43 protein-coding genes, 1 tRNA gene and 1 pseudogene (1 of these 45 running past the window's edge) are annotated in these 57,671 nt (G+C 70.7%); 19 read left to right on the top strand and 26 right to left on the bottom strand.

Translation table 11 applies throughout. From position 1 onward, the window contains the following. On the bottom strand, positions 1–886 hold the 5' portion of the coding sequence (locus ACSC1Q_RS39585) for a carbohydrate ABC transporter permease (RefSeq protein ID WP_436763880.1). The gene continues 89 nt to the left of window position 1, outside the view; only the first 886 of its 975 coding nucleotides appear in the window; the start codon lies at positions 884–886; the stop codon falls past the left edge of the window. Positions 887–968: 82 nt separating this feature from the next. Beyond that, the gene (locus ACSC1Q_RS39580; RefSeq protein WP_436763879.1) at positions 969–2,324 is read right to left on the bottom strand and encodes an ABC transporter substrate-binding protein; all 1,356 of its coding nucleotides are present in this window, start codon (positions 2,322–2,324) and stop codon (positions 969–971) included. Between the two features lie 195 nt (positions 2,325–2,519). Between ACSC1Q_RS39580 and ACSC1Q_RS39575 the strand changes: the two genes are divergently transcribed. Next, on the top strand, positions 2,520–3,899 hold the full coding sequence (locus ACSC1Q_RS39575; protein ID WP_436763878.1) for a GH1 family beta-glucosidase: 1,380 nt from the start codon (positions 2,520–2,522) through the stop codon (positions 3,897–3,899). Then, positions 3,896–4,891, top strand: a complete 996-nt coding sequence (locus ACSC1Q_RS39570; protein WP_350973735.1) for a LacI family DNA-binding transcriptional regulator — start codon at positions 3,896–3,898, stop codon at positions 4,889–4,891. The genes ACSC1Q_RS39575 and ACSC1Q_RS39570 overlap by 4 nt, the downstream gene beginning before the upstream one ends. A gap of 25 nt (positions 4,892–4,916) precedes the next feature. On the opposite strand, the gene ACSC1Q_RS39565 is transcribed toward ACSC1Q_RS39570, so the two are convergent. The 5 genes from ACSC1Q_RS39565 to ACSC1Q_RS39545 form a co-directional block, all read right to left on the bottom strand. Continuing rightward, positions 4,917–5,912 (bottom strand): LacI family DNA-binding transcriptional regulator, encoded by a 996-nt coding sequence (locus tag ACSC1Q_RS39565; RefSeq protein ID WP_436763877.1) that lies wholly within the window; start codon positions 5,910–5,912, stop codon positions 4,917–4,919. 22 nt (positions 5,913–5,934) lie between these two features. Then, positions 5,935–7,353, bottom strand: a complete 1,419-nt coding sequence (locus ACSC1Q_RS39560) for a GH1 family beta-glucosidase (protein ID WP_436763876.1) — start codon at positions 7,351–7,353, stop codon at positions 5,935–5,937. Further along, positions 7,350–8,207 carry a carbohydrate ABC transporter permease gene (locus tag ACSC1Q_RS39555; protein ID WP_436763875.1) on the bottom strand — a complete coding sequence of 286 codons (858 nt, stop codon included), beginning with the start codon at positions 8,205–8,207 and terminating at the stop codon, positions 7,350–7,352. The genes ACSC1Q_RS39560 and ACSC1Q_RS39555 overlap by 4 nt, the downstream gene beginning before the upstream one ends. Further along, a complete protein-coding gene (locus ACSC1Q_RS39550) occupies positions 8,204–9,172 on the bottom strand; it encodes a carbohydrate ABC transporter permease (protein ID WP_436763874.1) in 969 nt (322 codons plus the stop codon). The genes ACSC1Q_RS39555 and ACSC1Q_RS39550 overlap by 4 nt, the downstream gene beginning before the upstream one ends. Before the next feature lie 225 nt (positions 9,173–9,397). Continuing rightward, positions 9,398–10,699, bottom strand: a complete 1,302-nt coding sequence (locus ACSC1Q_RS39545; RefSeq protein WP_436763873.1) for an ABC transporter substrate-binding protein — start codon at positions 10,697–10,699, stop codon at positions 9,398–9,400. 596 nt (positions 10,700–11,295) lie between these two features. Between ACSC1Q_RS39545 and ACSC1Q_RS39540 the strand changes: the two genes are divergently transcribed. Together ACSC1Q_RS39540 and ACSC1Q_RS39535 are read left to right on the top strand one after the other, a co-directional pair. Next, complete coding sequence (locus ACSC1Q_RS39540) at positions 11,296–11,670, top strand: FKBP-type peptidyl-prolyl cis-trans isomerase (protein ID WP_436763872.1); 375 nt, start codon at positions 11,296–11,298, stop codon at positions 11,668–11,670. 308 nt (positions 11,671–11,978) lie between these two features. Then, on the top strand, positions 11,979–13,505 hold the full coding sequence (locus tag ACSC1Q_RS39535; RefSeq protein WP_436763871.1) for an ATP-dependent DNA ligase: 1,527 nt from the start codon (positions 11,979–11,981) through the stop codon (positions 13,503–13,505). Between the two features lie 39 nt (positions 13,506–13,544). Here the strand turns inward: ACSC1Q_RS39535 and ACSC1Q_RS39530 are convergent, their stop codons facing one another. Continuing rightward, on the bottom strand, positions 13,545–14,174 hold the full coding sequence (locus ACSC1Q_RS39530; RefSeq protein WP_436763870.1) for a DUF1707 and DUF4870 domain-containing protein: 630 nt from the start codon (positions 14,172–14,174) through the stop codon (positions 13,545–13,547). A 145-nt stretch (positions 14,175–14,319) separates the two neighbouring features. Here ACSC1Q_RS39530 and ACSC1Q_RS39525 point away from each other — a divergent pair, with 145 nt between their 5' ends. The 6 genes from ACSC1Q_RS39525 (at position 14,320) to ACSC1Q_RS39500 (ending at position 22,279) form a co-directional block, all read left to right on the top strand. After that, positions 14,320–14,658 carry a hypothetical protein gene (locus ACSC1Q_RS39525; protein ID WP_436763869.1) on the top strand — a complete coding sequence of 113 codons (339 nt, stop codon included), beginning with the start codon at positions 14,320–14,322 and terminating at the stop codon, positions 14,656–14,658. A gap of 487 nt (positions 14,659–15,145) precedes the next feature. Next, entirely contained in the window at positions 15,146–17,224 is a 2,079-nt protein-coding gene (locus ACSC1Q_RS39520; protein WP_436763868.1) for an AfsR/SARP family transcriptional regulator, read from the top strand. 830 nt (positions 17,225–18,054) lie between these two features. Then, positions 18,055–19,389, top strand: coding sequence for an aspartate aminotransferase family protein (locus tag ACSC1Q_RS39515; RefSeq protein ID WP_436763867.1), 1,335 nt, complete (start codon positions 18,055–18,057; stop codon positions 19,387–19,389). After that, a complete protein-coding gene (locus ACSC1Q_RS39510) occupies positions 19,371–20,411 on the top strand; it encodes an NAD-dependent epimerase/dehydratase family protein (protein WP_436763866.1) in 1,041 nt (346 codons plus the stop codon). The genes ACSC1Q_RS39515 and ACSC1Q_RS39510 overlap by 19 nt, the downstream gene beginning before the upstream one ends. Before the next feature lie 165 nt (positions 20,412–20,576). Next, complete coding sequence (locus ACSC1Q_RS39505; RefSeq protein ID WP_436763865.1) at positions 20,577–21,395, top strand: UbiA prenyltransferase family protein; 819 nt, start codon at positions 20,577–20,579, stop codon at positions 21,393–21,395. Between the two features lie 20 nt (positions 21,396–21,415). After that, entirely contained in the window at positions 21,416–22,279 is an 864-nt protein-coding gene (locus tag ACSC1Q_RS39500; RefSeq protein ID WP_436763864.1) for an AfsR/SARP family transcriptional regulator, read from the top strand. Positions 22,280–22,294: 15 nt separating this feature from the next. Here ACSC1Q_RS39500 and ACSC1Q_RS39495 read toward each other — a convergent pair whose 3' ends face one another. The 6 genes from ACSC1Q_RS39495 to ACSC1Q_RS39470 form a co-directional block, all read right to left on the bottom strand. After that, a complete protein-coding gene (locus ACSC1Q_RS39495; protein ID WP_436763863.1) occupies positions 22,295–23,476 on the bottom strand; it encodes an endonuclease/exonuclease/phosphatase family protein in 1,182 nt (393 codons plus the stop codon). 100 nt (positions 23,477–23,576) lie between these two features. Beyond that, positions 23,577–24,611 (bottom strand): glycosyltransferase, encoded by a 1,035-nt coding sequence (locus tag ACSC1Q_RS39490; protein WP_436763862.1) that lies wholly within the window; start codon positions 24,609–24,611, stop codon positions 23,577–23,579. A 3-nt stretch (positions 24,612–24,614) separates the two neighbouring features. Further along, positions 24,615–25,646 carry a glycosyltransferase gene (locus ACSC1Q_RS39485; RefSeq protein ID WP_436763861.1) on the bottom strand — a complete coding sequence of 344 codons (1,032 nt, stop codon included), beginning with the start codon at positions 25,644–25,646 and terminating at the stop codon, positions 24,615–24,617. Between the two features lie 99 nt (positions 25,647–25,745). Further along, positions 25,746–26,810, bottom strand: coding sequence for a lysylphosphatidylglycerol synthase domain-containing protein (locus tag ACSC1Q_RS39480; RefSeq protein ID WP_436763860.1), 1,065 nt, complete (start codon positions 26,808–26,810; stop codon positions 25,746–25,748). Next, positions 26,807–27,892 (bottom strand): glycosyltransferase family 2 protein, encoded by a 1,086-nt coding sequence (locus ACSC1Q_RS39475; protein ID WP_436763859.1) that lies wholly within the window; start codon positions 27,890–27,892, stop codon positions 26,807–26,809. The genes ACSC1Q_RS39480 and ACSC1Q_RS39475 overlap by 4 nt, the downstream gene beginning before the upstream one ends. Before the next feature lie 18 nt (positions 27,893–27,910). Then, on the bottom strand, positions 27,911–29,005 hold the full coding sequence (locus ACSC1Q_RS39470) for an endonuclease/exonuclease/phosphatase family protein (RefSeq protein WP_436763858.1): 1,095 nt from the start codon (positions 29,003–29,005) through the stop codon (positions 27,911–27,913). Positions 29,006–29,520: 515 nt separating this feature from the next. Between ACSC1Q_RS39470 and ACSC1Q_RS39465 the strand changes: the two genes are divergently transcribed. Beyond that, entirely contained in the window at positions 29,521–30,543 is a 1,023-nt protein-coding gene (locus tag ACSC1Q_RS39465; protein ID WP_436763857.1) for a glycosyltransferase family A protein, read from the top strand. A 197-nt stretch (positions 30,544–30,740) separates the two neighbouring features. On the opposite strand, the gene ACSC1Q_RS39460 is transcribed toward ACSC1Q_RS39465, so the two are convergent. From ACSC1Q_RS39460 to ACSC1Q_RS39440, 5 genes are all read right to left on the bottom strand, one after another. Then, complete coding sequence (locus ACSC1Q_RS39460; RefSeq protein ID WP_436763856.1) at positions 30,741–32,084, bottom strand: DUF4192 domain-containing protein; 1,344 nt, start codon at positions 32,082–32,084, stop codon at positions 30,741–30,743. A 109-nt stretch (positions 32,085–32,193) separates the two neighbouring features. Beyond that, complete coding sequence (locus tag ACSC1Q_RS39455; protein WP_436763855.1) at positions 32,194–32,994, bottom strand: EI24 domain-containing protein; 801 nt, start codon at positions 32,992–32,994, stop codon at positions 32,194–32,196. A gap of 281 nt (positions 32,995–33,275) precedes the next feature. Further along, positions 33,276–33,869, bottom strand: a complete 594-nt coding sequence (locus ACSC1Q_RS39450) for a Maf family protein (protein ID WP_436763854.1) — start codon at positions 33,867–33,869, stop codon at positions 33,276–33,278. 153 nt (positions 33,870–34,022) lie between these two features. Next, complete coding sequence (gene ftsH / locus ACSC1Q_RS39445) at positions 34,023–36,056, bottom strand: ATP-dependent zinc metalloprotease FtsH (RefSeq protein ID WP_436763853.1); 2,034 nt, start codon at positions 36,054–36,056, stop codon at positions 34,023–34,025. A 282-nt stretch (positions 36,057–36,338) separates the two neighbouring features. Further along, positions 36,339–37,259, bottom strand: a complete 921-nt coding sequence (locus tag ACSC1Q_RS39440; RefSeq protein ID WP_436763852.1) for a hypothetical protein — start codon at positions 37,257–37,259, stop codon at positions 36,339–36,341. A gap of 255 nt (positions 37,260–37,514) precedes the next feature. Here ACSC1Q_RS39440 and ACSC1Q_RS39435 point away from each other — a divergent pair, with 255 nt between their 5' ends. Further along, positions 37,515–38,525 (top strand): DUF3616 domain-containing protein, encoded by a 1,011-nt coding sequence (locus tag ACSC1Q_RS39435; protein ID WP_436763851.1) that lies wholly within the window; start codon positions 37,515–37,517, stop codon positions 38,523–38,525. 197 nt (positions 38,526–38,722) lie between these two features. On the opposite strand, the gene ACSC1Q_RS39430 is transcribed toward ACSC1Q_RS39435, so the two are convergent. Further along, positions 38,723–39,556: a peptidyl-tRNA hydrolase gene (locus tag ACSC1Q_RS39430; RefSeq protein ID WP_436763850.1), complete on the bottom strand. Its 834-nt coding sequence runs from the start codon at positions 39,554–39,556 to the stop codon at positions 38,723–38,725. A gap of 85 nt (positions 39,557–39,641) precedes the next feature. Beyond that, positions 39,642–40,979 carry an MFS transporter gene (locus ACSC1Q_RS39425; RefSeq protein WP_436763849.1) on the bottom strand — a complete coding sequence of 446 codons (1,338 nt, stop codon included), beginning with the start codon at positions 40,977–40,979 and terminating at the stop codon, positions 39,642–39,644. Between the two features lie 308 nt (positions 40,980–41,287). Here ACSC1Q_RS39425 and ACSC1Q_RS39420 point away from each other — a divergent pair, with 308 nt between their 5' ends. From ACSC1Q_RS39420 to ACSC1Q_RS39410, 3 genes are all read left to right on the top strand, one after another. Then, positions 41,288–43,024 (top strand): ABC transporter family substrate-binding protein, encoded by a 1,737-nt coding sequence (locus ACSC1Q_RS39420; RefSeq protein ID WP_436763848.1) that lies wholly within the window; start codon positions 41,288–41,290, stop codon positions 43,022–43,024. Positions 43,025–43,105: 81 nt separating this feature from the next. Next, entirely contained in the window at positions 43,106–43,498 is a 393-nt protein-coding gene (locus ACSC1Q_RS39415; protein ID WP_436763847.1) for a DUF3224 domain-containing protein, read from the top strand. 704 nt (positions 43,499–44,202) lie between these two features. Continuing rightward, positions 44,203–47,847 carry a CARDB domain-containing protein gene (locus ACSC1Q_RS39410; RefSeq protein ID WP_436763846.1) on the top strand — a complete coding sequence of 1,215 codons (3,645 nt, stop codon included), beginning with the start codon at positions 44,203–44,205 and terminating at the stop codon, positions 47,845–47,847. 257 nt (positions 47,848–48,104) lie between these two features. Here ACSC1Q_RS39410 and ACSC1Q_RS39405 read toward each other — a convergent pair whose 3' ends face one another. From ACSC1Q_RS39405 to ACSC1Q_RS39390, 4 genes are all read right to left on the bottom strand, one after another. Continuing rightward, positions 48,105–49,004, bottom strand: coding sequence for a helix-turn-helix domain-containing protein (locus tag ACSC1Q_RS39405; RefSeq protein WP_436763845.1), 900 nt, complete (start codon positions 49,002–49,004; stop codon positions 48,105–48,107). 245 nt (positions 49,005–49,249) lie between these two features. Next, positions 49,250–49,322, bottom strand: a tRNA-Ala gene (locus ACSC1Q_RS39400). A 253-nt stretch (positions 49,323–49,575) separates the two neighbouring features. Further along, positions 49,576–51,150, bottom strand: coding sequence for a vWA domain-containing protein (locus ACSC1Q_RS39395; protein WP_436763844.1), 1,575 nt, complete (start codon positions 51,148–51,150; stop codon positions 49,576–49,578). Between the two features lie 106 nt (positions 51,151–51,256). Further along, entirely contained in the window at positions 51,257–51,790 is a 534-nt protein-coding gene (locus ACSC1Q_RS39390) for a TIGR03086 family metal-binding protein (RefSeq protein WP_436763843.1), read from the bottom strand. A gap of 121 nt (positions 51,791–51,911) precedes the next feature. On the opposite strand from ACSC1Q_RS39390, the gene ACSC1Q_RS39385 reads away from it, so the two are divergent. Continuing rightward, entirely contained in the window at positions 51,912–53,672 is a 1,761-nt protein-coding gene (locus ACSC1Q_RS39385) for an asparagine synthase-related protein (RefSeq protein WP_436763842.1), read from the top strand. Between the two features lie 212 nt (positions 53,673–53,884). Further along, positions 53,885–54,670, top strand: coding sequence for a DUF6597 domain-containing transcriptional factor (locus ACSC1Q_RS39380; protein ID WP_436763841.1), 786 nt, complete (start codon positions 53,885–53,887; stop codon positions 54,668–54,670). Positions 54,671–54,672: 2 nt separating this feature from the next. Here ACSC1Q_RS39380 and ACSC1Q_RS39375 read toward each other — a convergent pair whose 3' ends face one another. Continuing rightward, on the bottom strand, positions 54,673–55,152 hold the full coding sequence (locus ACSC1Q_RS39375) for a rhodanese-like domain-containing protein (protein ID WP_436763840.1): 480 nt from the start codon (positions 55,150–55,152) through the stop codon (positions 54,673–54,675). A 361-nt stretch (positions 55,153–55,513) separates the two neighbouring features. On the opposite strand from ACSC1Q_RS39375, the gene ACSC1Q_RS39370 reads away from it, so the two are divergent. Continuing rightward, positions 55,514–56,587, top strand: a complete 1,074-nt coding sequence (locus ACSC1Q_RS39370; RefSeq protein WP_436763839.1) for a helix-turn-helix domain-containing protein — start codon at positions 55,514–55,516, stop codon at positions 56,585–56,587. A gap of 680 nt (positions 56,588–57,267) precedes the next feature. Then, positions 57,268–57,671, top strand: a pseudogene (locus ACSC1Q_RS39365) (hypothetical protein); the annotation flags it as partial.

Here is a 57,671-nt window from a genome sequence, read left to right as displayed (position 1 = left end):
TGCCCGTCTCGCCGTACCGGAACGCCTGGTTGTACATCTCGTTGGCGATGACGCTGGTGTCGAACTGGCCGCCGGTCATGGTGCGGACGATGTCGAATAGCTTGAGCGTGCCGATCGACTGCGTGACCAGCACCACGATCACGGCCGGGCGGATCGACGGCAGCGTCACCTGGAAGAACATCTGCAGCGGGGTCGCCCCGTCCAGCTTGGCGGCCTCGACGATCTCGGCGGGGATTCCCTTGATGGCGGCGGAGAGCACCACGGTGGCGAACCCCGCCTGGATCCAGACCATGACCACGATCAGGAACAGCGTGTTGAGCGGCGCGTCCTGGAGCCACTGCTGCGGTTCGCCGCCGAAGGCGACCGTGATCTGGTTGAGCAGGCCGATCTGGTCCTGCTCCTCGGAGCGGTAGGCGTAGACGAAGCGCCAGATGATGCCCGCGCCGACGAAGGAGATCGCCATCGGCAGGAAGACCAGCGACTTGGCGAGCGACTCGAAGCGGGTGCGGTCGACCAGGACGGCGTAGACCAGCCCGATCGCGGTCACCAGCAGCGGCACGAGCAGCACCCAGACGAGGGTGTTGCGGAGAACGGTCACCGCCTCCGGCTGGGTGAACATCCAGGCGTAGTTGTCCAGGCCGACCCACTGCCGGCCGTCACCGCTCATGAACGACAGCAGGGTGGTCCGCACGGCCGGCACGACCAGGCCGATGGCGAGGAGCAGGAGGGCGGGCAGCAGCAGGATCGTGGCGTGGGTCCACGCGCGCCGCCGCATCGGAGCGCGGTCGACCAGCAGCAGGACCACCGCGACCACCACGAGGAACGCGGCGACGCCGATCAGCAGCTGGACGATTTTCGGCAGTTCGGCGGCGAAGTCGAAGTCCATCGGAGGATCTCCCGGAAGGATCGGGCCGGGCGGGCGACGGTCCGGCCCCGCGTCACCGCGGGGCCGGACCCACCGGTTCAGGTCAGGACTTGGGCCAGGAGGCTTCGATGTAGTCGAGGACCGTCTTGGTGTCCTTGCCGTTGATCCAGTCGGTCATGCCCTTCCAGAACGTGCCCGCGCCGACCGCGGCCGGCATCAGGTCGGAGCCGTCGAAGCGGAAGACCGTGCTCGGGTCCTGGAGCATCTCCATGGAGAGCTTGTCGATCGGGTTCTGGGCGTTGGCCGGGTCGACGCCCTTGCGCGCGGTGACGTAGGTCGCGAGCTTCATGCGGGTGGCGGGGAACTCCGCGCCGGCGAGGTAGGCCTGGACGGCCTGGACCTCGGGACGGTCGGTGAAGGCCGCCACGAACTCGCCCGCGCCGAGCACCGGCTTCTTGGCCGGGTCGTTGCCCGGCAGGTAGAAGGCGAACACGTCGCCGTCCTCGGCCACCTTGGTGCCCTCGGGCCAGAAGTTGGCGTAGAACGAAGCCTGGCGGTGCAGGGCGCACTTGCCCTCGGTGATCGGGACGCCGCCCTCCTGGAAGGCGGTGCTGGCGATCGACTTGACCGGGCCGTAGCCGCCGTTGACGAACTTCTCGTTCTTCAGGATCGCGCCGACCTTGTCGACCGCCGCGGTGACCTTGGGGTCGTTGAACGGGGTCTTGTGGCTCACCCAGTCGTCGTATCCCTCGGGACCGGCCTCCCTGAGCATGAGGTCCTCGATCCAGTCGGTGGCCGGCCAGCCGGTCGCGTCACCGGACTCGATGCCCGCGCACCACGGCTTGACGCCGCTGCCGGCGATCGTGTTGGTGAGCGTCATGAGCTCGTCCCAGGTCTTGGGGATTGCCCAGCCCTTCTCGGTGAACATCTTCGGGGAGTACCAGACGAAGGACTTCACGCTGGCGCCCAGCGGGGCGCCGTAGAAGACGCCGTCGACGGTGGAGTACTTGGCCCAGTCCTCCGACCAGCCCTCGCCGGTGAGCTTCTTGACCTCCTCGGAGGCCGGCTTGAGCTTGCCCGCCTTGGCGAAGCGCTCCAGGAGGCCCGGCTGGGGGAAGAAGGCGATGTCGGGGGGGTTGCCGCCGTCCGCGCGGACCTGGATCTGGGCCTCGAACTCGCCGGTGCCCTCGTAGGTGATCTTCATTCCGACGCAGTCGGCGAAGGGCTTCCACGCCTGCTCGAAGAGGTCGGCCTCCGTGTCACGGATCGGCGAGTAGATGCTTACGGTCTTGCCCTCGTGCTTGCCGTACTGGCTGAAGGCGGCGCATTCGGGAGCGGCGCTGGCACCGCCGCCCGCCGACGGCGCGGGGTCCGATGATCCACAGGCGGTGACGACCAACGCCAGCCCGATGGTGCCCGCCGCGAGGGCGGTGCGCCGAGGCCGAGAGAGGAGCGACATGGAACCTTCCTCCATATACACAATTGCCGGGGAGTGTGAGAGCGCTCTCTGGAAGAATTGTCTGCCCACAACGCGATGTCAAGAACTGTGATATTACGGTTACGGTCTCAATTTTCTTGACACAATCTGTGCGATACCGTGATGCTCCAGAGAGCGCTCTCACGTGACAGCCGAACAGAATGGGGCGGTGAGGACATGACCATGTCCGCCGAAAAGTCCTACGACCTTCAGGACTCCGGCGTGCTGAGGTTTCCCGAGGGCTTCGTCTGGGGCGCCGCCACCGCGGCCTACCAGATCGAGGGCGCCGCCCGGGATGACGGCAGGGGCCCTTCCATATGGGACACCTTCTCCCGGACCCCCGGCAAGGTCCACGCGGGCCACACCGGAGACGTCGCGTGCGACCACTACCACCGCTATCCCGAGGACGTCGCGGTCATGCGCGACCTCGGCCTGCACTCCTACCGCTTCTCCGTCTCCTGGCCGCGCGTGCAGCCCGACGGGTCCGGCCCGGTCAACCCGCGCGGCCTCGACTTCTACGACCGCCTCGTCGACGAGCTCCTCGGAAACGGCATCACGCCCATCGTGACGCTCTACCACTGGGACCTGCCGCAGACCCTGGAGGACCGCGGCGGCTGGACCAACCGGGAGGTCGCGGCGCACTTCGCCGACTACGCCGCGATCACGCACGGCAGGCTGGGCGACCGCGTCGAGACGTGGACCACCCTGAACGAGCCCTGGTGCTCGGCCTTCCTCGGCTACGCGTCGGGCATCCACGCCCCCGGGCTCGCCGATCCCGCGCTGGGCTTCGCCGCCGCCCACCACCTGCTGCTCGGCCACGGCCTCGCCGTCCAGGCGCTGCGCGCCTCCGGCGCCGCCACGGTCGGCGTCACGCTCAACCTCTCCCCCGTGATCGGCGACGACACCCCGGCCGCCGAGCTCGTCGACGGCCTGCAGAACCGGATCTTCCTGGACCCGCTGCTGCGCGGGGAGTATCCCGCCGACGTCGTCGAGCGGGCCCGCCGCTTCACCGACTGGTCCTTCGTCCACGACGGGGACCTGGAGATCATCAGCGAGCCGATCGACCTGCTGGGCGTGAACTACTACCACCCGCAGACCGTGACCGCCCGCGCCGGCGAGCCCGCCAACCCGGTCTACCCGGGCAGCGAGGGCATCGCCTTCGGCGGGGCCGACGCGCCGCAGACCGCGATGGGATGGCCGATCCAGCCGTTCGGCCTGACCGACCTGCTCCTGCGGCTCTCGCGCGACTATCCGGGCACCCCACTGATCATCACCGAGAACGGCGCCGCCTTCGACGACGTCGTCGAGGACGGCGAGGTGCACGACACCGGCCGTCTCTCCTACCTCGACGGGCACCTGCGCGCGGCGCACGCGGCCATCGAGGGCGGCGCCGACCTGCGCGGTTACCTCGTCTGGTCACTCCTGGACAACTTCGAGTGGGCCGAAGGGTACCGCAAGCGGTTCGGTGTCGTACATGTCGATTACGCGACACAACGCCGCACTCCCAAGGACAGCGCGCTGTGGTACAGCGAGGTCGTACGCCGGAACGGGCTGTGAGGGCCCGGCCAACCCTGGAGAAGGTGGCCGCCCGGGCCGGTGTGTCCCGGGCGACCGCCTCGCGCGTGGTCAACGGCTCCACGCGCGTGGCACCGCAAATCCGCGACGCGGTCAACCGCGCCGTGGAGGAGCTGGGCTACGTGCCCAACCAGGCCGCGCGGAGCCTGGTCACCCAGCGGGCCGACTCCATAGCACTCGTCTTCCCCGAACCGGCGACCCGCGTCTTCTCCGACGACCCCACCTTCGCCGGGATCATCCGCGGGGTCAGCATGGAGATCGAGGAGGCCGACAAGCAGCTCGTGCTGATGCTCACCGGCATGACGGGCGGCTACCAGCGGGTCGAGCGCTACGCCACCAACGGCCACGTCGACGGCGTGGTCATCGCGTCCATGCACGGCACCGACCCGCTGCCGGGCATCCTCGCCAGGCGCGGGGTTCCGGTGGTGTGCAGCGGCCGGCCGACCGTGCCCAGCAGCCTGCCGTACGTGGACATGGACAACGCGGGCGGCGCCGAGCGCGCGGTGCGGCACCTGATGGAACGGGGCAGGCGGCGCATCGCCACCATCGCGGGACCGCAGGACATGATCGCCGGGATCGACCGGCTCAACGGCTATCGCGCCGTGCTGCGCGACTCCGACCGCCGCTCCATCGTGGCGGTCGGCGACTTCACCCGCGAGTCGGGGACGTCGGCGATGCGGCAGCTGCTCGCCGACGACCCGGAGATCGACGCGGTGTTCGTGGCGAACGACATGATGGCGCTGGGCGCGCTGCCGGCCCTGCGCCAGGCGGGCCGCCGGGTTCCCGACGACGTCGCGGTGGTCGGCTTCGACGACATCCCGGCCGCGTCCTACACCGAGCCCCCGCTGAGCACGGTCAGGCAGCCGACCGTCGAGATGGGGCGGAGGCTCGCCCGCATGGTCCTCGACCTGGAGGAGAAGTCACAGGTGATGCTCCCCACCGAGCTGGTCGTCCGGGGGTCGACCGGGTCCTGAACACCGGCGGGACCCGGCCGGGAGGCTACGAGGACGCCCTGACGACCAGTTCCGTGGAGACGATCACCGGTTCGGCGAGGCCACCCTCGAAGAGGGAGAGCAGCAGGCGGACCATCGCCGCGGCCTGCTCGGCGTGCGGCGTGTGGATGGTCGTCAGCGGCGGGTCGGTGTAGCGGGCGGCCTCTATGTCGTCGTAGCCCACGATGGCGACCTCCTCGGGGATCCGCCGGCCCGCCTGGCGGAGCGCGTGCATCGCGCCGATCGCCATCAGGTCGTTCGCGGCGAAGACCGCGTCGATCTCCGGGTCGTCGGCGAGCAGCTGCCGCATCGCGATCGCCCCCGACTCTCGGGTGAAGTCGCCGACCGCGATGATCGAGCGGCGGTCGGAGTCGCGGAGCACCTCGCGGTACCCGGCCAGCCGGTCCTGCCCGCCGATCATGTCCAGCGGCCCGGCGATGGTGGCGATGCGCCGCCTGCCCCGCTCCAGCAGGTGCCGCACGGCCGCGGCGGCGCCGTCGACGTTGTCGTTGTCGACGTACGGCATCGCGACCGGCACGGCGGGCCTGCCGTAGGAGACGACCGGGACGCGCAGCCGGGTGAGCGCGACCGGCAGCGGGTCGGCGCCGTGGCTGGACACCAGCATGACGCCGTCGACGTGGCCGCCGGCGATGTAGTGCTCCACGCGGGCGTGGCTCTCCGGCGACCCGGCCAGCAGCAGCACGACCTGCTTGTTGACGGCCTCCAGCTCCAGGCTGGCCGAGCGGATGACGGTGGAGAACATCGGGTCGTCGGAGAACACCCGGTTCGGCGACTCGGAGACGACCAGGGCGACCGAGTTGGTCGTCTGGGTCACCAGGTTCCTCGCCGCCCCGTTGGGGACGTAGCCGAGCTCGTTCACCGCGCGCATGACCAGGTCCCGGATGTCGGCGGTGACCGTGGTCTGACCGTTCACCACCCGGGAGACGGTCGACCGGGAGACCCCGGCACGGGCGGCGACCGCCTCCAGGGTGGGTCGTCTCATGGTGTTCTTCCCCTATGGTCGGTTACAGTCCGTTGCGTGTGATGACATCGCGGTACCACAGCGCGCTGTCCTTGAGCAGGCGCCGCTGGGTGGCGAAGTCGACGTGCACGATCCCGAACCTGCGCCGGTACCCTTCGGCCCACTCGAAATTATCCAGCAGCGACCAGACCAGGTAACCACGCACGTCGGCCCCGTCGGCGATCGCGGCGTGCACGGCGCGCAGGTGACCGTCCAGATACTCGGTCCTGCGGACGTCGTGGACGCGGCCGTCCTCCACGACGTCGTCGAAGGCCGCGCCGTTCTCGGTGATGATCAGGCCGACCTCCGGATAGTCGTCGGAGAGCCGCACCAGCAGCCGGGAGAGCCCGTTCGGCACGATCGGCCAGCCCATCGCGGTGGCGGGCACGCCGTCCGCGGGGCAGAACCGGATGTCCTCGGTGCCCGGCCACGCCGCGTCGGCCGCCTCGCCGGGACCCGCCTCCACGACGCACGGGTTGTAGTAGTTGATGCCCACCAGGTCGATCGGCTGGTTGATGGTCGCCAGGTCGCCGTCCCAGATGTGGTCGACGCCGCCGTTGCGCCCGACGATGTCGAGGAACTCCGCGGGGTACTCCCCGCGCAGCGCCGGTTCGACGAACTGCCTGACCAGCAGGGTGTCGACCCGGTTGACCGCCTCCGCGTCCGCCTCCGAGATCTCGGCCCCGGGGTCGTCCACCTGCGCGGGGGTGATCACCGGTGACAGGTTCAGGACCAGCGAGATCTCCTCCGCTCCGCCCTCGCGGAGCGCGCGCGCCGCCATCCCGTGCCCCAGCAACAGGTGGTGGGCCGCGCGGAAGGCCGCCGCCGCGTCGGTCCTGCCGGGCGCGTGCACCCCGTTGCCGTAGCCGAGGAAGGCCGCCACCCACGGCTCGTTGAGGGTCGCCCAGTTGCGGACCCGGTCACCCAGCCGCGCGTGCACGGCCGCCGCGTACTCCTCGAAGCGGTGGGCGGTGTCGCGCTCGGGCCAGCCGCCCGCGTCCTCCAGCGTCTGCGGGAGGTCCCAGTGGTAGAGGGTGGCGTACGGCGTGATGCCCGCCTCCAGCAGCCGGTCCACCAGGCGGCTGTAGAAGTCGAGGCCGCGCGTGTTGACGGGTCCCTTGCCGTACGGCTGGACCCGGGGCCAGGCCACCGAGAAGCGGTAGGCGGCCAGGTTCAGCTCGGTCATCAGCCGGATGTCGTCGGCGTGGCGGAAGTAGTGGTCGCACGCCACGTCGCCGGTGTCACCCCCGACGACCTTTCCCGGTGTGCGAGAGAAGGTGTCCCAGATCGAGGGCTCGCGGCCGTCCTCCTTCACGGCTCCCTCGATCTGGTAGGACGCGGTGGCCGCGCCCCAGACGAAACCGGTGGGGAAGTCCGCACGCCCTTCCGTAAGGGTGGCCCCCCGAGTGCCGACGACGGTCATCCCTTCACCGCTCCCTGCATGATTCCTCCGATGATCTGTTTGCCGAGTAGAGCGAACACGATGACCAGTGGCAGCGTGCCGAGCGTGGTACCCGCCAGGCCGAGCACGTAGTCGTTGACGTATCCGCTGGCCAGTGTGGACAGGGCGACCTGGACCGTCGGATCCTCCGGGGTCAGGACGACCAGCGGCCAGAAGTAGTCGTTCCAGACCGACATGAAGGTGAGCATGCCGAGCACGGCCGCCGCCGGGCGGGCGGCCGGGAGCACGACATGCCAGAACAGGCCCCAGGTGGTGCAGCCGTCGACCCGCCCGGCTTCGAGCAGCTCGGTCGGCAGCGCCCGGGAGAGGTACTGCGTCATGAAGAACACGCCGAACGCGTTGACGAGCGCGGGCACGATCAGCGCGTACATGGTGCCGGTCCACTCCAGCTTCACCATCAGCATGTACAGCGGGATGATGCCGAGCTGGGTCGGCACCATCATCGTCGCCACGGTGAGCAGGAGCAGGGCGTTGCGGCCGCGGAAGCGCAGCTTGGCGAAGGCGAACCCGGCCAGCGTGGAGAAGAACATCACCGCGAGCGCGACGGAGCCGGAGACGATGACGGAGTTGAGCATCGCCAGCGCGAAGGGGACCGTGTCGAAGACGCGGGCGACGTTGGCGAAGAAGTTGCCGCCGGGGATGAGCGGCGGCGGCACGTCGGCCAGGGCCGCGTTGTCGCGGGAGGCGACCACGACGCTGTAGTAGAGCGGCAGCATGGAGAAGAACGCCACCGCGATCAGCGTGAGGTAGGTGAGCCTGCGGGCGGCGCCGCCGGAGCGCCGCCGGACCGCGGAGACGGTGGTGTGAGCGCTCACGTCAGCCCTCCCTTCCCGCGACGGGTGAGCAGATAGTTGATGCCCGCGACCACCACGATGAAGACGAACATCATCCAGGAGATGGCCGAGGCGTAGCCGAAGTCAAGCTTGGTGAAGTTCTCGTAGATGAACAGTGAGAGCGTCTGGTACTGCCGGTCCACCCCGCCGGTGATGATGTAGGAGCTGAACAGCAGCGGCTCGGCGAGGATCTGCATCGCGCCGATCGTCGAGGTGATGACGACGAAGATGATCGTGGGCTTGATCATCGGGATGGTGATCCTGCGGAGCTGGGTCATCCCGCTCGCGCCGTCGATGGTGGCCGCCTCGTACAGCTCGCGCGGTACGGCCTGCATCGCCGCGAGGAAGATCAGGGCGTTGTAGCCCGTCCACCTCCACATGATCATGGTGGAGATGGCGAAGTGGGAGCTGAGCACCCCCTCGTTCCAGGCGACGCCGTCCACGCCGACCAGCGAGAACACCCAGTTGATCATGCCGAAGTCGCGGCCGAACAGCTGGCTGAAGATGACCACCACCGCGACCACGCTGGTCACGTTGGGCAGCAGCAGCGTGATGCGGAAGAAGGTCTGCGCCCGCAGCGGCCGGTTGAGCAGGTGGGCGAGCCAGATGGCGAGCAGCAGCTGCGGCGCGGTCGACAGCACCCCGATGGACAGGGTGTTGAAGGTGGCGTTCCAGAAGTAGTCGTCGGCGAGCAGCGTCCTGAAGTTCTCCAGGCCGACGAAGGTCTGCTCGTCCTGGAGCAGCGTCCACTCGTGCAGGCTCACCCAGGCGGTGTACGCGAGGGGGAACAGCCCGAACGCGGAGAACAGCAGGAAGAACGGGGCCACGTAGGCGTACGGCGAGCCCTTGACGTCGAGTTGGTGGATCAGGTGGCGGCGGAGGCGGGGAGGTCGCTTCGGCCTGTTCGGTGGGACCGCCGCCAGGCGATCGGGCGCGCGGGTGGCCATGGCAGCTCCTTTCGGCGATTCGTTGGACGGCGGGAGGCGTGCGGCCCGTCGCGGGAGGCACCCGGCCCGTCGCGCCGGGAACCGCACGGCTCGCCGGCACGGGGGGCGTGCCGTTCGCGGGGACCCGGGGCGGGCCCTCGCGGGGACGGGGGGCGTGCCCCTCGCGGGACGGCGGGAGGCACGGGCAGGTGGCCGACCGGTGCGAGACCAGCCGGCCGGGGGCGACTACTTGATCCTGCTGACGTCCTTGAGCGCCTGCGCCCAGGCCTCCTCGGCGTTCTGCTTGCCCTGGTCGACCCGCTGGAGACCGTTGCCGATCGCCTGCAGGACGTCACCGGCCTTGGGACCCACGGGCTGCGGCTTGAGCGCCTTGGCGGCGTCGGTGAAGATCTTGCCGATCGGCGCGTTGCCGAAGTACGGGTTGACGTAGTCCTTCACCGCCGGGTCGTCGTACAGGGCGGGCAGCGAGGGCAGCGCGCTGGCCTCCGTGAAGAGCTTGATCTGGCTCTCCTTGCTGGTCAGCAGGTCGATCAGCGCCGCGGCCTCCTTGGGGTGCTTGCCCTGCTTGGGCAGCATCAGGTGGGTACCGCCCTGGTTGCCGCCGCCGCCGGGCACCGCCGCGATGTCCCAGGTGCCCTCGCCGGGCTTCTGGTCCTTGATCGTGCCGGTCTTCCACGCGGGGCAGACCATGGTGGCGAAGGTGCCCTTGGCGATGCCGGTGTTCCACGGCGGCGAGAAGGCCGCGAGGTTGGCCGAGAGACCGTCGTTGATCATCTGCACGCCGGTGTCGAACGCCTTGCGCACGTCGGGGTTGGTGGCGGCGACGATGTTGTACTGGGCGTCGTAGAAGCCGATGGGGGCCTGCTCGACCATGGCGCGGAAGTGCTCGCCGGGGCCGTCGGTGAACTTGGCGCCCTCCACCTTGCCCGCGACGAACTTCTTGCCCGTCTCGATGTAGGCGTCCCACGTCGGCCAGAGGGCCCCGACCTCGTCGCGGTTGGTGGGCAGGCCGGCCTTCTTGAACAGGTCGGGTCGGTAGCACATGGCCAGGCCGCCGACGTCGGTGCCCAGGCCCAGGAGCGAGGAGCCGTCGTTGGAGACGCCCAGCTTCCACTTCCAGTCGAGGTACTCGCTCTCGCGCTTGTCGAGGCCGTATTCCTTGAGGTTGTAGAACTTGTCCGGCACCGGGGTGAAGGCGCCGATGTAACCGCCCTCCACGGCGACCACGTCCGCGGCGCCCGCGCCGGTGGTCAGCTGCGTGATGAGGTTGGTGTGGTGGTCGTTGAACTGCGCGCGGCGCTCCACGATCTCCACGTTGGGGTGGGTCTTCTTGAACTCCTCGTACAGCGGCGCGTAGTGGAAGTCGCTGAACAGCCCGACGGTCAGCTTGATCTTCTCGGCCGGCGCGGAGGCCGCTCCGCCGGTCCCGGTGGTCTCGGCGTCACCGCCGCCGCAGGCGGTCAGGCCCAGGGCCAGGGCGGAAACGGCGACCATCGGGGCGAGGAACCGCTGGCGTAACTTACGCATGGAACCCTCCTAGGGTCCTCATAAGTGATCATGGAGAGAGCGCTCCCTGAGCAGATTGATGCCAAGCGGGTTACGTGTCAACGGTCTCCCCCGCGCCGATCGGAGCCCGGCGATCAGCTTTTCACGGAGAGCGCTCTCCCGACTCTTTGAGCATCTCCGCAGGTCACAGAGGTTTTGAGGTTAAATTTTCTGGTGAATGGAGCGTTCCCACGACGAAAGGTCACATTAAGGTCGCGTTTCCGTCATGTTCCATGGCGCCGCGCCGAGCTCTTGACACTCCCCGCGGGGCGGGTCACCCTCTTTCTCAGAGAGCGCTCCCCAGCGACTCTCCGCATGCCTCCCCGCGCCGCCGGCACCCGCGGCGCCGATGACCGCCGCCCCCGCGCGGCGTGATCCCGGGTGACGCGTCTCGCCGCCCCCGTACGCGAGGCCCCCGGGAAGCTCCTCTCGGGAAGTTCCCGGGAAGTACGGCCCGCCTCCGAAGGACGACGCGGAGGCCGCCCCCGCCCCCATGGCTCTCGTGGCGGCGCCGGAACCCGTAGAGTCGTCCGGCCGGTCGGAAATCGGCCGGCGCGTATCCAACCAAGGAGAACCACGTGGCACTGGAGAAGCCGGAGATCGACTTTCCGGAAGGCGCCCCGCCCTCGGAGCTGGAGATCGTCGACGTCGTCGTAGGGGATGGCCCGGAGGCCAAGGCGGGGCACCAGGTCACCGTGCACTACGTCGGCGTGGCCTTCTCGACGGGCGAGGAGTTCGACGCGTCGTGGAACCGCGGCGACACCTTCCAGTTCCCGCTGGGCGGGGGCCGGGTCATCGCGGGCTGGGACCAGGGCGTCGCGGGCATGAAGGTCGGCGGCCGCCGCCGTCTCACCATCCCGCCGCACCTCGGCTACGGCAGCGCCGGCGCGGGCGCCCGCATCAAGCCGGGCGAGACGCTCATCTTCGTCGTGGACCTGCTCGGCGTGAGCTGACGCGACCTGCTCGGCGTGAGCTGACGCGGCCTGCTCGGCGTGAGCTCACGCCGGACCTGCTCGGCGTGAGCTGACGCCCCGGGGTGAGACGGCACGGGCGGGCGGGCCTTACCGGCGACGGGTGGCCCGCCCGGCATGTCCCGTCACATCCCCTATATCCGGCGATGTCCTCCGCGTGTCCCAACCGGCCTCAAGCGGGCGTTCATCTCGCGTTCAGGCGGGTTCTCGCCTCCCCGGAAACGCGACGACTCCGAAAAGCGGCGCCTCACCTCACCGAAATGCCGCGTGCAGCTCTTAAGCTGGCCATTGTGTTGTTGATCGACCTCGCGCGCACCTCGGCGGCCGTGACCGCCAGCTCCGCCCGGCTGGCGAAGACCGCCCACCTCGCGGAGCTGCTCGGCAGGATCGAGCCGGACGAGGCGGAGATCGCCATCGCCTACCTCTCCGGGGAGCTGCCGCAGCGCAACGTCGGCGTGGGCTGGACGAGCCTGAAGGATCCGCCGGAGCCCCGGCTCGCCGCCACCGCCACCCTGCGCGGGGTCCACGACCTCCTCGACCGGATCAAGGCCCTGGCCGGCCCCGGTTCGCAGGCCGCGCGCAAGGCGCTGGTCGCCGAGCTGTTCGGCGCCCTCACCCGCCAGGAACAGGTCTTCCTGTCGCGGCTGCTCCGGGGCGAGCTGCGCCAGGGCGCGCTGGAGGGAGTGATGATCGAGGCCGTGGCGAAGGCCGCCGGGGTGCCGGCCGCCGAGGTCAGGCGGGCGCTGACGCTGCGCGGCTGGCTTCCCGCCGTCGGCGCCGCCGCCCTGGGGGGCGGGGTCGAGGCGCTGCGCGCCTTCCACCTGGAGGTGGGCCACCCGGTGTCGCCGATGCTCGCCCAGAGCGCCACCTCCATGGCCGCCGCGTTCGGCAAGCTCGGCGGGCCGGTCGCCGTCGAGTGGAAGCTCGACGGCGTCAGGGTCCAGGCGCACCGCTCGGGCGACCGGGTCACCGTCTTCACCCGCGCCCTGGAGGACATCACCGCGCAGGTGCCCGAGCTGGTCGAGGCGGTGAGCGCCCTGCCCTCCCGCGACCTGGTCCTCGACGGCGAGGTCATCGCGCTGCGCGCCGACGGCCGTCCCGAGCCCTTCCAGGTCACCTCGGGCCGCGTGTCCAGCCGCACCGACGTGCCGCGCGCGAGGGAGAGGACGCCGCTGAGCGTCTTCTTCTTCGACGCGCTGCGGGTCGACGGCGCCGACCTGCTCGACCTGCCGGGCGAGGCGCGCCACGCGGCCCTGGCCGCCGCCGTACCCTCGGAGCTGGTCACCCCCCGCCTCGTCACCGGCGACGTCGCGGACGGCGAGGCGTTCTTCAAGGACGTGATCAGGAGCGGTCACGAGGGCGTGGTGGTCAAGTCACTCCTGACGCCCTACGCGGCCGGGCGGCGCGGCGCCGGCTGGATCAAGGTGAAGCCCCGGCACACGCTCGACCTCGTCGTCCTGGCCGCCGAATGGGGAAGCGGCCGCCGCGAGGGCAGGCTCTCCAACCTGCACCTGGGCGCCCGCGACCCGCTGACCGGCGGGTTCGTCATGCTCGGCAAGACCTTCAAGGGCCTCACCGACGAGCTGCTCGCCTGGCAGACCGAACGCTTCCTCGGCATCGCCGAGGGCCCCACCGACGGCTGGACGGTCACCGTCCGCCCCGAGACGGTCGTCGAGATCGCCTTCGACGGCGTGCAGCAGTCGAGCCGCTATCCCGGCGGCATGGCGCTGCGCTTCGCCAGGGTCATCCGCTACCGCACCGACAAGACGGCGGACCAGGCCGACACCGTCGACATGGTCCGCTCCCTCATGCTCTGACGCCCCGGCCGCCGGTTCCCTCCCGGGACGCCACGGATGTCATTTCACGAGACGCAGGGTGAGGGGATACCGGAAGTCGCCGTCGCCCGCCGCGGCCACGGCGCCGACCACGGACAGGACCACGCCGCCGATCCAGAGCAGGGGCGTCAGGACGAAGCCGATGAACGTGATCGCCAGCACGATGGTGGCCGCGAGCATCGTCAGCTGGAAGTTGAGCGCCTCCACCGAGTGAGCCCGGACGTAGGACGAGGTCCTGCCCGCGGTGAGCATCATGACCACCGGGCCGATGACGGGGAGGCCGACCAGCGGGAGCAGGTGGGACGCCATCGCGCCCAGCCGCTCGGCTCCGGTGTCACCCCGCCCGGCGGGGCGGACGTGATGACCCTGACCCATGACGGGCGGGTAGGACGCGAGACGGGCCGGATGCGTGCCGTACAGCTCGTTCATGATCGGGGTGAGGTCGCCGTGGACGCGGGCCGTCATCGCCCGCTCCAGCCTGTCGTCGAACTCGGCCTCGTCGAGCCTTCCCTCCGCGTAGGCGGCCTGGACGTGCTCGACCACCCGCTCACGATCCTGGTTGCTGACCCGAAGCCCCGCGTGGCCGGGCCGGGGACCTGTCGCCGGCACTCCCCCGTACCCCGGGCCCGCTGGTGTCGCTGTGCCTGCCATGAGACCGATACCCTTTCGTCGCCGCTTCGGCCTCAATGCTCGTCCAGATTGTCGGCCCCGTATATCAGGATGAACCCCCATAAGCCCCTGAGACCCATCCCTGGCCTTCCGCCATGGAACGAGCAGGAGAGGTATACAAGGAAATATGAGATGGCGAGATCGCTATGGGTTGAGGCGCCTGCGCGGGCCGAGGATCGCCAAGTACGACCGCGCCACGACCGACGCCGACATCGAGGCGCTCATCGCCTTCGCGAAGTCGCGCCGGGGCGTCGAGTTCTACGTCGAGCCCGAGACCTTCGCGACGAACACCACGGCGGTGGCCGTCGCCGACGACGGTGAGTGGACCCGGCGCCGGGTCGGCTCTCCCGCGGTGATCCGCAAGGTGGCCCGCGACCTGGCCCTGCCGGTCTACGACGTGCAGCTGACCGGCTATCCCCCTCGGATGAGGGCCTACAACGAGCGCCAGAAGCGCGCGGAGGGCTGAGCCGGGAGATCCGGCCCCCTCGTCACCGGGCCGGGGAGACCCCGGCCGTCCGGTGACACGGGAACGCGGGGAACCGGCGGCCGGCGCCGCCGGGCCCGTCCGGCGACACGCCCGGCCGCCCGCGAGGCGACCGGGCGCGCGGACGGCGTCGGGAAGATCATCGTGCTCGCCGGTGCCGGCGCCGGTCGGCGCCGGTCACATGGGCGGCGCCGACCGGGGCGCGCGGGGTCCCGGGGGCACGGCCATTCCACGATGCGAGACTTCCCTGGTTGGAGCGGCCGAACGGCGGCAATCACGATACACGTCGCGGAACGTCGTACCGGGGTGCGCGCGTTCGGGGGTGTCTCCCGCGTAATCTTTTTCTTCCCTTCAGGTGAGTACCGTCAGAAGGTTGAAGCCCGCGATCATGAGTCGCTATGTAAAACAGGATTTATGCGTATTTGTACGTTTCATGTTGGTGCGTGGTATGCGCTGAAGAGTGATGCCGATGGATTTCAAGATTCTTGGACCGATCGAAGTTCGCACGTCCAATGGGCAGCCGATCGCCCTCGGGCGACGCAAACAGCGGGTGTTGCTCGCCGCCCTGCTGCTCAATGCCGGTAAGGCGATCCCCACCCATCGGATGCTCGACTGGTTGTGGGGCGAACAGGCCCCCGTCAACGCCGAGTCGAACCTCTACACGTATATCTCCGCGCTGCGCAGGGTGCTCGGTTCGCCTTCCCGGATCGAGGCGGGCTCCAACGGCTACGTGCTCCGGGCCGCTCCCGGCGAAATAGACGTGAGATTGTTCGAAGAACTCGCCTCTCAAGGGCGTCTGATGTTATCCGAAGGACGAAATGACGTCGCGCTCGAACGCTGCACCCGGGCCCTGGGCCTCTGGCGCGCCGAGGCGGTTCTGGAGGGACTGCCCCTGCCCGAGCCGTTGCGCGGCGAGGCGGCCCGGCTGGAGCGGCTGAGGACGACCGTCGTGGACGCCGCGCTGGAGGCCCGCCTGGCGCTGGGCCAGCACGGCGAGCTGCTTCCCGACCTGGAGGCGCTGACGCGCAGGGACCCGCTGAACGAACGGCTCCGGGCACAGCTCATGCTCGCCCTGTACCGCTCCGGCCGCCGGGCCGACGCGCTCGCGGTGTACCAGCGCGCGCGGGAGATGCTCGCCGCGGAGCTCGGCGTCGACCCCGGCCCGGATCTGATCCGCATGCACCGGCAGATCCTCGCCGACGACTCCGTACTGGCGGCGCCGTCACCGTCGGTGATCGCCCGCAGGGTCTTCGCCCCGGCCGAGCTCCCGATCGACTCGGCCGCGTTCACCGGGCGGGCCGCCGAGGTCTCGCGGCTGCGGACGGCGCTGGTCTCCGCGAGCCCCGGCCAGGTCGTCGTCTCCGCGATCGCCGGAGCGGCCGGGATCGGCAAGTCGGCGTTCGCCGTGCACGTCGCCCACCAGATCGCGGACCGGTTCCCCGACGGGCAGCTCTACGTGAACCTGCACGGCTCCACCCCCAACGTCAAACCGCTGGACCCGGCCGAGGTCCTCGCCCGCCTGTTACGTTCCCTCGGCGGCGACGACGCGGCCGTGCCGACCGAGGTGGACGAGGCCGCCGCGCGGTTCCGTTCGCTGACCGACGGCAAGCGCCTGCTGTTCCTGTTCGACAACGCCAGGGACGCGGCGCAGGTACGGCCGCTACTGCCCGCGAGCCCCACCTGCTGCGTGCTGATCACCTCCCGGAGGATGCTGACCTCCCTGGACGCCGTCACGCATCTCCGCCTCGACGTCATGGCGGAGGACGAGATGACCACCCTGCTCAGCCGCCTGATCGGCGAGGAGCGCGTCGCCGCCGACCCGTGGGCGGCGAGCGCCATCGTGCGGCTCTGCGGCGGCCTGCCGCTGGCGATCAGGATCGCCGCCGCCCGGCTGATCGCCCGGCCGGGCCTGACACTGCGGGTCCTCGCCGACCGCCTCGCGGTGGAGGATCACCGCCTGTCCGAGCTGCAGGCCGACGACCGGGCGGTCCGGGCCTGCTTCATGGTGAGCTACCGCAGCCTGAAGCCCGAGCACTCCCGCATGTTCCGGCTGCTGAGCCTGCTCGGCGGGTCCGACATCAGCGTCGCGGTCGCCGCGGCGCTGGCCGACCGCTCGGAGGAACAGACCGCCGATCTCCTGGACCACCTCGCGGACGTCCAGCTCCTGGAGGTCCGCGACGCGGACCGGTACCGCATGCACGACCTGCTCTGCCTGTTCGCCCGCGAGCGGACCCGGCAGGAGGAGACCGAGGAGGAACAGGTGCAGGCCGTACGGCGGGCGCTGCACAGCTCCCTCGTCATCGCCTGCACTCTCGGTGACGTGTGCAACCGGCGACCCCGGCGGGACGCCAAGTTCGGGCACCTCGCGCTCGGCCGCTTCGGCCTGCCGCCCGACGGCTGCACGGCCGACCCCCGATGGCTCAACGCCAAGATGGCCGACCTGCTCTCCAACGCGCGCCAGGGGCGCGGCGCGGCGGGGGACGGCATCGGTCTCCCGGTCGCCCGCGGCGTCGTCAGGTACCAGCCGTCGTACGGGTGGGGCCGCTAGGGACACCGAGACTCCCTCGGAGGGTCGCCGGTCCCGGCGGCGGAGTGCCCGGGTGAGCGCGGGGGACGAGGTGGCCACACCGCCCGCCCCCCGCACCCGCCACACGCCCGCCCCTGCCACACCGCCCGCCCCGCCCGAACCGGCCACACGCCCGTACCGCCCGCACCGGCCGCCCCGCCCGCACCGGATGTCGCGGCCCGCGGAATGGGAACGCTCCATTCGATCGACGGCGACGATAAATGAGCGATCGGCGTCGGCCCGCTGGAAATAATCCTCGCGCGAGGCAGCCGTAATCACGGGAATTTACACGCTTGAAATATTCTCGTGTATGCCTGCCGTAATCGCGGTATCCGGTATGCCCGAAATCATCGTCACACGTGACCGCGACGGCCGCGGGATCCGGTAAAGACGAAATCCCGAGTTCGCGCGTCGCGCCGCTCTTTTTCGTCCATGTTTCATCGCGTCGGCGGCGTCGACCTATACAGACTTGTGTGGTCCGAGGTATAGCCGCATTTAACACCATTGGCGAGACGTCTCTTGTCTTCTCACACCTCTAGAGAGAAGGCCGGCACCTTGCGCAGGAAGACCCAAGGGTTGACCGGTGACAGCGGCGGTACTGCCGCAGGAGCCCTGCGGGCACCCATGTCGCGACGATTGCGACCCTCGGACCAAAACTCACCTGTGACGCCACAAGCTGCAAACTCGCGGAAAAACGCCAGGAAAGGTCGAACGTGTCGGAGCTAATCGGCATCGATGAGTGCGAAAATCTTACCGTAAAGCAGGTTCAAAACCTATACGGAAAGTATGTCAGCCGCAGTCAGGTCAACCTCATGACCTCGTTCGGCTTCGGCCGCGAGCTCGCCGAGCGCGCCGAGGGCGCCTGGATCTGGACCCGTGACGGCCGCCGGATCCTCGACGTCACCGGCGGGGTCGGCGTCCTCAACCACGGCCACAACCACCCGCGCATCCTGGCGGCCAGGCGCCGCTTCGCCGAGGCCAGGCGCATGGAGGTCCACAAGGCGTTCTTCTCGCCGTACGTGGCCGCGCTGAGCCACAACGTGGCCAGCCTGCTGCCCGGCGACCTGAACATCTCCTACTTCCCGAACTCGGGAGCCGAGGCCAACGAGGGCGCCATCAAGATGGCGTACAAGTATCACGGCGGGCGGCGCAACACCATCCTGCGGTCCGACATCAGCTTCCACGGCAAGACCCTCGGGGCGGGGAGTCTGACCGGGTCGTCGGAGAACTCGTTCCGCTTCCCGGGGCTGCCGAACATCGTCGTCCACCCGTACGGCGACCTGGAGGCCGTGCGGGCGGCGGTCGACGCCGCGCGCACCCCCGACGGGAAGTGCGACGTATACGCGATCATGGTCGAGCCGTTCAGCGCGTCGAGCATGCGCAGCTGGTCGGAGTCGGACCTGCGCGAGCTGCGGCGGCTCTGCGACGAGCGCGACATCATCATGATCTTCGACGAGGTCTACACCGGCTGGGGCAAGACCGGCAGCCTCTTCTACTTCATGCGCTACCCGGACCTGCTGCCCGACATCCTCGTCTACTCGAAGTCGCTGGGCGGCGGGAAGGCGTCGATCGCCGGGTACACCGCCCGGGAGCCCATCTTCCGCAAGGCGTACGACCGGCTCTCCGACGTCATCCTGCACAGCACGACCTACTACGGGTTCGGCGAGGAGACCGTCACCGCGATCGAGGCGATCAACGTGATCGTCGAGGACGACTATCCCGCGCGGGCGCGGCAGATCGAGCGCATCCTGAAGCCGGGCCTGGAGAACATCCAGAAGCGCTACCCGGACGTGGTCGGCCAGGTGACCGGGACGGGGGCGCTCTGGGGGGTGTTCCTGACCGGCGGGCCCAAGGTGCTCGACCTGGCGGGAAAGCTGGTGCCCGGCTTCTCCAGCGACCCGCACTTCCGGACCAAGCTGATCACCCTCTCGGTGATCGCCGATCTCTACAGCGAGCACGACATCGTGTCGTACTACAGCCCGAACGTCGAGAACCCCCTCGTCGTCGCGCCGACCCTCGCCATCGAGCCCGACGACGTCGAGTACTTCGTGCAGAGCCTCGACAAGACCCTGTCCAAGGGCCTGCCCCGGCTGCTCGCCCGGTTCGTACGGGAGAAGGTGGGATCGCGGTGGCCTCTCGGGTCGTAGTGACCGGCAGCGCCGGGATGCTGGGCGGCAACCTGGTCCGGCGGCTCGTGACCGAGGGCCACGAGGTGATCGGCGTGGACCTGCGCCCGCCGTCCGACCCGGACCCGGGATGGAGCCACCGGGTCGGCGACGTGCGCGACGTCGCGCTGATGGCCGAGGCGATGGCCGGGGCGGACGCGGTCGTGCACTGCGCGGGCGCGCTGCCGAGCTACCCGGCGGAGCAGATCCAGAGCCTGATCGTCGGGGGCACCCACAGCGTGCTGGAGGCCGCGCGCCGGGCGGGGGTGGAGCGGACGGTCCACATCTCCTCCACAGCCGTGTACGGGCTCCCGAAGCTGGTGCCCACCCCGGAGGAGCATCCGCGCGAGCCGGTCGACCCCTACACCAGGGCGAAGACCGAGGCGGAGGAGCTGGCCGACAAGTACCGGGCCGGCGGGATGTGCGTGCCGATCCTGCGCCCCAAGACCTTCCTTGGTCCCGGCCGGATGGGCCTGTTCGCGATGCTCTTCGAGTGGGCCGAGGAGGGCCGGAACTTCCCGGTCCTCGGCCGCGGGGACGTGCGCATCCAGATGCTCGCCATCGAGGACCTGGTGGACGCCGTGGCAGGGGTCCTGACGGCACCGGCGGACGTCGCGAACGACACCTACAACCTCGCGGCCGCGGAGTTCGGCACGCTGCGGGAGGACTTCCAGGCGGTGCTCGACACGGCGGGCCACGGCAAGCGCGTCGTGTCGCTGCCCGTGCGCCCGGCCCTGGCCGGGCTCCGGCTGCTGGAGCGGACCCGGCTGTCGCCGGTGTACGGGCGGCTGGTGCACAAGCTGCTCGCCGACTCCTACGTCAGCACCGACAAGGCCAGGGACCGGCTCGGCTTCCGGCCCAAGCTGTCCAATCAGGACGCGATCCTCAGCACGTACGCCTGGTGGCGGGAGAATCGCACCGCCGGCTCACAGCGGGGTGCCGGCCAGACCAGCCGTGACGCGTGGCGGCAGGGCGCGCTGTCACTGGCGAAAGTCTTCTTCTGAAGTGACGGGGAAAGCATGTACGTCGTCGAACCGGCAGACCTTCCAGAACTCCCGCGGCCCAGGGGACAGGCCTCGGACCGGAAAACGGAAGCCCGGCCGCCACGCCTGGTCACGGACCTCTTCAGGCTGATACGGCCCTCGCACGCGGCCAAGGCGATCCTCCTGGTGCCGCTCGCGCTCATCGACACCTCCCTGTGGAACCTCGCCACCGTGGTCGAGGTCCTCCTGGCCACGGTCGCGTTCATCCTGGCCTCCTCCGCCGTCTACGTCGGCAACGACATCGCCGACCGGCACCGTGACGTGCACCATCCCGTCAAACGTCACCGTCCCGTCGCCGCCGGCCGCGTGGGCATCAGGGTCGCGTACGCCTACTGCGCCAGCCTGCTCGCGCTGCTCTGTGCCGTCATCCTCCTCACCCCGGGGCCGTACTGGCCCATCGTGGTGTACCTCCTGATCAACATCGCGTACAGCCGCTATCTCAAGCACATCCCGCTCGTCGACGTGGGCACGGTGGCGGTCTGCTTCGTCCTCCGGGTCATCCAGGGGTACGAGGTGGCCGGGGGGCGGGCGGCCACCTGGCTGCTGGTCGCGGTGTTCTCGATGTCCCTGCTGCTCCTCATCGGCAAGCGGCGCCAGGAGCTGAAGTCCGGCGCCGCGCACCGGCCCGCGCTCCACGGCTACTCGCTGGAGCTGACCAACTGGCTGCTGCAGATCGCCTCCGTGCTCGCCCTCGTCTCCGGCCTCATGTACCTGCGCGACGAGGGCCCGTTCGGCCCCCAGTACGGGCAGACGGCGATGCTGCTGTCCACGCCCTTCGCGCTCTTCGCCCTCTTCCGCTACCTGCAGATCCAGCTGATGGACGAAGGCGGTGGTGACCCGGTCCGGATCCTGCTGCGGGACCGGGTCATGGTCGCCAACTCGATGTTGTGGGCGGCCACCCTGGGTGTGACGCTCGTGCTCGCCCACCAGCCGGTCCCGTTGTGAGAGCGACCCGGAAGGAAAGAATGGAAGTCCGCATACTGGGCCCGGTCGAGGTGATCGTCGACGGACGGCGCGTCCCGCTGGGACCGCCGCAACGACGTGCGGTGCTGGCCGCCCTCGCGGTCGACGTCAACCATCCCGTGCCCCTCCAGACGTTGATCGACCGGGTCTGGAACCTCCCACCGGACCGGGCGACGGATTCGCTGTACGCCCACATCGCGCGCCTGCGGCAGGCACTGACGGGAACCGCGGTCGCCATCGAGCGCCGCGGTGGCGGCTACGTGCTGGAGGCCGACCCCGACCGGGTGGACGCCCACCGGTTCCACCGGCTGGCGAAACAGGCGCAGACCCACGCCGGCGACGACTCCTCCCGGGCCGCGCTGCTGGCCGAGGCGATGGAGCTGTGGCGCGGCTCGCCGCTGACCGACATCTCGGGGGACTGGGCCTCCCGGATGCGCTACAGCATCGAGCAGCAGTTCGTCGGCGCCATCGTCACCTGGGCGCAGGCGCACCTGCGGCTGGGACGGCCCGACGCGGTGGTCACCGAGCTCACCCCGCTCGTCCCCCGCTACCCGCTGGTGGAGCCGCTCGCGAGCATGCTGATGCGCGCGCTCTGCGCACTGGGACGCACCGCGGAGGCGGTGGCCCAGTACGCGCGCCTGCGCGGGTATCTGGCCGACCACCTGGGCATCGAGCCGGGACCCGAGCTGCGCGCGCTGCACCAGGAGATCCTGCGCGGCGACCACGACCCACCGGCCTGGGCGGCCGAGGGGGTGGTCCTGGCCGGCGCCCACCACACCGTCACCGGCTGGCCGCCGCTCGCCGAACCGGCGAGCTGGACCCGTCCCGCGGCCCATATGCCCGGCCGGGTGCTGTCCAGGCCCTGACCGTTCCCCCGGTCGTCACCCTCTCGTCGAGACGACCAGGTGCTGCCCGCTGTGGTCGGAAAGCCCCTCCGACCGCACCAGCCCGTACCGGTGCACGGTGACGTCCGGCGTGGTGAACGCCCAGTCGATCCGCCACAGCGGCCACCGGTCGTCCCAGGAGGTGGGGTAGAGCGACCCGAGCACCGGGGTGGCGTCGACCAGCCGGTCCGGCAGCAGGTCCAGGATGCCCATCGCGGGTGAGGCGTTGAAGTCACCGGCCAGCACGACCGGGTGCGGATTCCTCTCCACGTCGGCGGCGAGCGCGCGGAGGTTGGCCCGCCGCCGCTCGTGCTGGGTCCGGTTGAGGCGGCGGGGGTCCATGCCCTTCGGGAACGCGTGGACCGGGGAGTTGATGTGCGTGTTGTAGAGCGAGACGATCTTCCCGCCGTCCCCGCCGCTCCCGCTCTCCCCACCGACGCGTACGTCCGTGCGCAGCGTCTTCACCGCGGAGAAGTCGGGCAGGCCCGGGTCGGGGGGCAGGATCGCGTCGCGTCTCTCCGCCACCCACGGGCGGAGGTCGAGCCCCTGCTGCAGGACGATCGGGAACCGGGAGACCGTCACCAGCTCGCTCGCCGCGGCGATGTGGTAGCCGGGGAACTCCGTGCGCAGCCTGGCCAGGTCGTCCACCCGGACCGCCTTCGAGTCCGGGCCGAAGTAGACGTACTCCTGCAGGAGGTACACGTCCGCCTTCTGGGCGTGCAGGTACCGGTAGAAGTCGTCGATGTCGCGCGACGGCGCGCCGGTGGGCGGCGGCATCGTCTCGCCGCCCGTCACCATGTCCCAGTACAGCGTGTTCCAGGAGAACACCGTGATCGCGCCCGGCGGGGCGGGCGGGGGGCGGTGCCACAGGGCGGCGGGGTTGAGCCCGCTCAGGCCCGCGCCGAGCACCAGGGAGGCGAGCGTCACCGCCGCGACCCATCCCCGGGCCCGGCGCGCGGTGAGGGCCACCGCGAGCAGCAGGACCGGGAGGACCGCGAAGACGAGCGGCGGCGCGAGCTCCGGGGCCTGCCACCACCACACCCGGCCGGACAGCAGGCGATGGACCGCCACGAACACCAGCCAGGCGACCGGCGCGGACAGCAGCGGCCAGGTCCACCAGTGCGACCGCCGGACGGGCTCCGGCCCGGCGGTCGCGGTCACCACCCGCGTGTCGGTCATCGACGGCGGCCGGATCCGGGGCGTAGGCGTGGCGCGGACAGGCGCGGAAGGACCGTCGTCTCGAAGGGCGAGCCTGGTGCGGGCGGGCGCGGACGGACCGTCACGTCGCCGCCTCCCCGGCGGCCGAGGGCCGCACGAGCAGATCGGAATCGTAGAGCCTGCGGAACCTGGCGGAGAGGAACCACTGCAGGACACCGGCCGCCACCCCGGCGGCGATGGTCACGTTCACCACGAAATGCACCGTACCGTAGTAGAGCAGGAAGAGCGGGCCTCTTCGCCGCAGCACGAACCGGTACATGCCGAGGTCCGCCAGGATCGACACGGCCAGGGCGAGGGCGGGCGGCACGGCGCCGAGGGGGCCGAACGCCAGCGCCGGCAGCGTGGCCACCGCGGCCAGCGCGGCGAGGCTGCCGCCGGCCCGGTTCGAGGTCTCGAACCCGCGGGCGAAGCGCTTGCGCCGCGCGTACAGCGGCACCCGGGCGCGGCCCCGCTTGAACAGCTTGCGCAGCAGCTTGAACAGCTCGTCGTCGTGGTCGTGCCGGGAGCGCACCGCCGAGGTGAGCACCATGTCGTACCGCTGGGTGAGGCGGTGGCCGTAGTCGACCTCCTCGGTCTCGCGCAGCCGGGTGTTGAACTGCCCGACCTCGTCGAACACGTGGCGGGGCATCGCGACCATCGCCGGGAAGAGGAACGAGATGGGGCCCTCGGAGCTCGCCGTCCAGTAGTAGTACTGCAGCGCGCGGTACTCCTCGACGAGGCTGTCGCGGATGAGCGGCTCCGGGTCGTGGATGCTGCACACCGCCCCGAGCTTCGGGTCGGCCGCGAGCATGCCCACCGCGACCTCGACGGAGTCGGGGTAGGCGGCCACGTCGGAGTCGACGAACACCAGGATCTCGCCACGGGCGTGGGTGGTGCCGAGGTTGCGCGCGCCGGCCACCCCCATGTTGTGCTCGGTGTGGACGACCCGGACACCGAGCCGCTCCGCGACCGCGACGGAGTCGTCGGTGCTGCCGTCGTCCACCATGATCAGCTCGATCGGCCGGTAGGTCTGCTCCTGCAGGGCGCGCAGGCATAGCTCCAGGGAGCCGGCGTAGTTGTAGTTGGGCACGATCACCGATACCAGCGGGCCGTCCATCGCTCACGCCCCCATCGCCGGAGCGGACGCTTCCGGCATGTCGTAGGTGTTCCGGAACTTGCTGGACAGCACGCACTGCGCGGCGCCGACGAACACCGCCAGCGCGACGGTGACGTTCACCAGGAAGTGGATCGCGGTGAAGTAGACGGTGAACGCCGCACCGGCGTAGCCCCAGACGAAGCGGTACATCCCCAGGTCGGAGGCGATGGAGCCGGCGAACAGCACGAGCGGCACGAGCAGCCAGAGCGGGCCGAACAGCACCGGCAGCGCCAGGGTGACGATCGCGAACAGGGCGGCGAGCGACCCCCAGCCCCGGCTGCTGTTGGTCGGGCCGCCGTTGAAGTCCGGCCGTCGCAGGTACAGCGGGATGTGCAGGCGCGCGCGGTGGAAGAACTTCGACAGCACCACGCTCAGCTTGTCGTCGTGGTCGTGCGCGCCCCTGATCGCGGTGTCCAGCACGATCCGGTAGCGCTGGGTGATCCGGTGGCCGTAGTCGGCGTTCTCGCTGTGGCGCAACGCCGGGTTGAGCGGGCCGATCTCGTGGAAGACCCTGGTCCACATCGCGAAGATCGCGGAGTAGATCGTGGTGATGTCGCCCGCGTCACCGGAGATCCAGTAGTGCAGCTGGAGGCTGCGGTAGCGCTCCACGAGGCTGTCGGGGATCAGCGGCTCCGGCTCGTACGTGCCGCACACCACCCCCAGCGTGGGATCGGCGGTGAGCAGCGCCACCGCGTTGCCGACCGTGTCGGGGGTGAGCGCCACGTCCGAGTCGAGGAAGAACAGCACCTCACCGCGCGCGTGCTCGACGCCGAGGTTGCGCGCCGCCGGTGCCCCGATGTTGGTGTCGGTGATCAGCACCCGCACCCCGTGCCGGTGGGCTATCTCCACCGAGTCGTCGGTGCTCCGGTCGTCGACGACGATCACTTCGATGTGCGGGTATTCCTGCCGCTCCAGCGCGCTCAGGCACAGGTCCAGCGTACGGGCGTAGTTGTAGTTGGGAATGATGACCGAGACCAGTGGCCGCTGCTCATCCATGGTCGATGACCCCTTCGGGTTGGCGGGCCTCCACCGGCCGGGAGGGGACCCGCCCGGCGGACGCTCGCACGCGTTGGTCTGTTCCGATGCTTGTGAGGACTACTTGTCTCCCGCCGGAGCGGGTTCCGCCGCCGTCGTGGACACCGGCACCGCGGACACCTGATCCGGCTCCCGCTCCGGTTCGGGGGCCGGTTCGGAGGCCGGGGCGCGCCGGATGACGATCTCGGCCACCGCCAGCGCCGTCGCTCCCAGCGCCACCTCGCCGACCGTGGAGACCAGCCGGCTCGCCACCGCCACCACCGCGGCCGCCGGCGCGGGCAGCACCACCGTCAGGGCGGCGGTCAGCACCGCCTCGCGGACGCCGATCCCGTCGGGCAGCACGACCGTCAGCATCCCGACCGTGGTGGCCAGGGTGAACGCGCCCACGCACAGTCCCAGGGACGGCAACGGGTCCGCTCCCATCGCGATCGCGAGCAGCCACAGGTGCAGGCCGGTGACCAGCCACGACACCCCCTGCGCGACGACCGCGAACCGGATGCCGCGCGGCGAGGCCGACCTGGCCGGGTCCGGCCTGCGCAGCACCCGCAGCACCAGGTGCGCGCCGTGGTTGACCAGCTGCGGCCGTACCAGCACGACCACGATCAGCACCGCCGCCACCGCCACCAGCCAGGCCACCTGGGTGCCGAGCATGTGCACGCCCGCGAGCAGCCCGATCGTGAGCCCGGTCAGCAGGACCAGGCTCATGCTCAGCGCCGCCGTGCCCATCAACCGCCCGAAACCGACACCGTTGGCCGTGGCCACCTTGGTCGCGGCGATCAGGCCCGGCACCTTCCCCGGCACGTACTTGCTCAGGAACGTCACGAAGAAGACGCGCGCCACCCGCGGTTCGCCGACCGGCGGGCCGAGCTCGAACAGCACCGCCCGCCACGCCAGGTAGCCGAACCCCAGCCCGGCCATGCTGATCAGCAGCGCGCCGGCCAGCAGGAGGCCGATCCGCCCGCCGTCGCTCCTGGCGAGCATGACGGAGACCACGCTCCAGTCCTGCCCGGCCAGTGCCACCGCCACCGCGCCCACCAGGACCAGCGCGAACGCCGCGACCAGGACGCGCACCAGCGCGCGGGGCGGACGCCACGACGGCAGGCGCCACGGCCGGCTCTCGGTCACTCGGGCGCGCCGGCCGGGGAGACCGGGGTGAGGCCGGTCTTGGCCGGGTGCCCCTGGCGGCGGAGCAGCTCGTAGACGAGCCTGGGCAGCCCCGCGCCGGCCCCGAGGAAGAACGCCGTGTGGTAGCAGAACTGCATCACGGCCATCTGGAACGCGAAGCCCGCGCCCCGGTAGCGGTGGGAGTATCGGAGGAAGTCACGGTTCACCGTCACGAACGCCGCCAGCAGCAGCGCGAGCACTACGAGCAGCCACGGCACGAGGAAGACGAACGGCAGCGTGAACAGGCTCAGCGCCGCGGAGACGGAGGAGATCCGGGGCGGCAGGCGGCGGGTGCGGGGATCCGGGCCGATCATGTCCAGCCGGAACCCGATCGTGTCGTCGTCGTACAGCCGCCGCGCCCTCAGCATGATCACCGGTAGGGTGCTGGCCCTGACGAACCGCTCCCACATGCACTCCCAGAACCGGTCGACGTCGTCCGCCCTGGTGACCACGGTCGCGGTCACCACCAGCCGGTACTTGGACGGCACCCGGTTGCCGAACTCGAAGTCCTCGCCGTCGCGCAGCCGCTCGTCCAGCCCGCCCGCCTCGCGGAAGACCGTGCGCGGGATCAGCGAGTTGGACAGGAACGTGGACACCGCCCGCTGGCGGTCGAAGTGCTCGGAGAAGACGCGGTATCTCTCCACCAGGCCGTCGTCGTACAGCGGCTCCTTGTCGTAGATCCCCTGGACCATGCCGCAGTCGGGCGTCTCCCGGTAGGCCCGCACCGCGTTCTCGATGGCGTCCGGGGCGAGCGCGGTGTCGGAGTCGACGAAGAACAGCAGGGGCGAGTCGCTGGAGTCGACCCCGGTGTTGCGGGCCCCCGACGGCCCCTGGTTGGTCGGCAGCTCGACGATCGTGCACGGGAACTCCCGCGCGATGTCCAGCGAGCCGTCCGTGCTGCGGTCGTCGACCACGATCACCTCGGCCGGGGGGTACGTCTGCGCGTACACCGCCTCCAGGCAGGCCCGGAGAGTCTTCTTCTTGTTGTAGTTGGGCACGATGACCGCGACATCCTCGGGTCGCGCGGTCGCCGGTTCCGTCATGCTGATTCCTTCCACGGCTCAGTGGCCAACCGATAGAACCGTTTGTTGAGGACGGTGGTCGGAGAGTCCGGCGGATCCGGGCATCTCGTAGCTGTGCACGACGACGTCCGGCGTGGTGAGCACCCAGTCGATCCGCCAGAACTCAAGGGGTCCGGCGAGGTAGGTGACCGGATAGAGGGACGGCAGCGCCTCGGTGTGGTCGACCAGCTTCTCCGGCAGCAGCCGGAGCATCCCCATCGCCGGGGTGGTGTTGAGGTCACCGGCGAGCACCACCGGGTTGTCGTTCGCCTCGACGTCGGCGCGAAGCGCCCGGTAACTCGCCTCGCGCCGGCCGTGGGCGTACTGGTTGGAGTCGCGGGCCGCGCCGTCGTACAGCCGCCATTCGAGCGGGGGCTGGTTGATCTGCGTGTTGTAGAAGGAGACGACCTCGCCGTTCACCCGGATGTCGGTGCGCAGCGTCTCGACCGTGTAGGAGTCCGGCCAGGACCGCATCACCTCCGGTATCGCCTTCTGCTCCTCGGGCAGCCACCGGGTCATGTCGAGCCCGCGCTGCGCGACGATGGGAAGCCGGGAGAGCGTGATCAGCTCACCGGACGTCGCGACCTCGTATCCCGGGAACTCGCGTCGCAGCTCCGCCGTCTTGTCGATGCGGAGCGCCATGTCGGCGGTCCACTTCGTCGCCATCATGTCCCCCGCCGAGGTGTCGACGTAGAGATACTCCGAGAGCAGGTAGACGTCCGCGTCCATCTCGCGCAGGTAGTCGTAGAAGTTGGGCGAGTAGCTGTTGCCGTCGGAGGTGCGCCAGTCCTGGTCCCAGAACTCGGTGTTCCAGGTCGCCACCTTGACGGCGTCGGGCGGCGCGGGCGGCGGGGTGTACCAGAGGGTCGCCACGTTGATCCCGCTGTGTCCCGCGCCGAGTGCCACGGCGAGCACCAGCAGCGGGATGACCCGCCGGCGGACCGGGCGCGCCAGCGGCGCGACCACCAGCACCAGCAACGGCACCGCCACGAACATGAACGGCGGCATCAGGTCGAGCGGGGCCCACAGCGAGGTGCGGCCGCTCGCCAGCAGATGCGCGACCAGGAACAGCAGCCACCCCGTGGTTGCGGTCACCACCAGCCGGGTGCCCAGGCACCACCGCCGTCGCGGCCGGATGAACCGGGCGAGGCGAGCTCGCCCGCCGATCGGTTTCTCGGGAGGGACATCCGTCGGCTGATCCTCGGTCATGATGTCCCGGTCGCCCATCAGCACACCACCTCGGCACGTAGGTCAGGCCGGCGACAGCCATTGACGATCCGCGATCACTTCCAGCGGACCTCAACGTACTGACCGGTTCTTGTCGCTTCCTTGTCGTCCGCGCCGCGGGCCGCGCAGGGCTCACCTTCGGATCGCGCAAACCTCAGTCCCGGACCACACAAGCCGCGCAGAATGGGAACCGTATGACATGGCGGACCGAACGACAAGAATGAGACAAGCCGTCGGGGCTAGCGTGGGCGGGAAGCAAGGCGGTCGGGGGTCGGGCGACGAGCCACGGCCGCTTGACCGAAGACCCACCTGGGCAGCCCGCCCTGATCATCGGCCAACACCCGGCGGTTCGGAAAGAGCGGCCTTCAGCCAATGGAGCACCTGTGAGTCGAGAACGCCCGCTAGTCTCGGTCATCGTCCCCAGCTTCAACCGATCCCACGTGTTACGCCTGTGCCTGCGCGCGCTGGAGAAGCAGACCTACTCCCCCATCGAGGTCATCGTGGTGGACGACTGCGGCACCGAGGACGCGGCGGAGGTGGCGAGGTCGATGGGCGTCACCGTGCTGCGCACCGAGGTGAACAGCGGCGCCTCGACCGCGCGCAACCTCGGCGCGGAGCACTCCCACGGCGAGATCCTGCTCTTCCAGGACGGCGACATCGCCCTCGACCCGGACGCCGTCGAGAACGCGGTGAACATCCTGCAGGCCGAGCCCAGGCTGGGTGCCCTGGGAGGCATCCTGCACCCCGAGCCGCTGGCGGCCCAGACCCTCCCCGCGCAGTATCGCGCGCTGCAGATGTATCACTGGTGGATGCCGACCGACCGCCCGACCCTCGAACTGCACGCGGCCGTGCTCGCCGTGTCGGCCGAGGTGTTCAAGGAGATCGGCCCCTTCAACCCGCACCTGAGCGACACGGTGTCCGCGGACTATCGCTCCCGTTTGATGCAGAAGGACTACGAGGTGCGGATCACGGCCGCCGTCTGCGGCCGGGCCGACCACGACTCCACGATGCGGATGATCCTGAGCAAGGTGTTCAGGCGCGCTCGGGTGAGCGCGCGGGAGTGGACCCGGGGCGAGACGCCGGGCGACTCCGTGCCGCGCGCGTTCGGCGGTGTCCTGCTGGTCGTCGCCGTACCGGCGCTCCTGCTGCCGCTGCTGGTCGGCCCTCTTGGCGCCCTCGTGTCGCCGCTGCTCGTCGCCGCCGCCGTGGCCCTCGACGGCAGCACCTACCGGCGGGTGTTCGCCCGCAGGGGCCTCCCCTTCGGCCTCTACTTCAGTGCCGTCCACCTTCTGGTCACCCTCGTGGGGGCGACGGGAGCGGGGGTCGGCGTGCTCCAGCGCGTCCTGCAGCGAGGACGTCCGGTCTCCACCTGGGTCCCCCAGACCGGTGGCCTGAAGAACCAGTGACGCGCACCGGCGTGCCCCTCGTCGCGGCGGCCTGAGGTTTTCCCGGCCTGGTCGCGCCTGCCCGGAGCTTTCGTACGCCTGCCGGGAACACCCGCTCGCTCTCCGGTCTCGTGGGAGGCCGGGCCGGCGGACCCGGCCGTCCCTGCCACTCCTGCCGCCCCTGCAGCCTCTCGTCACCGGAGCCGGGGAGACCCCGGTCATCCGGTGGCGCGGGGGCGCGAGGAACCGGCCGCCGCCTCGCGGCCGGGACCGGGGCCAAGGCCGGGACCGGGACCGGAGCCGGAGCCGGAGCCGGAGCTGGGGCCGGAGCCGCTGGGCTCTTCCAGCAGCGCGGCCATCGGGAGCAGCCAGGCCATCCGGGGACTGCCCATCTCCTGGTCGAGCTCCTCGGGGCTGGGCATCCTGTCGTTGAGCACGTGGGGCGGGACCAGATGGCGGATCGCGTGCGCGAGCAGGTTGGCCATCGAGTATCCGGGGTCGGCCTCGTGCGCCCGGGTGAGGGCGACGCCCGCCAGCGCGGAGTCTCCCCGTCGCCAGGCGACCAGGCCGAGCAACGAGGCAGCCGGAGGCACGAACCTCGGCTCCAGCCTCCGGGTGAGGTCGTGCCAGAGCTTGAGATGCGCGTCGTGGCTCTCGTCGGTGACCAGCGCCCACGCCTCGTCACGGATCCTGATCACCGCCAGGTCGAGCCCCAGCCTGGCCGCCTGGTCCTCGTCGAGCCGCCCTCCCGAGGCGTAGGTGACGACCGCCTCGCGAACCCTCGCCATGCCGTCCGCGACGAACTCCGCCGCGAACCCGTCGGCGTCGCGGCATCCGGCGAGCCTGCCGCGCATCTCCTCCGTGAGGCGGCCCGTCGCCTCACGGATGGCCTCCCGCGCGGCTCCGGTGACCGGGTCCAGCGAGCGCTCCAGGGTCTGCCTGTCCGGCAGGGCGACCAGCCCGTGCAGCACCGCCTCCGCCGCGACCGCACCGGCCCATCGTTCGTACGGCATGCCGTCGGCCGAGCAGCAGTCGGTCCGCGAGCATCCGTACGACCAGTAGCGGCCGTCTTCCACCCGGAGCGCGTCGACGACGGTGAGCCCACCGCGACGGAACAGCGCCACGGCCTCGTCGACGGCCGGGGTCACCAGCGGGCCGGCACCGTAACCGACCACGACGACCTGGGTGACGCCCTCCTTCCCGAAGAGCGGGACGATCTGGCCGAGACCACCGGGCCCCAGCGGCAGGTCCCACCGGACGGTGAGGTGCAACCTGCCCCTGGACAGACTGCCGGTGAGACCGATGACGACGAGGCTGTCGGCGGGATGGAAGCCCAGCAGATAGGGGACGGCGCCCAGGACGTCTTCCGTGGAGCCGAGCAGGAGCCGGGGCTGCGCGGCGGGCAGAGAGGGTGGGGAGGGCGGTGAGGGTGGACGCGGCGGCTCGGGCGGGACCGGGGACAGGGGGAACGGCGCTTCAGGTGAGACCGGGGGTGAGGGCTCGGACGAGGCCGGAGACGGAGGGGAAGAGGGCTCGGACGAGGCCGGGGTGTCGGGTGTCATGTCCCGAAGCCTCGCCGGAACCGGGCCACCGCCTCCGCGCCGAACCCCCTTCTGTGGAAAACCCCTTCGGCTGTCCACGGCCGAACCGCCGAGGAACCGCGGAAACCTCTCAGACGCCCCTGTCGACGCGCGGGCTCTCGCCCGTCCTGCCCACCGGGAGGACGGGCGGCGCCAAACGGGTGCGGACCATGATGGCCGCACCGGCCACGGCGGCGGGCATCGCGATCACCGCGACGAACGGGATGAGGAAGAGCAGGAAGAGCAGGACCCCGAAGCCGAGCGCGGGGGCCTTGTTCCCCCTGAGCAGGCCGAAACGCCGCTTGCGCGTCAGTCCCCTGCGTTCGAGGGCCAGCGTGGTCAGCTCGATCGTGAGGAAGAAGCCCGAGACCAGGGCGCCCAGCACCGGCACCACCGTCTGCCCGATCACCGGTACGAAACCGAGGAAGAACAGCGGGATCGTGAACAGCAACAGCCATCCGAGGGTGATCAGGCTGTCCCTGATGGATCGGGGGATCGACTTCCACAGCGGGAGGTCGTAGCCGCTCGGCACCTCCCCGTGGGTCTCCTCCACCTTCTCGGAGAGCTTCTCGTAGAAGGGGTCGCCCAGGATGAGGGTGATCGCGGTGAAGGTCACCACCGACAGGATCAGCGCCGCGCCGAAGAGCGCCAGCCCGACCACCGCCCGCAGCGCGGTCCGCGCGGCCTCACCCCATCCGTCGGCGAACGGCGTGCCCCACGCGGCGATGTCCAGCGCGTTCGTACCGAGGAAGTAGAGGCCGGCCGCGTAGAGGGCGAACGCGATCAGGGCCGGGATCAACCCGAACAGCCACCAGCGCGGGTATCGCGCGACCCAGCGCAGCCCTTGGAAGAAGAACCCGATGCCGTCCAGAAAGGAGCGGAAATGACCCATGCCGGAAGATTATCGGGATCGGACGTCACCCGGGAGAGCGCGTACGGGACGACCCCGGTCCCACTGTCGTACATGCGAGCCGGGCAGGTGCCGGAGGCCGCGCTTCCGCCGGGCCCGGGACGGGGGCGACGTCGGACGTGGGCGGAGACCGTCCTCTCCCGGCCGACCCCCGGCCGTCCTCCCCTGCTGCCCCCGGCCGCCCTCCCCGGCCCCCCGGCCGTCCTCCCCCGCATGCCTGGCACGGCGCGAATCCGATGACGGACATACGGAACGGCAGGGCGTCAGGGACGCGGCCAGAGGCTGGGGACGGAGACCCCGAGGGTGGCGAAGAGGCGGCGGAGCAGGGGCAGGGAGATGCCCAGGACGTTGCCGTGGTCGCCGTCGATGCCGTCGACGAACCAGCCGCCGCGACCGTCCAGTGTGAAGGCCCCCGCGACGTGGAGGGGCTCGCCGGTGGCGACGTACGCGGCGATCTCGTCGTCTCCGGGGGTGCCGAAGCGCACGACGGTCGCGCCCACCTCGGCCACCTCGCGCCCGTTCGCGACGTCGATGACGCAGTGGCCGGTGAGCAGGCGGCCCTCGCGCCCGCGCATGCCCCGCCAGCGGGCGACGGCCTCCTCGGGTGAGGACGGCTTGCCGTAGGCCCTGCCGTCGAGTTCGAGCATCGAGTCGCAGCCGATGACCAGCCCGTCGGTCAGCCCACCGGCGACCACGGTCGCCTTCGCGCGGGCCAGCGCGAGGCAGAGCTCGCTCGGGCTGTCGGCGGTGATGGCATCCTCGTCCACCCCGCTCACGATCACCTTGGGATCGAGTCCGGCGCTGCGGAGCAGGGCGAGGCGGGCGGGAGAGGCGGAGGCGAGGACGATCTGGGTCACGGGCACCGAGCCTAGCGCGCCTCCGATCCCCGCCAGGCTCCCCGGCCCGCGCGGCCCACAGCACAGCCCACAGCACGCCCCACAGCGGGTGCCCGGCCCACGACAGCCCCCCGCCCACGACAGATACCGGTCCGCGGCGGGCGCGGTCGGAGGTCAGGCGTGCGGTGGGGGCGGGAGCTGCGGAGGCGGTTCCGGGGAGGGGAGCTCCGGGGAGGGGAGCCCGGGAGCGGTGTTCACCGGGAGCCCGGCGGCGGCGTAGGCCTCGGCCTCGGCCAGGGTCTCGTTCTCCAGCAGGGCCGCGGCGATGCCGTCCAGGCGGCTCCGGTTCTCCGCCAGGACGGCCAGGGCGACCTCGTAGCACTCGTCCACGATGCGCCGTACCTCCTGGTCCACCGCGGCGAGGGTGTCCGGGGCGGCGGCGGGCTGGCCGTCGGAGGCGGCGGCGGGCAGGACGGTCAGCGGGCCGATCCTGGCGGACATGCCCCAGCGGCCGACCATGCCGCGGGCGATCACGGTGACCTGTTCCAGGTCGTTCTCCGAGCCGGTGGTGACCACGCCGTAGACGACCTGCTCGGCCGCCATGCCGCCGAGGGCCCCGACGATGCGGTCGCGCAGGTACTTCTCGTCGTAGGCGTACCGGTCGGTGTCGGGCGTGGAGAGCGTGACGCCGAGCGCCCGCCCGCGCGGGATGATCGAGACCTTCCGCACCGGGTCGGCGCCCGGCTGGAGCATGCCGAGCAGCGCGTGGCCCGCCTCGTGGTACGCGGTGCGCCTCCGCTCGTCCTGCGGGATCACGACGGCGCGGGCCGCGCCGAGCAGGATCTTCTCCAGCGCGTCGGCGAAGTCGGGGGTGTGGACCCTGTCGTTGCCCCGCTTGGCGGCGAGCAGCGCGGCCTCGTTGACCAGGTTGGCCAGATCAGCGCCCGTCATGCCGGGGGTGGTCCTGGCGAGCCGTTCCAGGTCCACGTCGTCGGCGAGCGGCACGCCCCGGCTGTGCACGCGCAGGATCGCCAGCCGCCCCTCGGCGTCCGGCGCGGACACCACGACGGTACGGTCGAAGCGGCCGGGCCGCAGCAGCGCCGGGTCGAGGACCTCCGCCCGGTTCGAGGCGGCGATCACGATGACCCCCTCGGAGCCGGTGAAGCCGTCCATCTCGGTGAGGATCTGGTTCAGGGTCTGCTCGCGCTCGTCGTGGCCGCCGATGGTGCTGCCGCCCCGCACCCTGCCGATCGCGTCGATCTCGTCGATGAAGATGATCGACGGCGCGACCTTGCGGGCCTCGTCGAACAGCTCGCGCACCCGCGAGGCCCCGACCCCCACGATCATCTCGATGAACTCCGACGCGCTCGCCGAGAAGAAGGGCACGTCGGCCTCCCCCGCCACCGCGCGGGCGAGGAGGGTCTTGCCGGTGCCTGGCGGCCCGGCGAGCAGCACGCCCTTGGGCAGTTTCGCCCCCAGACGCCGGTACTTGTCGGGGTCCTTGAGATAGTCGACCACCTCGGCGACCTCGTTCTCGACCTCGTCGATGCCCGCGACGTCGTCGAAGTCGACCCGGACCTTGGCCGGTTCCACCGGTTTGGCCGCCCTGGACCTGCCGAGGCCGCCGAGACCCCCGAGGCCGCCCATCCCGCCGCCGCCCATCGCGCCGGACGCCGCGCGCCGGACGAACCAGATCCACAGGCCGGCCAGCAGCAGGACCGGGACCAGGGAGAGCAGGAGGTTCGACAGGAGGCTCCCGCCGACGGGCTCGGCCCTGATGTTCACCTTCGTCGCGAGGAGCTGCTGGTAGAGCCCGGCCCGGTCGGCGAAGACCGGCAGCTCGGTGGAGAACTTGTCGTACGTGACGTTGTCGCTGTCGGGGTCGCGGGCCGCCTTCCTGAGAGTGCCCTCGATCGCCGTACCCGTGGCGTAGACCTCCTTGACGTTCCCCGCACGGACCTGCTGGGTGAACTGGGTGTAGGAGATCGGCTCGGTGGGCTCCGCGAAGAACGAGGAGACGATGAAGAAGCCCGCGTAGACGATGACCATGGTCATCAGGAAGCGCACCCAGTTGAACCTCGGGCGCTGCGGAGCGGGTGACCCGCCGCCCTCGGGCAGGCCCTCGGACCGCCAGGGCTTGGGCCCGCTCCCCTGGTCGGGCGTGTCGGGGCCGCTCCCCTTGCGTTCCTGAGACGCCGGTCGGTTCACGGACTTCCCCCTCGACGGCTCGGGGGAGTCTGGGCGGGCGTCCCGGAGGCGCGTCCGGGACGCCCGACTCAGTCCGGGCCCTCGAACCGGGGCCGCCTCCGCAGGAGAGCCGAACCCCGCGCCCGACGAGCGGGCGGAAGGTCGTCGCGCGTGCGGCGGCGAAGCGTCCGGCCGTGAAATTCCCCCGAGTTTCACCAGGTCACACGGACAAGGCGATTCCTGCCCAGGTGAGACTCAGTTCAATCCGAGACCCCGTCGATCCGAGGTCACCTCAATCCGAGGTCACCTCAATTTGAGGGAGGAGACCGCGGTGTTGATGGCGCGCCAGTACTTGCTCTGCGCGTCGGGGATCGTCGCGAAGAGCATCGCGGGCTTGGCACCGGAGATCTCGGTCACGGCGACGGCGGCCATGGAGAAGCGCGCCTTGCCCTTCACCTTGTACTTGACCCGGTAGGCGAGCAGCCAGCCGTTCTTGATCGGCTGCGAGGCGGTCCAGGTGATCTTGCCGCCCTTGGGGTGGTGGTTGAGCGTCCACCTGGCGGCCAGCAGCGCGGTGTCCTTGGCCTCCTTCTGCACCAGGATCGGCACCGGGCAGCTCACGAGCATCGCCCGGTGAGCGGCGCCCTTCGCCTTCGGCAGCACCTGCTTGGTGGAGAACGGCGACGCGCCGAAGACCTTCCAGGGCTTGCCCAGGCGGACCAGCGAGACGCCGGACTTGCCGTCCCGGACCCGGCGCTTGCTCTTGTCCGCCTTGCCGGAGAGGCGGCCGAGCCGCTTGTCACGCGGCAGGTCGGGCACCCGGGGGTCGACGAGGGCCGCGATGACGGCGCTGCGGTCGGGCGCCGGCTCCGAGCCGTCGGGCGCCGAGGAGGGAGCGGTCGTCTCGGTGGAGCTCTCCGAGGGGGACGCCGACGCGGAGGGGGTCCCCGAGGGGGACGCCTGCGCCGGCGTGGAGGCGGACGGCTCCGCCGAAGTGGCCGAGGTCGCCGGGACGGACGGCTCCGCCGATCCCGAACCGGGCGAGGGTGGCGCGGCAGATGGCGCGGCGATCTGCCCCGTCTTTCCCTCGCCCGGTTGATCTGGGGAGCCCGAGGAGACGAAGCCGACCACCGCCGCGACCGCGGCCAGGACCACCGCGAGGCCCACGGCCAGGAAGCGGTAGATGACACGCATCGGCAGGTCGCCGATACGGGACCGCTTCACGGGGGAATCCGGTAGCTTCGGGGGGCTCTCCGCCACGACTCTCGGCATCTCCGACGTGGCCGCCTCCGCGGTCACGTATGTCGGCGCGGGACCCGTCTCCCGGGTCCCCTGAGTCCCACCCAACCCATCGAGCACGATCGGGAGCGTACGACAAATCCGGTTTTCCCGTGCGGGATCCCCATCACACTTCGGGAACGAGTACCTTCCTCACCCTTGTACGAAACATCCCGCGATGCACCCTGCGATGATTCCAGGATGTTCGTGGAACGCCAGGTGGAGCTCAGGTTCGACGTCTCATCACGCGAGGCGAGGACGCACACCAATCTGTCGGCCGTACGCACCGACGCCCTGGGACTCTGGCTGGCCGGTGACGAGACCGCCACCGTCGAGCATCTGGCGTTCCGCGCCGGGCGCTTCGACGACCAGCGCACCTTCCACCTCGCCGATTTCGTGGACCTGCCCGCCGGGCGCGACGAGGAGGCCGACATCGAGGGCCTGGGCCGGGCGGACGGCTGGCTCTGGGCGATCGGGTCGCACAGCCTCAAGCGCAGGCGGGTCAAGAAGGGACACTCGGCGCACAAGGCCCGCCGCCGCCTCGGCAGCGTGGTGCGCGAGGAGAACCGCTACATCCTCGTACGGCTGCCGCTCGTCGGCGCCACCCCGGTCCGCGAGGACGGCTCCCGCCGGGCGGAGATCCTGTCGGGTCCCGGCCGGAACCTGGCCGACCTGCTGGCGGACGATCCGCACCTCGCCCCCTTCGTATCGATCCCCAGCAAGGACAACGGGCTGGACATCGAGGGCATCGCCATGCTCGGCGACCGCCTGTTCGTCGGCCTGCGCGGCCCGGTGCTGCGCGGCTGGGCCGCGATGCTGGAGATCCGGCCGGAGAGCGATCCCCGGCGTCCCGGCAACCTGAGGCTCGCCCCCATCGACGGCAGGCCGTACCGGACGCACTTCCTGAACCTCGGCGGGCTCGGCGTCCGCGACATGTGCCCGCACCGGGACGGGATGCTGATCCTCGCCGGGCCGACGATGAGCCTGGACGGCCCGGTCCGGGTGCTGCGCTGGGAGCCGGAGAACGAGCCGTCGGTACGGCACGAGCTCGACCTCGTCGGCGACCTGCCGCACGGGAACGGGAACGACCACCCGGAGGGGATCACCGTGCTCGACGGCGAACGCCTCCTGGTGGTCCACGACAGCCCGTCGGAGGCACGGCTCACCTCGGAGGGCGGCGTGCTCGCCGACATCGTCAGGATGTCCCCCTGACCACCCGGCCCCGGAACCCGCCTGCTCCCCCGCGAACGCCGACGTCCTCGTTCAGGATGTCTCGCCGACCACCCGCCCCCGGGACCCGGCCGTCCCCCGCGAACGCCGACACCCTTACGCAGGATGCCGCGTTGACCGCTCGACCGTCGGCCATTCCCTCCTGAGCCCCGGCGTCTCCGTTCAGAAGGGAACGGTGATCATCGGCCGCTCCCGCGCAGCCACGGGACGTCCGCGACGACCGTGCGGGAGCCGGGCTCGATCTCGGTGAACCCGGCGTCCCTGACCACCGGCAGGCCGGAGGCGACCAGCGCGGCCCACGCGGCGGGATCGGCGGTCCGCACCGAGACCGCGAGGCCCTTGTCCCGCCACGCCCGCCTGGCGTCGTCCCCGCTCGCGTGCCAGGCGAGCTGGACGGCGTGCCCGGCCTGGGCCATGGCCTTGCCCGCCGACATCGTCAGCCCGGGGTTGAGCCACAGCACCACGTCCCCCGGCGGCCCCGGCTCGGCGGAGTCGGCGAGTTCGGTGCCGGACACCTGGAGCCTGGAGAGGTCCTTGGGCCAGCCGTCCAGCGGTACCGGCGGGTGGACGCGGACCTCGGCGGTGCCCGAGGTGACCGTGACACCGGGCAGGTCGAGCACCCGGCGCCACTCCGCCCCGCGCGCCCGCCGGACGACCTTCCTGAACCGGCTGCCGTCCCAGGCCCCCACGGCCTCGGCCCACTCGCCGCCGTCGAGGGCGCGCGGGTCGTCGAGCAGGGCCAGCACGGCCAGGGCCGCCGCCTCCAGGGCGTCGGTCCGCTCGGGCGGCGCGGAGCGCTCGATCCGCACCACGAGCGGGAGGACCCGCCTGTCCCGCTCCCGGTCCCTGTTTCCGCCGTCCCCGCCGTCCCCGCCGTCCCCGCCGACCCCGCCGACCTTGCCGACCTCGCCGCCCGTCACGCCCGTCGCCGCCGTCCCGCTCCCGGGTACCGCGCCCGGCCGCTCGGCGGCGGCGCCCGCCGTCCCGTGCTCCGCCCCTGCCTCGTCTGTCATGCCCGTCGGGCCCGTCGTGTCGTCCCCGGCCGCCGCGCGTCCGATCCGGTGCTTCCGTGTCCCGCGGCTCGCCCGCCTCGTTCTCTCACGCCTTCAAGGATGCCTGCTCCCCCGCGGTGGACTCCCCGGGGCCGGGCTTCCCGTCACCGGCCCTCCCCGCGACGGGCCTCCTGGTGATGGCGATCGACATGACGGCGGCGGCGAGGCAGAGGAAGCCCGCGGCGTACCAGGCCAGGTCGTAGGCGCCGAAGTGGTCGCGGGTGACTCCCGCGGCGACCGCGGCGATCGCGGCGCCGACCTGGTGGGAGGCGAAGACCCAGCCGAACACCACGGCCCCGTCCGGACCGTAGATCTGGCGGCACAGGGCGACGGTCGGCGGGACCGTGGCCACCCAGTCGAGGCCGTAGAAGATGACGAAGACGAGCATGCTGGGCTCGGCGGTCGCCCCGAACAGGCCGGGCAGCGCCATCAGGGACAGACCGCGCAGCGCGTAGTAGGCGCCGAGGAGGACGCGCGAGTCGACCCTGTCACTCAGCCAGCCGGACGCGACGGTGCCGACCACGTCGAAGATCCCGACCAGGGCGAGCAGCCCCGCGGCGACCGGCTCGGCCATGCCGTGGTCGTGGGCCGCGGGGATGAAGTGGGTGCCCACCAGGCCGTTGGTGCTCATCCCGCAGATCGCGAACCCTCCGGCGAGCAGCCAGAAGGGACGCGTACGCGCCGCGCTCCACAACACGCCGAGGGCGCGTGAGGCGGCGCCCCCGGCCCGTACCGGACGGGCGGCGGGGGGCGCGGCGGGATCGGCGCCCAGGGCGGTGGTGCCCACGTCCTCGGGCCGGTCGCGCAGCAGGAACCAGACCAGGGGGACCACGACGAGGGCGGCGACGGCGACCGTGACGGCGGCCGACCGCCAGCCCTGGTCGGCCGCCAGGTGGGCGAGGACGGGCAGGAAGACGAGCTGCCCGGTGGCGCCGCCCGCCGTGAGCACGCCGGTGACGAGGCCCCGGTGGCGGACGAACCAGCGTTCGGTGAGGGTGGCGGCGAAGACCAGGGCCATCGAGCCGGTACCGAGACCGACCAGCACGCCCCAGCAGAGGATGAGCTGCCAGGGGGCGTTCATCAGGATGGTGAGCCCGCTGCCCGCGGCGACCAGCAGCAGGGCGTACGTCACCACCCTGCGCATGCCGAAGCGGTCCATCAGCGCGGCGGCGAAGGGCGCGGTCAGCCCGTACAGCATGAGGTTGACCGAGACGGCGAGCGAGATCGTGCCCCGGGACCAGCCGAACTCCTCCTGGAGCGGTGTGATCAGCACGCCGGGCGTCGCCCGGAACCCCGCCGCGCCGAGGATGGCGACGAACGCGACTCCCGCCACGATCCAGGCGCGGTGCGGCGTTCGTCCGGGCGCCCGAGGGGTCGTTGTCATGCGCTCCATAATCGGGGGGCGGCCGCCGGGCCCACGAGTGGCCCGAGCGCCAATAACCGCAAGGATCAGGCCAGAACCCCCTCCCACGGCCGCGTTCGTGGCGCGCACCCGTGAGATCGTCATCTCACATACTGGGTGAATTCGCTCAAAGGTTATGTTTTTTCTATTCTCCTCATCTGAGGGTCTTGCGTCCGGCATGGTCACGGGGAGACGCGATGCCCGTCCGGGTCCCGCCCGGCCGCGAGAAGTGACGATGCTCGACCGGTACGGGGACAGACCGGGGACCGGGTGATCGAAGGGGTGGTGCCGTGTTCCACGCACGAAGGCCGGGAAGGTTCCTGGCACTGCTCGCGGGTGGCGCGCTCCTGCTGGGCGCCTGCGCGGACACCGGCCCTGCGGACGACCCCTCCGCCTCCGGCTCGGGGCCGGCCCTGCCGAGCGAGACCATCACCTACGCGTACGAGCAGGAGTTCCACTCCTACAACAACAACACCACCGCCGAGAACGCCACGCGCAACGCCGCCCCCCTGCAGCGGGTGCTGACGGGCTTCTGGTTCTACGGCGACAAGGGCGCGATCACCCCCGACAAGGACTTCGGGACGTACGAGAAGGTCTCCGACGACCCGCTGAGCGTCGAGTACACCATCAGCGACAAGGCGGTCTGGTCGGACGGCACCCCGATCGACTGCGACGACGTCATGCTGTGGTGGGCCTTCCGGTCCGGCAAGGTCAGGGGCTTCGCCTCCGCCGACACCACCGGCCTGCGGGACACCAGGGTCCCCGACTGCGAGAAGGGCGGCAGGAGGTTCACCCTGGTCTACGACAAGCCGTTCGCGGACTGGGTGGCCGGGGGGCCGGGGGCGACCGAGATGATGCCCGCCCACGTGATCGCCAGGCAGGACGGCCTGTCGGAGGAGGAGTTCATCGCGGCGGTCAGGAGGGGCGACTCCGGGCGGATCGAGAAGGGCGTCAAGTTCTTCAACGACGGCTGGGTCTCCGAGGGCAGGCTGCCCGACGCCGAGCTGATCCCGTCGTCGGGGCCGTACAAGCTCTCCAAGCTGGACGCCGGGCAGCGGCTCACCCTGGTCGCCAACGACAGGTGGTGGGGCACCCCGGCCGCGACCCCGACGATCGTCGAGCGCTTCATCACCCTCGACGAGCAGGCCCAGGCGCTGCAGAACCGCGAGGTCCAGATCGTCGAGCCGCAGCCGGGGCCCGACGTGCTCAGGCAGCTGCAGTCGCTGCGGGGCGTGGAGGTCGGCCTCTTCGAGAAGTACACCTACGAGCACCTGGACTTCAACTTCGACTCCAGCCCGTTCAGGGACAGGAGGCTGCGCGAGGCGTTCGCCAGATGTGTGCCCAGGCAGCTCATCGTCGACACCCTGATCGGGCCCGTCTCGCCCGCCGCCAAACCCCTGGAGGTGCGCACCGTGGCCCCGTTCCAGGCCAACAGCGCGGCGGTCGTCGCGGCCAGCGGCAGCGCGGGCGTGTACGCGCGGCAGGACATCGCGGGTGCCAGGGCGCTGCTGCGGAGGGCGGGCAAGACGGGCCTGGAGATCAACATCGGCTACCAGACCCCGAACCCGCGCCGTACCGCGGCGGTGCAGCTCATCATCGACGCCTGCAACAAGGCCGGTTTCAAGGTCGTCGACAAGGGCTCCGAGGACTTCCTCGGCACCGTGATGCCGACGAACGGCTACGACGTGGCCCTGTTCGCCTGGTCGGGATCCGCCCTGGTCAGCAACTGGGCCTCCAACTTCATCTCACCGGGAAAGTGCGACGCCCAGAACAAGGGCAACAACAACGGCTGCTACTCCAACCGGCAGGTCGACCGCCTCATCGCGAAGCTGAACTCGACGGTGGACCTGGCGGCTCAGAACCCGATCATCGGCGCGATCGAGAAGCGGCTCTGGAACGACCTGGCCACCATCCCGCTGTTCCAGCACCCGGGCCTCAGCGCGTGGGACGAGACGCTCCAGAACGTCGTCCCCAACCCCGCGCAGTCGACCATCACCTGGAACATGGACAAATGGAGCCTCTCGTAGCGGGTTCCGTATCTGACATCAGGTGACAGGTACGGTCGCCAGGATGGGCGCGAGACCCCGGAATTCCTCAAGGGAGCCAATATGCCTCGCGCCACCGGAACCTTCACCATCGACAGCTGGGACCCGCAGCCCTACGACGAGGCCGAGGGGGCCACGCTCTCCCGCGTCCACATCACCAAGACCTTCGACGGCGACCTGGCCGGGACCAGCGCCACCGACATCATCACGGCGATCGCCCGGGTCGAGACGTCGGCGGCCTACGTGGGCTTCGAGCGCTTCACCGGCACCGCGCACGGCCGCAAGGGCACCTTCGTGCTGCACCACTCGGCCACGAGCGACGCCGACGGGTCGGCGCTGAGCTGGACGATCCTTCCCGACTCCGGCACCGGCGAGCTGCTGGGCATCCGGGGCGGCGGCCAGATCGTCAACGACGACGGCGCCCACTCCTTCCACCTCGACTACGAACTGGACTGAGGACCACCCCGTACCGAGGACAGTCCCGCGCCGAGGACCGCCCCGCTCGTCGGGGATCGCCCCGCCCTGGGGACCGCCTCGCTCGTCAGGGACCGCCCCGCACTGGGGACCGCCCCTCGCCGACGACCGCCCCGCGCCGACGCCGGCAGGCGACGCGCGGGGCGACCGCCTCTCATCCCCGAGCCGGTCCTCCAACCGCCCACCAACCGCCTACCCGTCCGTCCGGCATCCGAGACCGGTGTCCACAACCCGGTACGCACCCCCTTACCCCGCCCCCCGCGGACCGACGCCCCCGTGGCATCCGCGCCCTCGCGCCCTCGCGCCCACCAGACCGGTGTCCACCCCCGGCGTCCGGGCCCGGCGCTCATGGCCCGGCATTCACGACACTCATGGCCCAGCACTCGCGACACTCACGGCCCGGCGTCCGCGGCCCGGCTTTCACCGGCGTTCTGACCTCTTGTCACATCTCGCGTCGAGCCAGTTGAGAAAGCTGCTTCCCAGCCGTTGACGCGCCTGTAGCACGTATGTAACATTTGGCCAACGTCATGCAAGAATATTGCAATCCCTTGTTCAGTTTCTTGCTATTCCTCGCAACTCTCCAGGGATGCACTGCGTCGTGCACCTGCCCCCCAATTACGTGTGCGGTGAAGGCGCAGCCTTCACGCCTCGGCCCTGCCGTGCCTGACGAGAGAAGAAGAGCGCGAATGAGAATGCTGTACAGACCGTTACGGCTGGTGGCGACCATGGTCGCTACCGGCTTACTCCTCATCGTGGGGTCGGTCGTCCCGGCCTCCGCCGCAGCCGGACCCAACCTGTCGCCCGGCAAGGCGACCCTGGCCAGCAGCTCCACGGGCGGGCAGGCGGTGTCCGCCATCAACGACGGAAACCAGTCCACCTACTGGGAGAGCGCCAACAACAGCTTCCCGCAGTGGGCGCGGATCGACCTCGGCACCGCCACGAGCGTCAACCAGATCGTCCTGAAGCTGCCCCCGCCGACCGTCTGGGAGACCCGCACCCAGACGCTCTCGGTCCAGGGCGGCGCCGACGGCAACACCTTCAGCACGGTCGTGGCATCGGCCAGCTACACGTTCAACCCGGCGACCGGCAACACGGTCACGATCGACTTCGGCGCCGCGACCCACCGCTACTGGCGAGTGAACATCACCGCCAACACCGGCTGGCCCGCCGCGCAGATCTCCGAGTTCGAGATCTACGGCTCCGGCACCGGCGGTGACACCCAGAACCCGTCGGCCCCCGGCGGCCTCTCCTACACCCAGCCGGCCACCGGCCAGATCAGGCTGGCCTGGAACGCCTCCACGGACAACGTGGGCGTCACCGGGTACGACATCTACGCCAACAACCAGCTGCGGGGCAGCGTCGGCAACGTGCTGACCTACACCGACAACCAGCCCGCGTCGGCGACCGTGACATACTTCGTGCGGGCCAAGGACGCGGCGGGCAACCAGTCGGCCAACAGCAACTCCGTGACCCGCACCGGCACCGGCGACCCCGGTTCCAACCTGGCGATCGGCAAGGAGATCGTCGCGTCGGGTCACGTGCACTCGTTCGTCGCCGCGAACGCGAACGACAACAACCTGGCCACCTACTGGGAGGCCAACTCCGGCGCGTTCCCGAACACGCTGACCGCCAAGCTCGGCGCCAACGCCGCCGTCAGCTCGGTCGTGGTGAAGCTCAACCCCGACTCCGCGTGGGGCACCCGTACGCAGAACATCCAGGTCCTGGGCCGTGAGCAGAACGCCACCGGCTACACCAACCTGGTGTCGGCGCAGAACTACACGTTCAACCCGGCCTCCGGCGGCAACTCGGCGACGATCACCTTCGGCGCCACCGTCGCCGACGTGCAGCTGAGGTTCACCAGCAACAGCGGCGCGCCCGGCGGCCAGGTCGCCGAGTTCCAGGTCTTCGGCGTCCCCGCGCCGAACCCCGACCTCACGGTCACGAACCTCTCGTGGACCCCGGCGTCCCCGAGCGAGGCCAGCGCCATCACGCTGTCGGCCACGGTCAGGAACGCGGGCAACGCCGCCGCCCCCGCGGACAGCGTCAACCTCAACCTCGACGGCACCGTCGTCGGCACCGTCGCCATCCCCGCCCTGGCCGCCAACGCCACGGCCACGGTGACCCACAACATCGGCACCCGCGGCGAGGGCAGCTACACGGTCAGCGCCAGGGTGGACGCGGACAACTCGGTCTTCGAGCAGAACGAGGGCAACAACACCCTCACCGCGTCGTCCCCGCTGGTGGTCGCCCAGGCCCCCGGACCGGACCTGCAGGTCCTCGGCGTCACCTCCAACCCGCAGAACCCGGCCGTCGGCGCGCCGGTCACGTTCACCGTCGCGGTGAAGAACCGGGGAACCGCCGCGTCGGGCGCGACCACGGTCACCCGCGTGGTGGTGGGCGGCACCACGCTCAACGGCAACACCGCGTCGATCGCGGCGGGCGCGACGGCCAACGTGGCCGTCAGCGGCAGCTGGACCGCCACCAGCGGCGGCGCCACCATCACCGCCACCGCCGACGCGACCAACACCGTCACCGAGACCAACGAGAACAACAACACGTTCTCGCAGTCGATCGTGGTCGGGCGCGGCGCGGCCGTCCCGTACGTCGAGTACGAGGCCGAGTCCGCCAGCTACCAGGGCACCCTGCTGGAGACCGACCCGCTGCGCACCTTCGGGCACACCAACTTCGCCACCGAGTCCTCGGGCCGCAAGTCGGTGCGGCTGAACAGCACCGGGCAGTTCGTCGAGTTCACCTCGACCAGCGCCGCCAACTCGATCGTGGTCCGCAACTCCATCCCCGACGCGGCGGGCGGCGGCGGCATCGAGGCCACCATCAGCCTCTACATCAACGGCACCTTCTCCAGGAAGCTGACCCTCTCGTCGCGCCACAGCTGGCTGTACGGGAACACCGACGGCCCCGAGGCGCTGTCGAACACCCCCCAGGGCGACGCCCGGCGGTTGTTCGACGAGTCGAACGCGCTGCTCTCGCAGAGCTACCCGGCCGGCACCAAGTTCAAGCTGCAGCGTGACGCGGGCGACACGGCCTCGTTCTACGTCATCGACCTGATCGACCTGGAGCAGGTGGCGCCGGCGGCGAGCCAGCCGGCCGGTTGCACCTCGATCACGAACTACGGCGCGGTGCCCAACGACGGTCTCGACGACACGGCCGCCATCCAGCGGGCGGTGACGGACGACCAGAACGGCGTCATCAGCTGCGTGTGGATCCCGGCGGGCCAGTGGCGTCAGGAGCAGAAGATCCTCACCGACGACCCGCTGAACCGGGGGCAGTTCAACCAGGTGGGCATCAGCAACGTCACGATCCGCGGCGCGGGCATGTGGCACTCCCAGCTGTACACCCTGACCGAGCCGCAGGACGTGGTGGGCGGCATCAACCACCCGCACGAGGGCAACTTCGGCTTCGACATCGACAGCAACACCCAGATCTCCGACATCGCCATCTTCGGCTCGGGCCGCATCCGCGGCGGAGACGGCAACGACGAGGGCGGCGTGGGCCTGAACGGCCGGTTCGGCCTGAACACCAAGATCACCAACGTGTGGATCGAGCACGCCAACGTGGGTGCCTGGGTCGGCCGCGACTACGACAACATCCCGGCCCTGTGGGGCCCCGGCGACAACCTGCTGTTCAGCGGCATGCGCATCCGCAACACCTACGCCGACGGCATCAACTTCACCAACGGCACGCGGAACTCGCGGGTGTTCAACTCCTCGTTCCGCAACACCGGTGACGACGCCCTCGCCATCTGGGCCAACCAGGCGGTGAAGGACCGGGTCGTCGACAACACGCACGACAACCACTTCGTCAACAACACCATCCAGCTGCCCTGGCGGGCGAACGGCATCGCGATCTACGGCGGTTACGACAACTCCGCCGAGAACAACCTGATCTACGACACCATGAACTACCCGGGCATCATGCTGGCGACCGACCACAGCCCCCTGCCCTTCTCGGGGACCACGGTGCTCGCCAACAACGGGCTGTACCGCACGGGTGGCGCCTTCTGGAACGAGGACCAGGAGTTCGGGGCGATCACGTTGTTCCCGCAGGCCAGCGACATCCCCGGAGTCACCATCCGTGACACCGACATCTCCGACTCGACCTACGACGGCATCCAGTTCAAGACGGGCGGCGGCAACATGCCGAACGTCGCGATCACCAACGTCAAGATCGACAAGTCCAACAACGGAGCCGGCATCCTGGCCATGAGCGGCGCCCGCGGCAACGCGATCCTGTCGAACGTGACCATCACGAACTCGGCCGACGGCAACATCGTGCGGCAGCCGGGAACGAGCTTCGTGATCACCGGCCAGTGATCCTTCCGGTCACCCCTCATCAGAGGTGACCGGAGCCTGAGAAACGACCGGCCATGCGGCGTGCTCCCCGGGAAACATCTGGGGAGCACGCTCATGGCCGGTCTCGTCGTACCCGGTGGATCCCACCGGGCGCCACGCTCCCCGCGCGGACGACGGGCGGCCTCGGGTGAGGGTCCCCCCGGCCCCGAGAAGCTCGCGCAGGGCGGCGGGAGCGTCCTCGGAGCGGAGGCGGCCGTCAGGCCGGCCGCCTGCGGGCGTCACCTCACGGGCTGGACGATCTCCGTCTCCCACGTCGCCGGGTCCGGACGCTCCCCCGGATCGGTCAGATACGTCTCCCAAGGCGCTCCCGCCGCGGACAGTCCCTGGTCACGCATCCACCTCTCGATCTCCTGGTAGGACTCGGGCAGGCTGTCGTAGGGTCCGCGATGGATGGTCGTCACAGCTCGCCCCGGCGGGATGACGAGCGCCTCGATCCCGTCGGTGGGTGCCGTCGACGGGGGTCCGGCGACGGTTATGCCACCCTCGACGACGAGCGATCCCATCCCGACCTCCGGATAGCGGGCGAACGGCGGCCCGGCGACGGCCAGTCCGTGCCGCTGGACGTAGTCGAACACCGCGGGCAGACTCTCGGCGAGCGCGGTCGCGATCTCGTCGCGGGTGACCCGGCGGCGCATCACGAGGGCATGGATGGTGGGCAGGTCTCGAACCGAGATGTCCAGGGGCACAGCGGGTTTCCTCTCGGTGATGCTGATGCGGTAGAGGCTGATGCAAGGTGCCGCCGAACTCACCGTCGAGGCGTGCACGGCGGCGACGCGCCTGCCGGCCACGTGCAACCCGCGGGCGCGGTAGCTCTGCGGGCTGCGGCCGAGGTGGCGGGTGAAGGTCCGGGTGAAGACCTCATGACTGCCGAATCCGTGGTCGAACGCGATCGCCGACACCCGACGGTCGCCGGCCACCAGTTCGCCCACGGCACGAGCCAGCCGGACCCGCGTCGTGTACGCCTTCGGCGTCTGGCCTGTCAGCCGCCGGAGCCGGCGGTGCAGGTCAAAACGCGACCGGTGCGCCCATCCCGCCAGGGCTGTCAGCGAGACGTCCTCACTCAGCCGGGAATTGACGACGGCGAGGAGCCGGAGCAGCTCGCGGGTTCGCAAAGACACAGTCGGAAGGTACCAATCAGGTGGCACCACCGCTTGACGGTTCTTGCGCCCGCGTCACGGCCCTGAACGCCGTCCCGGAGTGGAAGGCGCGGCCCCGGGAGGGAAAGGCCGCCGCCCCGGGGTGGAAGGCGCGGCGCGTCCGGCGCCACCCGGTACGGATGCCGAAATGAAAAACGGCCGGGCCGACGATGTCGGCCCGGCCAACGGCTCTGCCCCCGTCTGGGGTTCGAACAAGCCTTCCGTTGTGGAGCTATGGGGATTCGAACCCCAGACCTCCTCCATGCCATGGAGGCGCGCTACCAGCTGCGCCATAGCCCCTCGGGTGTAACCGATGCCCCCGGGCGGGCCCGGCGACCACGCCAGTGTATAGGAAATCACCCCGTACCCTGTAACCGCCGCGACGCCGACCAAGATCCGGCAACCGGACGGAACAGAAGGCTCGGCGCGGCTTCCCGGCCCGCCCCGCCGCCTCGCGCCCAAGATCCGGCAACCGGACCGGACCCGCGGCGGGGGCCGCCCACGGGGCCGGTCCGCGGAAACCGGCCCACCCGGCCACGGCGTGTACGGGCACCTACCTGAGCGACGCGGCCTTCTCGATCAACCCGGCGAGCTCGGTCACCGCCGGATCCTCGGTGGACGCGGCCAGGCGGGTGGCGTGGGAGGCGAGGTCGCCGGGCGCGGCTCCGGCCACCCGCTCCCCGGTACGGAGGAACTCCGCGAAGCCCGCGGCCACCACGTCGACCTGGAACCTCGGCGTGGTCCCCTCCCACGGTGAGTCCGCCAGGTCGCCCGCCTCCAGGGAACGGGCGGCCTCCGCGGGGTCGCGGGTGTCGGGATCCTGCCAGCGCACGGTGGCGGTGGCCAGCTGTCCCGACACCCCGCCGCGCAGCCTGACCTCGTACAGCGCCGTCACCGAGTGGCCGGGGCCGATCTCGCCGCCGTCCTTGCCGTCGTCCCGGAAGTCCTCGGTCGCGATCTGCCGGTTCTCGTAGCCGATCAGGCGGTAGGACTCCACCACCGAGGGGTTGAACACGACCTGCGCCTTGGCGTCGCGGGCGCGCAGGTCGAGGTTGGTGGCGAGCTGCTCGACGAAGACCTTGCGCGCGTCGTCGACGGAGCTGACGTAGACGGCGGCGCCGTCGCCGTTGTCGGCGAGCTGCTCCATCAGCTGGTCGCCGTAGTCGCGGCCGACGCCGACACACAGCAGGGTGATCTTCTTGCCCGCGGCGTCCGCGACCCGGTCGAGGATGCCCTGCCAGGTGATGTCGCCGGTGTTGGCCAGGCCGTCGGAGAGCAGGATGACGCGGTTGACGGCCACCGGCCGGAAGGCGGCCGCGGCCTCGGCGTAGCCGCTGGTCAGCCCCGCCTCCAGGTTCGTCGACTGCTGGGTGGCGAGGCGTTCGACGGCGGCGTGCAGCCTGTCCCTGTCGGTCGCCGGGGTCATGGAGAGGACGACGTCCGCCTCGTCGCTGAAGGCCACGAGGGAGACGTGGTCGCCGGGCCCGAGCTGGTCGACGAGCTTGTGCAGGGCCTCCCTGACCAGGTCGAGCCTGCCGGCCTCGCTCATCGAGCCGGACACGTCCACCACGAAGGTGAGGTTCGCCGGGCGCCGGGCCTCCGCGCTCGCCCTCCGGGTCTGCAGGCCGACGCGGAGCAGCGCGGTGCCGTTCCCCGGCGTACGGGCGCCGTCCATGTGCACGGTGAAACCGTCGTCATCGGGCTCCGCGTAGTCCTGCTTGAAGGAGTTGACGAACTCCTCCGGCCTGACCTGGCCCGCCTCCGGCAGCCCGCCCTCGTCGAGGATCCGTTTGCTGTAGCCGTACGAGGCGGTGTCCACGTCGAGGGCGAAGGTGGAGATCTGCTCGGCGGAGGTGTCGCGCCGCCGGGTGGCCTCTGCCTGAGACTCCTCGCTCCCGGGGGTGGCCCGGGCCTTGCTCTCGTTCCCGGCCTCGTTCCCGGTCTTGGCGGTGTCGTCCCCGGCCTCGGGCGGGCGGCCGTCCGGGGGCATGGACGGGACCGCCTTCCCGGATTCGGGCATCGGCTGGCTGGCGGGCGCGCCGCCCTCCGAACCGCCGCAGGCGGCGGCGAACATCAGGGCGAACAGGGCGAGCACGGCGAGGGCAATGGCGAGCGGACGTGACTTCATGTCGCCTCCTGGGATGCGGGTCATCCCCTACGACGACTCCTCCCGCCGGTCCGCCGGGAGCTTGACCCAAGCGAGCGCAAACCGTGTTCGACGCGTGATCAGGGTTTCAGCGTTTCCACGCCGGGTCCCGCCCGCTCAGCCCGAGCGCCCGCTCGAACGGCGAGGCGTCCTCCGCCACGGGCACCTCCTCCCCGAAGACCCCCATCCGCCGTCCCTGCGACGCCATCCCCGCGACGAAGGCGGCCACGGCCTCGCCGGTCTCGGCGTCCACCGTGTAGTCCTGGCCGGTGGCCCTGGCCAGGTCCCAGCCGTGGATCACCATGTCGCCCAGCACCAGCTGCCGCACCATGGCCATGGGCATCCCCAGCGTGGGGCTGGTCCCCTCGGTCACCCCGGGCGCGGACCAGGCGGCGAGCACCGCGTCGGCCCGCTCCGCGAAGGGGGCGTGGTCGGCGTCCTGCGGCGGCGGCTGCTCGCGGCGGGCCAGCGCCTCGAACATCGCGGCCGTCCAGGCCAGATGGCCGAGCAGCTCCCGTACGTCGAAGCCGTCGCAGGGGGTGGGCAGGCCCAGCTGGTCGTCGCGGACGCCGCGGACGACGGCCGCCGTGCCGGTGACGGCGCGTGACAACATCTCGTTCATGACGGCCATGCTGTCGGCCGGACTCACAGCTGTCTTGAAAAAACGCGACATAGGATCCTGCACCATGTGCGTGTACCTCGGCCTCGCGGCCAAACGTCCGGGAGCCGGAATACCGGGGGCGATGCCGCACACCGTCAGGGGCGCGATCGACAGCGCGTTCCCCGTACCGCCCGAGGTCATCAGGTCCCGGGAGTGGCACCGTCCCGGCGTCTCCGTGTTCGCCTGGACCAACGAGCCGGACGACTCGCGGCGGCCTCCCCTGCTGGAGACCGGGCACGACCGGGTGACCGGGGTGAACGGCTACCTGGCCGCGCCGGACGACGTGAACCGGCTCGCGGCCATGCCCGCCCTGGACATCGAGGCGGTCGGCGGGTGCTTCTCCGCGTTCCGGGCGACCGAGGACGAGCTGTCGGCCGCCACCGCGATCCACAGGGTCTGCCCGGTCTACTACGCCGAGACCCCCGACGTGCACGTGATCGGCAGCCGGGCGCTGCTGGTCCACCTCGCGGGCGGCGGCGACCGGGTCGAGTGGGACGTGCTCGCGCTGCAGTCGATGGTCAGGCAGGGATACTTCCTGTCGGACGAGACGCCCTACCGCGGGGTGACCGCGCTGCCGCCGTCCTCGTCGGTGACCGTCAGGGGCGGCCGGCGTACGGTCACCACGACCCCGCTCCCCTCCGCCGTGCCCGCGCCCACGTCGCGCAGGGGGAGGAAGGAGCTGGTCGGCGAGCTGGCGAGCGCGCTGCTGGCGACGGTGGAGCCGCTGCGCGCGGCCGGGGAGCCGGTGAACCTGGCCCTCACCGGCGGCAGGGACAGCCGCCTGATCGCCGCGACGCTGCACGCGGCCGGTGTCCCGCTGCGCGCGACCACCAACGGCCTCGACACCCACCCCGACGTGATCATCGCCGGGCGGGTCGCCCGCGCGCTCCGCGTCGAGCACACCGTCATCCCCCCGGCACGCGCCGGGAACGCCGGGAACGCCGGGAACATCGGGAACATCGGGAACGCCGGGAAGAAGGACTCGATCGTCGTCGAGCACCCCCTCGCGCGGGCCTACGAGACGCTGCGCGCCTGCGAGGGCATGACGTCGGCGTACGAGTCGATCGTCGGCTACCTCCCCTACAGCGCCAAACCCACCATGTCCGGACAGAGCGGGGAGATCCTGCGGGCCGGGGGCCTGCTGCTGCTCCAGACCGACCTGACGGAGAAGGCGCTGCGCCGCCGGGTGGAAGTGACCTTCCTGCGGGACCCGGGGCTGTTCACCGAGGAGGCCGACGAGCACGCCCGCGAGCTGGCAAGGCCCTGGCGGGAGCGGGCTCCGCTGGAGGCGCTCGACCACATGTACGTCTCCTACAAGGTCGGCCGCTGGCACGCGGGGGCACGAGCGGGCGCGCTGCGCAGGGGCGACCAGATCTGGCCGTTCCTCGACAACCGGGTGGTCCGCGCCGCGCTGGGCCTCGACCAGACCTGGCGGCTGTCGGAGGAGGTCATCTACGAGCTGCTCGGAGTCCTGGCCCCCTCGCTCAGGGACATCCCGGTCGAGGGCAAGCCGTGGCGGTTCAGCGTCGGGAGGCGCTACTACCCCTGGCAGCGCAGGCCGCGGGTGCTGACCGCGCCGAAGACCGGCGGGGGTGGCTGGAACTGGCGGACCAGCCCCGGCGAGGAACTGACCGGCCTGATCCGCGACCACGTCCTCGGCCGCCTGGACCTGCTGGCGCCCATCGTCAGGCCCGACGAGGTACGCAGGCTGTTCGCCGAGCCCGTCCTGAAGAAGCCCAACCAGGCCTGGCACCTCTGCACCGTGGCCACCATGCTGGGCGGCGACTATCCGGGCAAGGAGCCTCAGGGCCTGCCGAGGGTCCACATCCCCATCCCGTCGTGAGCCGCCCGTCCGGCCCCGGAGCGAGGGCCTCCCTCGGCGGGGTGGGTGCCTCTGGCGGGGCGGAGACCTTCCGCACCAGGACGGGAGGCTCCGTCGATGGGACAGGGGTCTCCTTCGGTAAGACGGGGTCCTCCTTCGGTAAGACGGGGTCCTCCTTTGGCGAGGCGGGGGTCTCCCTCGGTGAGGCGGGGTCCTCCTTTGGCGGGACGGGGGTGCCCGCCGACGACACCCGGGGCATCCTGAACTTCGGGGCCGCCAGATTCCGCTACGGGCGCCACGCGTGCCACCCGGCCCTCGCCCCCTTCGTCGAGCACCACTGGATCGTCCGATGGGAGCTGGCCGAACCGTACGAGCAGCGGATCGTGTCCCACCCGTCGGTGAACCTGGTCTTCCACGAGCACGGTTCCCGCGTGGCCGGGGTCATCACCGGCGACTACCTGGAGGTCCTGACCGGCACCGGGGTCGTGATCGGCACCCGCTTCCGGCCCGCCGGTTTCCGTCCCTTCCTCGGCGCCCCGCTCTCCACGATCACCGACCTCCTCACCCCGGTTTCCCAGATCTTCGGCCCGGAGGCCGACGCGGTGGCCGCTGCCGTACTGGCCGCCTCCTCCGCCTCCGACAAGGAGGCCCTGCGGGTGCTGGAGGAGTTCCTGCTCGCGCGGCTCCCCGCCCGCGATCCCGTCGCCGAGCGGGCGGCGGACCTCGTCGCGAGCGTGCTCGCCGACCCGGCCGTCGTCCGTGTCGACGACCTGGCCGCCCTGCACGGGCTGAGCGTGAGGCACCTGCAGCGGCTGTTCAGCGACTATGTCGGCGTCTCCCCCAAGTGGGTGATCCGCCGCTACCGCATCCACGAGGCCGCCGAACGGGCCGGGCCCGCCACCGACTGGTCGCGGCTGGCCGTCGATCTCGGCTACAGCGACCAGTCCCACTTCACCCGCGACTTCACCGCCGTGATCGGCATGTCCCCCACCGCGTACGCCCGCCGCCTGGCGGGGTGACGTCAGCAGGCGCAGGCGATGCCGGAGACCGGCGCGGTCAGGGCGTCGACGGGACGGCGGGACACGCCCGCGTCGGTCTCGACGGGGAAGCCCTCCCTGGCCCAGTACTCGAAGCCGCCGAGCATCTCCTTGACCGGGTGACCGAGCCGGGCGAACTCCAGCGCGGCCCGGGTGGCGCCGTTGCACCCCGGTCCCCAGCAGTAGGTCACCACGGTCACCCCCGCGGGGACGACCGAGCGGGCGCGGGCGGCGATCAGCGCGGTGGGCAGGTGGACGGCTCCCCGGACGTGGCCCTGGTCCCAGCTCTCCCGGCTACGGGAGTCGACCACGACGATGTCCGTGGCCCCGGCGGCCAGGTCGGCGGCGACGTCGGACACGTCGGTCTCGAACGCCAGCCTCGCGGCGAAGTGCGCCAGCGCGTCGGCGTTGCCCGCCGCCGGTACCGCGGTGACGGCGTAGGAGGAACAAGTGTTGACAGACATGTGTGGCCTTTCAGGTAGCGGTGGCGAGGGCCGTGGGGGGCGACGGTGCCGCCGCGACGCCCGGACCGAGCGCCGACGCCGGCCGCGACGCCCCACACGGGCGGACGGTGCCGGTGGCGATACCCGATACGGGTAACGGAACCGGTCACGATGCCCGACACGAGTGACGGCGCTGGTCACGACGCGCCCTCCACGGGTGCTGCGGCCGGTCGCGACGCGCCTTCCACGAGTGCCAGGGCCGGTCGCGATGTGCCCTCCAGGGTTGTTGTGGCCGGTCGCGATGCCCGACATGGGCAATGGTGCCGGTCGCGATGCCAGGCCCGATAGTGGCACGAATGCCGCTTATCGTTAATATCGTGCCATGTTCGTCCCGCCGCCGGTGCCCCGCACCACGCGCCCCACCGTCTCCGTGCTCGCCTTCGACGGCATGTCCCCCTTCGAGCTGGGCTGCGTGGTCGAGATCTTCGGCATCGCCCGCCCCGAACTGGAGGTCCCCTGGTACGAGTTGTCGGTCTGCGCCGAGAGCCCCGCCGACCTGCGGGTCACGGGAGGGTTCACGATGCGGGCGGAGCACGGTCTCGACGTGCTGACGGCCGCGGACACGGTGATCGTGCCCGGGGTGGCGGACGTCCACGGAGAGGTGTCCCGCGAGGTGGTCACGGCACTGCGGCTGGCCCGCGACCGGGGGTCGCGGATCGTGTCCATCTGCTCGGGAGCGTTCGCGCTGGCCGCCGCGGGACTGCTGGACGACAGGGAGGCGACGACGCACTGGAGGTACGCCGACCTGCTCCAGCGGAGGTTCCCGCGGGTCAAAGTCGATCCGGACGTGCTCTACGTGGACGGTGAGGACGTGCTGACCAGCGCGGGCAGCGCGGCGGGGCTGGATCTGCTGATCCATCTGGTGCGCAAGGACCACGGGCCGGGCGTGGCCAACGAGGTCGCGCGAAGACTCGTCATCCCCCCGCACCGGGACGGGGGGCAGGCGCAGTTCGTCCAGGCCGCGGTCACCCCGGTGGAGGACGGTGTCGCCATGGCGGCCGCGATGACCTGGGCGCTGGAACACCTCGCCGAACCCATCACGATCGCCGCCCTCGCCGAGGCCGCGCACATGTCCCGGCGTACGTTCATCAGGCACTTCGGGAGGCAGACCGGAACGAGCCCGCTGCGGTGGGTGATCTCCCAGCGGATCACGGCCAGTCTGGCGATGCTGGAGTCCACCTCCGTGCCGGTGGAGGAGATCGCGTCCGCGGTGGGCTTCGACAGCGCGGCGACCTTCCGCCACCACTTCACCCGCGCGATGCGCACCTCCCCCTCGGCCTACCGGCGGGCCTTCCGCGCCCCGGCACCGTCCGGCCACGAGAGCTCACACGGATCCGGGCACCGGACCGGGCGGGCGAATCCAGCCCCCGAACTTCAGCGCGAAACAAGCCGTTAGCGTAATTTACCCTTTATCTTATCGTGGTTCACTTATCCGACTAATCACGAAAACGGCGTCATTAAGATTTTATGCATAGACCCAAATCTGCGGAATGCAAAGAAACGCGCACCCTCCATCAAGCTTCCATTCCGGATTCGGAGCACACTTCTCCCGCCTATCTCCCGGACGCCCCAAGAATGGCCGTACAGCGTTTTCTCTCAATAGGAGGGGAGAGACAACGCACGTGTCTACTTTCATGAAACGGACCCTTGCGGGCGGCGCGCTCGCCGGGGCCGTCCTTCTTTTGCACTCCCCTGTCCCAGTTTCGGCCGATTCGCAACTTCAAATATCGGCACAAGCTCGCCACGACGAGATCCGGTCCATCGGAAGCACCCAGGGCGACCCCTGCCCTACGGTGCTTTCCAGCATTTGCACGAACTTCATTTCCCTGCCTACGGTGATCCGCAGCAGGGACGTCGTAGCCACCGGAACCATCATCCACCACGGGTTGCGTCCGACCGCAAATGATGCGATTTACCTTCCGTTGTGCAGGTGGCTGGGGCTGCCCAGCTTCCTCTGCCGGATCCCTGACGGGATTCAGGGCCCTCCGGGCCCCGCGGGACCGGCAGGTCCTGCAGGTCCCAGGGGGCCGGTGGGCCCGGTGGGCCCCCGAGGTCCCGTAGGCCCAGCCGGGGCCGATGGCACCGACGGCGCACCCGGACCCGAGGGACCCAGAGGACCGGCAGGACCCAGGGGACCGGCAGGACTCCCCGGACCCGCAGGACCCGCAGGGCCGGAAGGACCCGCAGGCACTGACGGTGTGCCCGGACCCGCAGGACCCGCAGGACCTGCAGGACCCGCTGGGGCCGACGGCGCACCCGGGCCTGAAGGACCCGAGGGGCCGGCAGGACCCGAAGGACCAACCGGACCGGCAGGACCGGCAGGCGCTGACGGCGCACCGGGAGCTGACGGAGCACCCGGACCCGAAGGACCCGCAGGACCCGCAGGCGCCGACGGAGCACCCGGACCGGAAGGACCCGCAGGACCTGAAGGACCGGCAGGACCCGCAGGCGCCGACGGAGCACCGGGAGCTGACGGAGCA

Origin of the sequence: Streptosporangium heterodermiicola (genome assembly GCF_051390675.1) — a bacterium.
Classification (GTDB): domain Bacteria; phylum Actinomycetota; class Actinomycetes; order Streptosporangiales; family Streptosporangiaceae; genus Streptosporangium.
Note: the sequence above shows the minus strand (reverse complement) of the source record. Positions and strands in the feature narration are given on the sequence as shown.

Excerpts from the sequence above, each read along its gene's own strand:
- ACSC1Q_RS39385 (WP_436763842.1), top strand. The coding sequence starts at position 51,912 with ATGCCGCACACCGTCAGGGGCGCGATCGACAGCGCGTTCCCCGTACCG.
- ACSC1Q_RS39410 (WP_436763846.1), top strand. The coding sequence starts at position 44,203 with ATGAGAATGCTGTACAGACCGTTACGGCTGGTGGCGACCATGGTCGCT.
- ACSC1Q_RS39435 (WP_436763851.1), top strand. The coding sequence starts at position 37,515 with ATGTTCGTGGAACGCCAGGTGGAGCTCAGGTTCGACGTCTCATCACGC.
- ACSC1Q_RS39550 (WP_436763874.1), bottom strand. The coding sequence starts at position 9,172 with ATGGCCACCCGCGCGCCCGATCGCCTGGCGGCGGTCCCACCGAACAGG.
- ACSC1Q_RS39545 (WP_436763873.1), bottom strand. The coding sequence starts at position 10,699 with ATGCGTAAGTTACGCCAGCGGTTCCTCGCCCCGATGGTCGCCGTTTCC.
- ACSC1Q_RS39455 (WP_436763855.1), bottom strand. The coding sequence starts at position 32,994 with ATGGGTCATTTCCGCTCCTTTCTGGACGGCATCGGGTTCTTCTTCCAA.
- ACSC1Q_RS39460 (WP_436763856.1), bottom strand. The coding sequence starts at position 32,084 with ATGACACCCGACACCCCGGCCTCGTCCGAGCCCTCTTCCCCTCCGTCT.
- ACSC1Q_RS39560 (WP_436763876.1), bottom strand. The coding sequence starts at position 7,353 with ATGACCGTCGTCGGCACTCGGGGGGCCACCCTTACGGAAGGGCGTGCG.
- ACSC1Q_RS39525 (WP_436763869.1), top strand. The coding sequence starts at position 14,320 with ATGAGATGGCGAGATCGCTATGGGTTGAGGCGCCTGCGCGGGCCGAGG.
- ACSC1Q_RS39415 (WP_436763847.1), top strand. The coding sequence starts at position 43,106 with ATGCCTCGCGCCACCGGAACCTTCACCATCGACAGCTGGGACCCGCAG.
- ACSC1Q_RS39490 (WP_436763862.1), bottom strand. The coding sequence starts at position 24,611 with ATGGACGGCCCGCTGGTATCGGTGATCGTGCCCAACTACAACTACGCC.
- ACSC1Q_RS39425 (WP_436763849.1), bottom strand. The coding sequence starts at position 40,979 with ATGACAACGACCCCTCGGGCGCCCGGACGAACGCCGCACCGCGCCTGG.
- ACSC1Q_RS39430 (WP_436763850.1), bottom strand. The coding sequence starts at position 39,556 with ATGACAGACGAGGCAGGGGCGGAGCACGGGACGGCGGGCGCCGCCGCC.
- ACSC1Q_RS39495 (WP_436763863.1), bottom strand. The coding sequence starts at position 23,476 with ATGACCGACACGCGGGTGGTGACCGCGACCGCCGGGCCGGAGCCCGTC.
- ACSC1Q_RS39575 (WP_436763878.1), top strand. The coding sequence starts at position 2,520 with ATGACCATGTCCGCCGAAAAGTCCTACGACCTTCAGGACTCCGGCGTG.
- ACSC1Q_RS39370 (WP_436763839.1), top strand. The coding sequence starts at position 55,514 with ATGTTCGTCCCGCCGCCGGTGCCCCGCACCACGCGCCCCACCGTCTCC.
- ACSC1Q_RS39375 (WP_436763840.1), bottom strand. The coding sequence starts at position 55,152 with ATGTCTGTCAACACTTGTTCCTCCTACGCCGTCACCGCGGTACCGGCG.
- ACSC1Q_RS39475 (WP_436763859.1), bottom strand. The coding sequence starts at position 27,892 with ATGACGGAACCGGCGACCGCGCGACCCGAGGATGTCGCGGTCATCGTG.
- ACSC1Q_RS39395 (WP_436763844.1), bottom strand. The coding sequence starts at position 51,150 with ATGAAGTCACGTCCGCTCGCCATTGCCCTCGCCGTGCTCGCCCTGTTC.
- ACSC1Q_RS39515 (WP_436763867.1), top strand. The coding sequence starts at position 18,055 with ATGACCTCGTTCGGCTTCGGCCGCGAGCTCGCCGAGCGCGCCGAGGGC.
- ACSC1Q_RS39565 (WP_436763877.1), bottom strand. The coding sequence starts at position 5,912 with ATGAGACGACCCACCCTGGAGGCGGTCGCCGCCCGTGCCGGGGTCTCC.
- ACSC1Q_RS39530 (WP_436763870.1), bottom strand. The coding sequence starts at position 14,174 with ATGGCAGGCACAGCGACACCAGCGGGCCCGGGGTACGGGGGAGTGCCG.
- ACSC1Q_RS39500 (WP_436763864.1), top strand. The coding sequence starts at position 21,416 with ATGGAAGTCCGCATACTGGGCCCGGTCGAGGTGATCGTCGACGGACGG.
- ACSC1Q_RS39485 (WP_436763861.1), bottom strand. The coding sequence starts at position 25,646 with ATGGATGAGCAGCGGCCACTGGTCTCGGTCATCATTCCCAACTACAAC.
- ACSC1Q_RS39520 (WP_436763868.1), top strand. The coding sequence starts at position 15,146 with ATGGATTTCAAGATTCTTGGACCGATCGAAGTTCGCACGTCCAATGGG.
- ACSC1Q_RS39580 (WP_436763879.1), bottom strand. The coding sequence starts at position 2,324 with ATGTCGCTCCTCTCTCGGCCTCGGCGCACCGCCCTCGCGGCGGGCACC.
- ACSC1Q_RS39390 (WP_436763843.1), bottom strand. The coding sequence starts at position 51,790 with ATGAACGAGATGTTGTCACGCGCCGTCACCGGCACGGCGGCCGTCGTC.